The organism is Amycolatopsis sp. NPDC049252, assembly GCF_043197175.1.
In the GTDB taxonomy this organism is placed as follows: Bacteria; Actinomycetota; Actinomycetes; order Mycobacteriales; family Pseudonocardiaceae; genus Amycolatopsis.
In genome coordinates, this window is record NZ_JBICSQ010000041.1 from 1 (window position 1) to 57,257 (window position 57,257).

At 72.6% G+C, this 57,257-nt stretch carries 52 protein-coding genes (1 of these 52 running past the window's edge); 33 read left to right on the plus strand and 19 right to left on the minus strand.

Features of this window, described 5'->3' with window-relative positions; genetic code table 11:
* The 4 genes from ACGFMK_RS31450 to ACGFMK_RS31465 all read left to right on the plus strand — a co-directional run.
* Positions 1 to 455 (plus strand): DUF6286 domain-containing protein (locus ACGFMK_RS31450; protein WP_392770830.1); only part of this gene is annotated, 455 nt, incomplete at its 5' end.
* Positions 452 to 1,051, plus strand: a complete 600-nt coding sequence (amaP, locus tag ACGFMK_RS31455; RefSeq protein WP_392770832.1) for an alkaline shock response membrane anchor protein AmaP — start codon at positions 452 to 454, stop codon at positions 1,049 to 1,051. The genes ACGFMK_RS31450 and amaP, both read left to right, overlap by 4 nt.
* Positions 1,052 to 1,077: 26 nt before the next feature.
* Entirely contained in the window at positions 1,078 to 2,157 is a 1,080-nt protein-coding gene (locus ACGFMK_RS31460; protein WP_392770835.1) for an ATP-dependent DNA ligase, read from the plus strand.
* A gap of 48 nt (positions 2,158 to 2,205) precedes the next feature.
* Entirely contained in the window at positions 2,206 to 3,789 is a 1,584-nt protein-coding gene (locus tag ACGFMK_RS31465; protein ID WP_392770838.1) for an alpha/beta hydrolase, read from the plus strand.
* 51 nt (positions 3,790 to 3,840) lie between these two features.
* Here ACGFMK_RS31465 and ACGFMK_RS31470 read toward each other — a convergent pair whose 3' ends face one another.
* Positions 3,841 to 4,083 carry a DUF2630 family protein gene (locus ACGFMK_RS31470; RefSeq protein WP_392770841.1) on the minus strand — a complete coding sequence of 81 codons (243 nt, stop codon included), beginning with the start codon at positions 4,081 to 4,083 and terminating at the stop codon, positions 3,841 to 3,843.
* A gap of 88 nt (positions 4,084 to 4,171) precedes the next feature.
* Between ACGFMK_RS31470 and ACGFMK_RS31475 the strand changes: the two genes are divergently transcribed.
* Positions 4,172 to 4,552, plus strand: coding sequence for a thioredoxin family protein (locus ACGFMK_RS31475; protein WP_392770844.1), 381 nt, complete (start codon positions 4,172 to 4,174; stop codon positions 4,550 to 4,552).
* A gap of 64 nt (positions 4,553 to 4,616) precedes the next feature.
* Here the strand turns inward: ACGFMK_RS31475 and ACGFMK_RS31480 are convergent, their stop codons facing one another.
* Positions 4,617 to 5,546: a proline dehydrogenase family protein gene (locus ACGFMK_RS31480; RefSeq protein WP_392770846.1), complete on the minus strand. Its 930-nt coding sequence runs from the start codon at positions 5,544 to 5,546 to the stop codon at positions 4,617 to 4,619.
* A gap of 13 nt (positions 5,547 to 5,559) precedes the next feature.
* Positions 5,560 to 7,188, minus strand: a complete 1,629-nt coding sequence (gene pruA / locus ACGFMK_RS31485) for an L-glutamate gamma-semialdehyde dehydrogenase (RefSeq protein WP_392770848.1) — start codon at positions 7,186 to 7,188, stop codon at positions 5,560 to 5,562.
* A gap of 96 nt (positions 7,189 to 7,284) precedes the next feature.
* Between pruA and ACGFMK_RS31490 the strand changes: the two genes are divergently transcribed.
* Both ACGFMK_RS31490 and ACGFMK_RS31495 read left to right on the plus strand, forming a co-directional pair.
* The gene (locus ACGFMK_RS31490) at positions 7,285 to 8,856 is read left to right on the plus strand and encodes a PucR family transcriptional regulator (RefSeq protein WP_392770850.1); all 1,572 of its coding nucleotides are present in this window, start codon (positions 7,285 to 7,287) and stop codon (positions 8,854 to 8,856) included.
* Between the two features lie 18 nt (positions 8,857 to 8,874).
* Complete coding sequence (locus tag ACGFMK_RS31495; RefSeq protein ID WP_392770853.1) at positions 8,875 to 9,429, plus strand: maleylpyruvate isomerase N-terminal domain-containing protein; 555 nt, start codon at positions 8,875 to 8,877, stop codon at positions 9,427 to 9,429.
* 45 nt (positions 9,430 to 9,474) lie between these two features.
* On the opposite strand, the gene ACGFMK_RS31500 is transcribed toward ACGFMK_RS31495, so the two are convergent.
* The 4 genes from ACGFMK_RS31500 to ligD all read right to left on the minus strand — a co-directional run bounded on the left by ACGFMK_RS31500 (position 9,475) and on the right by ligD (position 12,656).
* Entirely contained in the window at positions 9,475 to 9,693 is a 219-nt protein-coding gene (locus ACGFMK_RS31500; protein ID WP_392770856.1) for a S1 RNA-binding domain-containing protein, read from the minus strand.
* A gap of 258 nt (positions 9,694 to 9,951) precedes the next feature.
* Positions 9,952 to 10,932 (minus strand): LLM class flavin-dependent oxidoreductase, encoded by a 981-nt coding sequence (locus ACGFMK_RS31505; RefSeq protein WP_392770858.1) that lies wholly within the window; start codon positions 10,930 to 10,932, stop codon positions 9,952 to 9,954.
* A 48-nt stretch (positions 10,933 to 10,980) separates the two neighbouring features.
* Positions 10,981 to 11,373, minus strand: coding sequence for a DUF6221 family protein (locus ACGFMK_RS31510; protein WP_392770861.1), 393 nt, complete (start codon positions 11,371 to 11,373; stop codon positions 10,981 to 10,983).
* Positions 11,374 to 11,630: 257 nt separating this feature from the next.
* Positions 11,631 to 12,656 carry a non-homologous end-joining DNA ligase gene (ligD, locus tag ACGFMK_RS31515; RefSeq protein ID WP_392770864.1) on the minus strand — a complete coding sequence of 342 codons (1,026 nt, stop codon included), beginning with the start codon at positions 12,654 to 12,656 and terminating at the stop codon, positions 11,631 to 11,633.
* Between the two features lie 584 nt (positions 12,657 to 13,240).
* Here ligD and ACGFMK_RS31520 point away from each other — a divergent pair.
* From ACGFMK_RS31520 to ACGFMK_RS31555, 8 genes are all read left to right on the plus strand, one after another.
* Positions 13,241 to 13,915: a TVP38/TMEM64 family protein gene (locus ACGFMK_RS31520; protein ID WP_392770867.1), complete on the plus strand. Its 675-nt coding sequence runs from the start codon at positions 13,241 to 13,243 to the stop codon at positions 13,913 to 13,915.
* 118 nt (positions 13,916 to 14,033) lie between these two features.
* Positions 14,034 to 15,695: a serine/threonine-protein kinase gene (locus ACGFMK_RS31525; protein WP_392771006.1), complete on the plus strand. Its 1,662-nt coding sequence runs from the start codon at positions 14,034 to 14,036 to the stop codon at positions 15,693 to 15,695.
* 56 nt (positions 15,696 to 15,751) lie between these two features.
* Positions 15,752 to 16,057 (plus strand): hypothetical protein, encoded by a 306-nt coding sequence (locus tag ACGFMK_RS31530; protein WP_328458657.1) that lies wholly within the window; start codon positions 15,752 to 15,754, stop codon positions 16,055 to 16,057.
* 19 nt (positions 16,058 to 16,076) lie between these two features.
* The gene (gene msrB, locus ACGFMK_RS31535; RefSeq protein ID WP_392770870.1) at positions 16,077 to 16,499 is read left to right on the plus strand and encodes a peptide-methionine (R)-S-oxide reductase MsrB; all 423 of its coding nucleotides are present in this window, start codon (positions 16,077 to 16,079) and stop codon (positions 16,497 to 16,499) included.
* Positions 16,500 to 16,587: 88 nt separating this feature from the next.
* Positions 16,588 to 17,520: a TIGR04222 domain-containing membrane protein gene (locus tag ACGFMK_RS31540; RefSeq protein WP_392770873.1), complete on the plus strand. Its 933-nt coding sequence runs from the start codon at positions 16,588 to 16,590 to the stop codon at positions 17,518 to 17,520.
* Between the two features lie 66 nt (positions 17,521 to 17,586).
* Entirely contained in the window at positions 17,587 to 18,501 is a 915-nt protein-coding gene (locus tag ACGFMK_RS31545; RefSeq protein WP_392770876.1) for a TIGR04222 domain-containing membrane protein, read from the plus strand.
* A complete protein-coding gene (locus ACGFMK_RS31550) occupies positions 18,494 to 19,294 on the plus strand; it encodes a DUF692 domain-containing protein (RefSeq protein WP_392770879.1) in 801 nt (266 codons plus the stop codon). Before ACGFMK_RS31545 ends, ACGFMK_RS31550 begins: the two co-directional genes overlap by 8 nt.
* The gene (locus ACGFMK_RS31555) at positions 19,291 to 19,629 is read left to right on the plus strand and encodes a hypothetical protein (protein WP_392770882.1); all 339 of its coding nucleotides are present in this window, start codon (positions 19,291 to 19,293) and stop codon (positions 19,627 to 19,629) included. The genes ACGFMK_RS31550 and ACGFMK_RS31555 overlap by 4 nt, the downstream gene beginning before the upstream one ends.
* Before the next feature lie 157 nt (positions 19,630 to 19,786).
* On the opposite strand, the gene ACGFMK_RS31560 is transcribed toward ACGFMK_RS31555, so the two are convergent.
* The 4 genes from ACGFMK_RS31560 to hemE form a co-directional block, all read right to left on the minus strand.
* Positions 19,787 to 21,139 carry a CoA transferase gene (locus tag ACGFMK_RS31560; RefSeq protein ID WP_392770886.1) on the minus strand — a complete coding sequence of 451 codons (1,353 nt, stop codon included), beginning with the start codon at positions 21,137 to 21,139 and terminating at the stop codon, positions 19,787 to 19,789.
* Positions 21,139 to 21,831 carry a hydrogen peroxide-dependent heme synthase gene (hemQ, locus tag ACGFMK_RS31565; protein ID WP_392770889.1) on the minus strand — a complete coding sequence of 231 codons (693 nt, stop codon included), beginning with the start codon at positions 21,829 to 21,831 and terminating at the stop codon, positions 21,139 to 21,141. The genes ACGFMK_RS31560 and hemQ overlap by 1 nt, the downstream gene beginning before the upstream one ends.
* 147 nt (positions 21,832 to 21,978) lie before the next feature.
* A complete protein-coding gene (hemG, locus tag ACGFMK_RS31570) occupies positions 21,979 to 23,382 on the minus strand; it encodes a protoporphyrinogen oxidase (RefSeq protein WP_392770892.1) in 1,404 nt (467 codons plus the stop codon).
* Entirely contained in the window at positions 23,379 to 24,461 is a 1,083-nt protein-coding gene (hemE, locus tag ACGFMK_RS31575) for a uroporphyrinogen decarboxylase (RefSeq protein ID WP_392770894.1), read from the minus strand. Before hemE ends, hemG begins: the two co-directional genes overlap by 4 nt.
* An 88-nt stretch (positions 24,462 to 24,549) precedes the next feature.
* Between hemE and ACGFMK_RS31580 the strand changes: the two genes are divergently transcribed.
* The 3 genes from ACGFMK_RS31580 (at position 24,550) to ACGFMK_RS31590 (ending at position 27,901) form a co-directional block, all read left to right on the plus strand.
* On the plus strand, positions 24,550 to 25,113 hold the full coding sequence (locus tag ACGFMK_RS31580; RefSeq protein ID WP_392770897.1) for a DUF3000 domain-containing protein: 564 nt from the start codon (positions 24,550 to 24,552) through the stop codon (positions 25,111 to 25,113).
* Between the two features lie 753 nt (positions 25,114 to 25,866).
* On the plus strand, positions 25,867 to 26,583 hold the full coding sequence (locus ACGFMK_RS31585) for a response regulator transcription factor (RefSeq protein ID WP_033261886.1): 717 nt from the start codon (positions 25,867 to 25,869) through the stop codon (positions 26,581 to 26,583).
* Positions 26,584 to 26,680: 97 nt separating this feature from the next.
* A complete protein-coding gene (locus ACGFMK_RS31590) occupies positions 26,681 to 27,901 on the plus strand; it encodes an HRDC domain-containing protein (protein ID WP_392771009.1) in 1,221 nt (406 codons plus the stop codon).
* Positions 27,902 to 27,908: 7 nt separating this feature from the next.
* On the opposite strand, the gene ACGFMK_RS31595 is transcribed toward ACGFMK_RS31590, so the two are convergent.
* Together ACGFMK_RS31595 and ACGFMK_RS31600 are read right to left on the minus strand one after the other, a co-directional pair.
* Positions 27,909 to 28,952: a tol-pal system YbgF family protein gene (locus tag ACGFMK_RS31595; protein WP_392770900.1), complete on the minus strand. Its 1,044-nt coding sequence runs from the start codon at positions 28,950 to 28,952 to the stop codon at positions 27,909 to 27,911.
* Complete coding sequence (locus ACGFMK_RS31600) at positions 28,952 to 29,611, minus strand: TetR/AcrR family transcriptional regulator (RefSeq protein WP_392770903.1); 660 nt, start codon at positions 29,609 to 29,611, stop codon at positions 28,952 to 28,954. Before ACGFMK_RS31600 ends, ACGFMK_RS31595 begins: the two co-directional genes overlap by 1 nt.
* A 183-nt stretch (positions 29,612 to 29,794) precedes the next feature.
* On the opposite strand from ACGFMK_RS31600, the gene ACGFMK_RS31605 reads away from it, so the two are divergent.
* From ACGFMK_RS31605 to ACGFMK_RS31640, 8 genes are all read left to right on the plus strand, one after another.
* Positions 29,795 to 31,258, plus strand: a complete 1,464-nt coding sequence (locus ACGFMK_RS31605) for an amino acid permease (RefSeq protein WP_392770906.1) — start codon at positions 29,795 to 29,797, stop codon at positions 31,256 to 31,258.
* Between the two features lie 11 nt (positions 31,259 to 31,269).
* On the plus strand, positions 31,270 to 32,103 hold the full coding sequence (locus ACGFMK_RS31610) for an urea amidolyase associated protein UAAP1 (protein ID WP_392770909.1): 834 nt from the start codon (positions 31,270 to 31,272) through the stop codon (positions 32,101 to 32,103).
* Positions 32,100 to 32,735 carry an urea amidolyase associated protein UAAP2 gene (locus ACGFMK_RS31615; RefSeq protein WP_392770912.1) on the plus strand — a complete coding sequence of 212 codons (636 nt, stop codon included), beginning with the start codon at positions 32,100 to 32,102 and terminating at the stop codon, positions 32,733 to 32,735. The genes ACGFMK_RS31610 and ACGFMK_RS31615 overlap by 4 nt, the downstream gene beginning before the upstream one ends.
* Complete coding sequence (uca, locus tag ACGFMK_RS31620) at positions 32,732 to 36,259, plus strand: urea carboxylase (RefSeq protein ID WP_392770915.1); 3,528 nt, start codon at positions 32,732 to 32,734, stop codon at positions 36,257 to 36,259. The genes ACGFMK_RS31615 and uca overlap by 4 nt, the downstream gene beginning before the upstream one ends.
* Positions 36,256 to 37,848, plus strand: coding sequence for an allophanate hydrolase (locus ACGFMK_RS31625; protein WP_392770918.1), 1,593 nt, complete (start codon positions 36,256 to 36,258; stop codon positions 37,846 to 37,848). The genes uca and ACGFMK_RS31625 overlap by 4 nt, the downstream gene beginning before the upstream one ends.
* A 118-nt stretch (positions 37,849 to 37,966) precedes the next feature.
* Entirely contained in the window at positions 37,967 to 38,587 is a 621-nt protein-coding gene (locus tag ACGFMK_RS31630; protein WP_392770921.1) for a DUF998 domain-containing protein, read from the plus strand.
* Between the two features lie 99 nt (positions 38,588 to 38,686).
* The gene (locus ACGFMK_RS31635) at positions 38,687 to 39,919 is read left to right on the plus strand and encodes a thiolase family protein (protein WP_392770923.1); all 1,233 of its coding nucleotides are present in this window, start codon (positions 38,687 to 38,689) and stop codon (positions 39,917 to 39,919) included.
* The gene (locus ACGFMK_RS31640) at positions 39,919 to 42,030 is read left to right on the plus strand and encodes a 3-hydroxyacyl-CoA dehydrogenase NAD-binding domain-containing protein (protein WP_392770925.1); all 2,112 of its coding nucleotides are present in this window, start codon (positions 39,919 to 39,921) and stop codon (positions 42,028 to 42,030) included. Before ACGFMK_RS31635 ends, ACGFMK_RS31640 begins: the two co-directional genes overlap by 1 nt.
* Here ACGFMK_RS31640 and ACGFMK_RS31645 read toward each other — a convergent pair.
* Complete coding sequence (locus tag ACGFMK_RS31645; protein WP_392770928.1) at positions 42,027 to 42,545, minus strand: permease-like cell division protein FtsX; 519 nt, start codon at positions 42,543 to 42,545, stop codon at positions 42,027 to 42,029. The genes ACGFMK_RS31640 and ACGFMK_RS31645 overlap by 4 nt on opposite strands.
* 312 nt (positions 42,546 to 42,857) lie before the next feature.
* On the opposite strand from ACGFMK_RS31645, the gene ACGFMK_RS31650 reads away from it, so the two are divergent.
* Positions 42,858 to 43,322 (plus strand): DUF2690 domain-containing protein, encoded by a 465-nt coding sequence (locus tag ACGFMK_RS31650; RefSeq protein WP_392770931.1) that lies wholly within the window; start codon positions 42,858 to 42,860, stop codon positions 43,320 to 43,322.
* Here the strand turns inward: ACGFMK_RS31650 and ACGFMK_RS31655 are convergent.
* The 4 genes from ACGFMK_RS31655 to ACGFMK_RS31670 all read right to left on the minus strand — a co-directional run bounded on the left by ACGFMK_RS31655 (position 43,319) and on the right by ACGFMK_RS31670 (position 47,028).
* Positions 43,319 to 44,443, minus strand: coding sequence for a sensor histidine kinase (locus ACGFMK_RS31655; RefSeq protein ID WP_392770934.1), 1,125 nt, complete (start codon positions 44,441 to 44,443; stop codon positions 43,319 to 43,321). The genes ACGFMK_RS31650 and ACGFMK_RS31655 overlap by 4 nt on opposite strands.
* Positions 44,440 to 45,117 (minus strand): response regulator transcription factor, encoded by a 678-nt coding sequence (locus tag ACGFMK_RS31660; protein WP_285994219.1) that lies wholly within the window; start codon positions 45,115 to 45,117, stop codon positions 44,440 to 44,442. Before ACGFMK_RS31660 ends, ACGFMK_RS31655 begins: the two co-directional genes overlap by 4 nt.
* A 140-nt stretch (positions 45,118 to 45,257) precedes the next feature.
* Positions 45,258 to 45,437 carry a hypothetical protein gene (locus ACGFMK_RS31665; RefSeq protein ID WP_392770937.1) on the minus strand — a complete coding sequence of 60 codons (180 nt, stop codon included), beginning with the start codon at positions 45,435 to 45,437 and terminating at the stop codon, positions 45,258 to 45,260.
* An 85-nt stretch (positions 45,438 to 45,522) separates the two neighbouring features.
* Positions 45,523 to 47,028, minus strand: coding sequence for a PucR family transcriptional regulator ligand-binding domain-containing protein (locus tag ACGFMK_RS31670; protein WP_392770940.1), 1,506 nt, complete (start codon positions 47,026 to 47,028; stop codon positions 45,523 to 45,525).
* A gap of 109 nt (positions 47,029 to 47,137) precedes the next feature.
* Between ACGFMK_RS31670 and ACGFMK_RS31675 the strand changes: the two genes are divergently transcribed.
* From ACGFMK_RS31675 to ACGFMK_RS31695, 5 genes are read left to right on the plus strand one after another with little or no spacing between them, the layout of a single operon-like run.
* Complete coding sequence (locus tag ACGFMK_RS31675; protein WP_392770943.1) at positions 47,138 to 48,589, plus strand: sodium:solute symporter; 1,452 nt, start codon at positions 47,138 to 47,140, stop codon at positions 48,587 to 48,589.
* Entirely contained in the window at positions 48,582 to 49,526 is a 945-nt protein-coding gene (gene speB / locus ACGFMK_RS31680) for an agmatinase (protein ID WP_392770945.1), read from the plus strand. The genes ACGFMK_RS31675 and speB overlap by 8 nt, the downstream gene beginning before the upstream one ends.
* Positions 49,523 to 51,178 (plus strand): thiamine pyrophosphate-binding protein, encoded by a 1,656-nt coding sequence (locus tag ACGFMK_RS31685; RefSeq protein ID WP_392770948.1) that lies wholly within the window; start codon positions 49,523 to 49,525, stop codon positions 51,176 to 51,178. The genes speB and ACGFMK_RS31685 overlap by 4 nt, the downstream gene beginning before the upstream one ends.
* Entirely contained in the window at positions 51,175 to 52,527 is a 1,353-nt protein-coding gene (locus ACGFMK_RS31690; protein WP_392770950.1) for an aminobutyraldehyde dehydrogenase, read from the plus strand. Before ACGFMK_RS31685 ends, ACGFMK_RS31690 begins: the two co-directional genes overlap by 4 nt.
* The gene (locus ACGFMK_RS31695) at positions 52,524 to 53,972 is read left to right on the plus strand and encodes a purine-cytosine permease family protein (protein ID WP_392770953.1); all 1,449 of its coding nucleotides are present in this window, start codon (positions 52,524 to 52,526) and stop codon (positions 53,970 to 53,972) included. The genes ACGFMK_RS31690 and ACGFMK_RS31695 overlap by 4 nt, the downstream gene beginning before the upstream one ends.
* Position 53,973: 1 nt before the next feature.
* On the opposite strand, the gene dxs is transcribed toward ACGFMK_RS31695, so the two are convergent.
* Positions 53,974 to 55,887, minus strand: a complete 1,914-nt coding sequence (dxs, locus tag ACGFMK_RS31700; protein ID WP_392770955.1) for a 1-deoxy-D-xylulose-5-phosphate synthase — start codon at positions 55,885 to 55,887, stop codon at positions 53,974 to 53,976.
* 186 nt (positions 55,888 to 56,073) lie between these two features.
* Between dxs and ACGFMK_RS31705 the strand changes: the two genes are divergently transcribed.
* Positions 56,074 to 57,257: the 5' portion of an aldehyde dehydrogenase family protein gene (locus ACGFMK_RS31705; protein WP_392770959.1), read on the plus strand. The gene runs 286 nt beyond the window's last position; the window shows 1,184 of its 1,470 coding nt (coding positions 1-1,184); it begins with the start codon at positions 56,074 to 56,076; its stop codon lies beyond the right edge, outside the window.

Genomic DNA, 57,257 nt, shown 5'->3' on the forward strand with positions numbered 1-57,257 from the left:
GCTGGCACTGGTGGCGCCCGGGCTCCGGGCCGCTGCTGGTGCCGTGGCCGCGCTGGCAGGCTGATCTCGCGTCCCTGGGCTGGGACGCCTACACCGTGCGCGTCGCCGCCGTCGTGCTGGCCGTCGCGGGCCTGGTGCTGCTGCTGTGCGCGCTGGCGGCCCGGAGCCGCGCGGTCCGGCTGACCGACCCGGCCGACGGCGTGAGCGTCTCGACGTCGCCACGGTCGCTGGCCCGGCTGGTCGGGCTCGTCGTGCGGGCCCAGGACAACGTCGCGGGCGCGACGGTCACCGCCAGTGCCCGGCGGGTCCGGGTGCGCGCGACCAGCAGGCTCGAGACCGAGGGTGAGCTGCGGCCGCGCCTGCTGGAGACCGTGGCCACGCTGCTCGACGACGTCCCGCTGGCGCGGCGGCCGAAGGTCAGCGTCGTCGTCGACTCGCCCAAGGACCGCCGATGAGCAAGTCAGCCGCCACCAAGGCGCTTTCCCGGTCGTACGCGGGCGAACGCGTGCTGACCTTCCTCGTCGGGCTGCTGGCCCTGCTCGGCGGGGCCCTGGCGCTGGTCGTCGGGGCCGGCTGGCTCGGCGAGTTCCGCGGCCGCCGCCCGCTGCTCGACCCGATGGCCGTCGACTGGCTCGGCGGGCACGCCACTCCCGCCCGGATCGCCGCGATCGTGCTCGGCGTGCTCCTGTTCGTGCTGGGCCTGCGCTGGGCGCTGCGGTCGGTGCGCCCGGAACCCCGGCCCGACCTGGACCTCGACACCACCGAGGGTGCCGAGCTGGTGGTCACCGCCGGCGCGATCGCGGGGGCGGTCCAGGCCGACGCCGAGCAGCTCGACGGCGTCAGCCGCGCCCGGGTCCGCGCGGTCGGCTCGCGGACTTCTCCCGCCTTGCGCATCACCCTGTTCCTGCACGAGGGCACCGACCTCAAGGGCGTCTGGGAGGACCTCGACCTCCGCGTGCTGACCAGGGCGCGCGAGTCGCTCGGCGTGGACGTCCTGCCCGCGGCGGTGCGGCTGGAGCTCGACACGAGCCAGGCCAAACGCGTGCGCTGAGCGGCGTTGTTCCGCAGAATGCCGACATGCCCCTACCGCTGCAGCCGCCGCTGAAGCCGATGCTCGCCAAGCCCGCCAAGGCCATCCCGGACTCCGGCGGGCTGCTGTTCGAGCCCAAGTGGGACGGCTTCCGCTGCATCGTGTTCCGCGACGGCGACGAGCTGTACCTGCAGTCGCGCGCGGAGAAGCCGCTCAACCGGTACTTCCCGGAGGCGGTCGCGCGGCTGCTCGAGATCCTGCCGCCGAAGGTCGTGCTCGACGGCGAGCTGGTCGTCGCGCGGGACGGGCGGCTCGACTTCGACGCCCTCACCGAGCGGATTCACCCCGCCGAAAGCCGCATCACGCTGCTGTCGGCCGAGCAGCCCGCCGAGTTCGTCGCGTTCGACCTGCTCGCCCTCGGCGACGAGTCGTTCCTCGACGAACCGACGTCGGCCCGCCGCGAACGCCTGGAGAAGCTGGCCGACGGCCGCATCTCGCTCACCCCGGCGACCACCGACCCGGAAACGGCGCGGCACTGGTTCGAGCTGTTCGAGGGCGCCGGCCTCGACGGCGTCATCGGCAAGCCCCTGGACGAGCCCTACACCCCGGGCAAGCGGGTGCTGTTCAAGTACAAGCACGTGCGCACCGCCGACTGCGTGCTGGCCGGGCTGCGCTGGCACGTCGACGGCGGCCCCGGCGACCTGGTCGGCTCGTTCCTGCTCGGCCTGCACGACGAGGCGGGTGTGCTGCACCACGTCGGCACCGTCGGGTCCTTCCCGAAGGAACGGCGCCGCGAGCTGGCCGAAGAGCTGGCGCCGCTGATCACCGACGGCGAGGACCACCCGTGGGGCGGCCGGGCCACCGGGGTCGCGCAGCGGATCCCCGGCGGGATCACCCGCTGGCGCGCCACCGAGCACGCATGGGTGCCGCTGCGACCCGAGCGGGTCGTCGAGGTCGCCTACGAGAACACCGAGGGCGGCATGCCGTCGCGGTTCCGGCACAACGCGCGGTTCGTGCGGTGGCGCCCCGACCGCGATCCCGCGTCCTGCGACTACGGCCAGCTCGACGAACCGGCCCGCTACGACCTCGACGCCGTGTTCCGCGGCCAGGTGGTGCGCACCCGCTAACCCGCGTCCCACACCGGACGTGGAAAGCTCGAAGGTGCCATTCTTTCGATGAACACCGCCTTGATCTACGTGAGGACTTCGCCCGTGCGCCGCCGCCGTTCCCGTCTCCTGGTCGCGCTGCTCGCCCTGGCCTCGGCCGCGGGCTGCGCCGCGGGGCCGTCGGTGCGCCCGGCGCTGGTGGAGAACGACGGCCCGGCGAAGTCGACCGCGCCCAGCGCCACGCCGTCGGTGCCGCTGCCGCCGCTGGGCGAGCCGCAGTCGTCGTCGCTGAAGTGGTCCGACTGCGACGACGACACCCGCCAGCGGATCGGCACCCCGCCGGTCCCGGACACCCTGCACTTCACCTGCGCCCGCGTGCCGGCGCCGGTCGACGCGCCGAACGAAACCCGCCGCTCGATCCTGCGGCTGCTGGCGCTCAAGGTCGGCGACGGGCCGGTGCCGCTGGTCGTGGTCAACGACGTCGCGGGCGAACCGGGCACGATCCAGGCCGCCCGCCTCGCCGCCACGCTGCCGCCGGCGTTCCTGCGGAAGTTCTCACTGATCGGCCTGGACCGGCGCGGCACCGGGATGTCGGGGGCCGCGCAGTGCGTGCCGGCCGAGATCCGGCACGACCTGATCGACGCCGACCCGGCCCAGGGCGGCCTCGCGGACGTCCTGGACGCCGCGCGCAAGGCCGGCCAGCAGTGCGCCATCGAGCTGGACGACACCCAGACGGCGCTGGACAGCTGGCGCGCCGCGGGCGACCTCGACCAGCTGCGCCAGCAGCTGGGCATGGAGCGGCTCAACGCGCTCGGCCGGGGCGACGGCTCGAAGGTGCTGGCGGACTACGCCGTGCGCTTCCCCGGCCAGGTCGGCCGGATGGTGCTCGACGGCGTCCCCGATCCCGGTCCCGACTCGGCCGCGGTGCTCGACGCCGTCGCCGCCGGCGCCCAGTCCACTTTGGACGCCTTCGCGGCCGACTGCGCGGCCCGGGCGTGCTCGCTCGGTGATCCGAAGGCGGCCCTCGCGACCCTGACCGACCAGCTGCGCCGCACCCCGCCGCCGAACGACGACGGGACCGCGTTCGGCCCGGGCATCGCGATGTTCGCCGTCTACACCGGTCTGGCGCAGCGCTCGCGCTGGGCGGAGCTGGCCGACGCGATCGTGGCGGCGAAGGGCGGGAACATCGCGCCGCTCGCCACGTTCGCCGCGCCGGCGCTGCACGATTCGCGGGCCCAGCCGTCCCGGCTGGACAGCACCATCGCGACGCACTGCAACGACAGCCAGACCCGGCTCTCGGCCGACCAGCTGGACCAGGTCGCCGCCGGCATGCGGGCCAAGTACCCGGAGTTCGGCGCGGTCGTGGCCCAGCAGCTGGCCTGGTGCGGGCCGTGGCCGGTGCGGACCGAGCCGCTGCCCCCGGCGGGCGCCCCGGGCGCGCCGCCGATCCTGGTCACGGCCACCGCGGCCGACCCGGTCACCCCGCAGGTCGGCACCACCCGCGCGGCCGACCAGATGCCGTCCGCGGTGACGCTGACCTGGCAGGGCGCCGGCCACGGCGCGATCGGCACGTCCCCCTGCGTCACCGACGCGGCCAGCGGCTTCCTCGTCGACGGCAAGATCCCCGCCGACGGCACCCTCTGCCCCGCCTGACCGCTCGTGAGTGAGAAACAGTGTCCTAACACTGTTTCTCACTCACGAGCGTCACTGGCGGTAGGACTCGACTTCGGAGACCGGGCGGGCCTGGGCGTCCTCCGGGTTCTCGTGGAACTCGCTTTTCGCGCGCCGCTGGCGGAGGAGGTCCCAGCACTGGTCCAGGGCCTGCTCGACCGTCGTGAGGCGGTCCTTGTCGGTGCCGGTCAGGCCCACGCCCACCGAGCGCGACCGGAGCTCGTGCTCCTCCGCGATCAGTTCGTCGATCCGGCCCAGGATCTCGCTGTCGGCCATCGTGTCCTCCTCGTGCATTGGTTCGTTCGGTAGCAGACGCTACCGCGCGCCCGGGAATTCCCGCCGCGCCCACGTCGTTGACCAGGTCATGAGCACCGTTGAGCTGACCGCCGAGAACTTCGACCAGACCCTCAATGACCACGAGTTCGTCCTCATCGACTTCTGGGCGAGCTGGTGCGGCCCGTGCCGTCAGTTCGCGCCGGTGTACGAGAAGGCGTCGGAGAAGCACGAGGACATCGTGTTCGCGAGCGTCGACACGGAGGCGCAGCAGCAGCTCGCGGCCGCCTTCGACGTCCGTTCGATCCCGACGCTGGCGATCATCCGCGACAAGACCCTGATCTACGCCCAGCCCGGCGCGCTCCCCGAGCCGGCGCTGGAAGCGCTGATCAAGCAGGCGCGTGACGTCGACATGGCCGACCTCAAGCGCAAGGCCGAAGCGGCCGAAGCCGAGGCTTCCGAGCAGGCGTAACGCCGAAAGCCGTGAAGGCCTCCTTACCGGCTCTTATGGCCGGTAAGGAGGCCTTCACGGCTTTTCAGGACCGGGTGGCCAGGCCGCGCAGGAAGAAGCCCAGGTTGGCCGGGCGTTCCGCGAGACGGCGCATGAAGTAGCCGTACCACTCGTCGCCGTAGGGCACGTAGACGCGCATGCGCGAGCCCGAAGCCGCGATCCGCGCCTGCTCCTCCGGGCGGATGCCGTAGAGCATCTGGAACTCGTGGTCGTCCGACGACCGGGTGTTCTCGATCGCCAGCGCGGCGGCGATCTCGATCATCCGCGGGTCGTGCGAGGCGACCATCGGGTAGCCCTGCCCGGCCATCAGGACGCGCAGGCACCGGACGTACGACTTGTCGACGTCGGCCTTGTCCTGGAAGGCGGCCGACTCCGGCTCGGCGTAGGCGCCCTTGCACAGCCGCACCCGCGAACCCGGGCCCGACAGCTCACGGCAGTCCTGCTCGGTGCGCCGCAGGTACGCCTGCAGCACCGCGCCCACCCACGGGTACTCGCCGCGCAGCTCGCGCAGGATGCCGAGCGTCGAGTCCGTGGTGGTGTGGTCCTCCATGTCGAGCGTCACGGTCGCCCCGACCGCGTCCGCCGCGGCACAGATCTTCCGGGCGTTCTCCAGCGCGACGTCCTCGCCGTTCGACGGCAGGAACTGCCCGACGGCCGACAGCTTCACCGAGACGTCGGCACCCTCGGCGAGACCTTCGGACGCCAGGGCCGACAGCACGGCTTCGTAGGCCGCGACCGTCGCCGCCGCCTGCGCGGCGTCGGTAGTGTCCTCGCCCAGGTGGTCGAGGGTGATCCGCCGGCCGTCCGCCGCCAGTTCCCTGGCCACGCGGACGGCGTCGGCGGTCTCGGACCCGGCCACGAAGCGGCGCACCACGGATCGCGTGGCGGGCACCGCTTCGACGAGCCGCCGGATGCCCTTCGAGCGGGCGGCGGCGAGCAACGGGGCACGCAGCATGACGGAACCCTCCTCAGCCCTGGTGGGGGTAGCGGACGCTGGTCGGCGGGACGAACGTCTCCTTGATGGAGCGGGGGCTCGTCCAGCGCTGCAGGTTGAAGATCGAGCCGGCCTTGTCGTTGGTGCCCGAGGCCCGCGCGCCGCCGAAGGGCTGCTGGCCGACGACGGCACCGGTCGGCTTGTCGTTGACGTAGAAGTTGCCGGCGGCGAACCGCAGCGCCTCCGACGCCTTCGCCACGGCCGTGCGGTCGTTGGCGATGATCGCGCCGGTCAGCGCGTACGCGGCCGTCTCGTCCACGAGCTTGAGCACCGCGTCGAAGTCGCCGTCTTCGTAGACGTGCACCGACAGGATCGGGCCGAAGTACTCGGTCGAGAAGATCTCGTGCTTCGGGTTGTCCGAGACGAGGATCGTCGGCTGGACGAAGAAGCCGTCGGTGTCGTCGGCCGTGCCGCCGGTGAGGATCTCCACCGAGGCGTCGTCCTTCACGCGGCCGAACAGCTCCGCGTGCTTGGTGAACGCGCGCCGGTCGATTACCGCGCCGCCGAAGTGCGACAGGTCGGTGACGTCGCCGTAGGAGAGGGCCTCGGTCTCGGAGACGAGACCGTCTTTCACCTGGTTCCAGACGCTGCGCGGGATGTACGCCCGCGAAGCCGCGGAGCACTTCTGGCCCTGGTACTCGAAGGCGCCGCGGACGAGCGCGGTGCGCAGGACGTCGACGTCGGCCGACGGGTGCGCGAGCACGAAGTCCTTGCCGCCGGTCTCGCCGACCAGACGCGGGTAGCCGCGGTACCCGGCGATGTTGGCGCCGATCGTGCCCCACAGGTGCTGGAACGTCGCGGTCGAGCCGGTGAAGTGGACGCCGGCCAGGTCGCGGTGGGTCAGCGCGACCTCGGAGACGGCCTTGCCGTCACCCGGCAGCAGGTTGATGACACCCGCCGGCAGGCCGGCCTCTTCGAGCAGCCGCATGGTCAGGTGCGCGGCGAACGACTGCGTCGGCGACGGCTTCCACAGCACCGTGTTGCCCATCAGCGCGGGCGCGGTCGGCAGGTTGCCGGCGATCGCGGTGAAGTTGAACGGCGTGATCGCGTAGACGAAGCCTTCCAGCGGCCGGTGCTCCAGGCGGTTCCACACACCCGGCGAGCTGATCGGCTGCTCGGTCAGCACGCGGCGGCCGAACTCGACGTTGAAGCGCCAGAAGTCGGCGAGCTCGCAGGCGGCGTCGATCTCGGCCTGGGTCGCGGTCTTGGACTGGCCGAGCATGGTGGCGGCGTTGAGCGTGGCGCGCCACGGGCCGGTCAGCAGGTCGGCCGCGCGCAGCAGGATCGCGGCCCGGTCGTCGTAGGACAGCCCGCGCCACTCCGGCGCGACCTTCGCGGCGGCGGCGATGGCGTCGGTCGCGTCCTGCTGGGCCGCGCTGTGGATGGTGCCCAGCACGTGGCGGTGGTTGTGCGGCTGGACGACCTCGATCTTCTCGCCGCCGCCGGGGCGCTGCTCGCCCCCGACGGTGACCGTGAGGTCGACGGGTTCCGCCTGGCCCAGCCGCTTGAGCGCACCCTCGAGTTCCGCGCGCTCAGCGCTGCCCGGCGCGTACGTCAGCACCGGCTCGTTCTTCGGGGCGGGGGTCTGGGTCACGGCGTCCACGGCGGCTCCTCTGCAGCGCTGCGCTAAGTCCTGATGCCCCGAACGGTAACCCCGGACACGTGTTCTGGGTTTGTCCGAACAGCTAAAATCACCTCTATGAGCTTGTCCGAACGGCCAACGTCGCTGCGGCACGTGCTCGCCACTCTCGGCGAACCGCTGGTCGAGGTCGTCGTGGCGCCGCACGGCCTGGGCGTGCCGGTCTCGGACGTCGTCATCCTCGACCCCGAAGACCCCCTCGAAGCGAGCCCCGGCGACCTGGTGCTGGTCATCGGCGCGCGCGGACGGGCCGCGGCGCCCGCGATCCGCGCGGCCGGGCGCGGCGGGGCGGCGGCCGTGGCGGTCAAGGGCGGCGGTGGTGCCGAGGTCGCCGCGGACGCCGGCGTCGCCCTGCTCACCGTCGGCGCCGAAGCGCGCTGGGAGCAAGTGGAGTCACTCGCCCGTGGCGTCGTCGAGGCCGCCCGGGCGGGCGGCGAGGCGGCCGGCGGCGAGGTGCTCGGCGACCTGTTCGCGCTGGCGCAGACGATTGCGACGCTCACCGGCGGGCTGGTCAGCATCGAGGACACGGCCAGCCGCGTGCTCGCCTACTCCCGCGCCGGCGACGAGGTGGACGAGCTGCGGCGGCTGTCGATCCTGGGTCGCGAAGGCCCGGAACGCTACCTCGCGCTGCTGCGCGAATGGGGCGTCTACCAGCGGCTACGCGCCGGTGAGGGGATCGTGCGGATCGACGAGCGCCCCGAGCTCGGCATCCGGCGGCGCATCGCGGCGGGCATCCACGCCGGCACGCAGCCGCTCGGCACGATCTGGGTCCAGGAGGGCGCCCAGCCGCTCACCGAGCAGGCCGAGCTGGCGCTGCTCGGCGCGAGCCGCGCACTCGCCCCGCAGCTGATCCGCGCCCGCACCCTGCCCAGCCCCGAGCTGCGGCTGCGCGAGGACCTCCTCGCGAGCCTCCTGGAAGGCAAGCTGGACGCCGAGTCGGTCGCCGACGACATCGGCGCCGACCCGGCGCGGCCGGCCCAGGTGCTGGCGTTCACCTTGGCGCGATCGGACAACCGGCAGCTGCGGCGCGCCGAGCTGGTGCACCTGATCGCCGTGCACACCGCCGCCTACCGGCGCAGCGCGCTGGTGAGCGTGATCGGCGGCCGCGTCTACGCGCTGCTGCCGGACCTGCCCGAGCACTCGGACGCCGCGGTGCTGGCGCTGGCCCGCGAGATCGCCGGCGCGGCCCGCCGGCACCTGGACGTCCCGGTCCGGGCCGCGCTCGGCGGCGTCGTGCCGCGGCTGTCCGACGCGGTCGCCTCGCGCGGGGACGCCGACCGCGTCCTGGCCACGATGGCGCGTGGGCACTGGCCGTCCGACGTCGCGTCGCTGGCCGACGTCCGCGCCGAGGTGCTGCTGTCGGAGGTGCTGGCCTACCTCGGCGACCAGCCGCGGATCCGCGACCCGCGGCTGACGTCGCTGGTGGAGCACGACGCCGAGCACGGCGGCATCCTCGTGCCCGCGGTGCTGGCCTGGCTCGACGCGTTCGGCGACGTCCGCGCGGCCGCGTCGGCCCTGAACATCCACCCCAACACCGTGCGGTACCGCGTCCGGCGCGCCGCCGAAGTGTCCGAAGTGGACTTCGGCGACCCGGCCCAGCGGATCCTCACCCAGCTGCAGCTGCGGCTGTGAATCGCTACCTTGGCCGCCGTGGATCTCTTCTCGCGTTCGTGGACGGCGTTGCGTAAGACGGTCGCCGCCCTGCCGGACGAGGACTTCGCGAAACCGTCGGGCTGCCGGGGCTGGCTGGTGCGTGACCTGGTGTGCCACCTGGTCATCGACGCGCAGGACGTGCTGATCACCCTCGTCACGCCGTCCGAGGCGGAGCCCACCGCCGACGCGATCACCTACTGGAAGGTCGCGGAAACCCCGCCGACCGGCGACGACCCCCTGGACGCGCTGATCGTCCGGCTCGCCGCCGCGTACGAGGATCCGGCGCTGCTGAAGGTCCTCACCGCGGGCGACTACCTGTCCGCGTACGTTCTGGAGTGGACGCTGCACCACCTGGACCTCCCGGGCGAGGTTCGGCCGCCGGGCCTGGCCCACACGCGCGAGATGCTGGAGAAGATCGCCGGGGCGGCGTTCCCCGCATCGTTCACCGACACCGACGTCCTGCTGGTCGGCACCGGCCGCCGCGCCCCGACGGAGGCCGAGACGGCGGCGCTGGGCGACCTCGCGGCCCGCCTGCCGTTCGTGCTCGGGTGATCGCCGCGCGGACCGGGCAGGGCGCCCTGCCCGGTCCGTCTGCGGCTAGGCCCTCACCAGGCTGAACCGGCGGCGGCCGGCGTCGATCCGCTCGACGCGGACCGGCAGCCGGGTGCCGAGCCCCGGCGGGCCGTCGGTCACCAGCAGGCCGTGCAGCCCGGGCGCGACCTCGACGAACGCGCCGAACGGCAGCACCTTCACGACCACGCCGTCGAGCACGTCGCCCTCGGCGAAGCCGGACAGGCTCTCTTCGGTACGGGACATGCGATTTCACCTCCTTCCCGCGCACGTTCCGATGGACGGAAGACGTGCGGGAGGCGGGCCACGCGCCCGCCCGGAGGTCAGGACGTGGCCGGGTAACCCGTCTGCTCACGGCTCATGGCCGACCCGGCAGTCATGAGGCAACGGTACCGCCGAATCACCGCGCCACACCAGGGGTAATAGTCCGACGCATTATGTCGGCACCCGGATATTGATTCACCGACCTGATGTCCGGCGAATTCGTCGACAGGTCACCGGAATTCAGGCGGGAACGCGAAGATTCGCCAACTCGGCGAGAGCGGCGAACGAATCCGAGCGCGCGGACCGGTCGTAAGCCGCCGTCGTCGCGAGGACCTCGTCGGCGCCCGTGGTCTCGACCAGTGCGCCGAGCCGGTCGCCGACTTCGGCCGGCGTGCCGGAGATCTGGCCGTCCAGGGTGTCCTCGAGGCGCCTGCGCTCGCGCTCGGTCATCGGCAGCGCCAGGACCTCGGCGGGCGGGGACAGGGGCGGGAAGACGCCGTGGGAGCGGGAATGGACCGTCGCCCAGGCCTCCGAGACGAGCAGGCGCCGGGCCTCGGCCGCCGACTCCGCGACGGCGATGGCCGTCGAGACCACGACGTACGGCTCCCCCGCCCATTCGGACGGCCGGAACCCGTCGCGGTAGCGCGTCACGGCCTCCTCGAGCGCCTGCTCGCCGCGCACCGGCGCGATCACCAGCGGCAGCCCGAGCTCAGCGGCGAGGTCCGCGCCGGAGCCGGTGGCCAGCAGGAACGGCGGTACGCGCAGCCCTTCGGCCGGGTAAGCGTGGACGCCGGGGTAACCGTGGTCGCCGGTGAAGAACCCGAGCAGCTCCCGCACCTGCGCGCCGAAGCCGTCGGCGGCTTCCTTGCCGTGCCCGAGCGCCTCGCGGACCCCGCCGGTGAAGCCGACCGAGCGGCCCAGCCCCATGTCGATCCGGCCCGGGTGCAGCGCCTCCAGCACGCCGAACTGCTCGGCGACGACCAGCGGCCGGTGGTTCGGCAGCATCACGCCGCCGGTGCCGACGCGGATGGTCGACGTCGCCCCGGCGACGGCCGCGGCCAGCACGGTGGGCGCGGACCCGGCGACGCCGGGCACGCCGTGGTGCTCGGACACCCAGAACCGGTGGTAGCCCAGCGCTTCGACACCGACGGCGAACGCGACGGTGTCCCGCAGCGCCCGCGCCGGGGTGCTGCCGCGCCGCACGGGCGAACGGTCGAGCACGGAGAGCCTCACCCCGGGTGCAACGCCCGGCGCGCGCCGGGATTCCCGTCAGGGGCGCCAGCGCTCGCTGTAGTCCGAATGGTCGGCGTAGGGCAGGGCCAGCAGGCGCAGCGTGAGGCACCAGTTCGAGCCGGCCTCGTCGGCGGGCACGTGGCAGGTCTCACACCAGTATTCGCTGCCGTAGAGCGGAAACCCGGGGACCTTCTCGGACACCGTGGTGCGGTGGGCGAGCAGGATCCGCCGCGTCGCCTCGATTTCGTTGATCATCTGGTTGACCACGTCGAGCTCGAGGTCGACCAGCCCGCGGATCCGCTGCTCCACGGCGACCTTCGTCTCCCCGCGGTTCATCGACTCGCCGGCCTTGGCCTTGTTGACGGCCTGCATGATCAGCGCCTGCCGCGCACCCACGCGTGCGGCGAGGAATGCGATCAGGTCGTCCACGAAGGACCTCCCACTCGTCGAACCCGCCCCCGGCATTGTCCCGGGGAGTCGTCGATTCGGGACCGCACGTTACGCCGTCGGCGACCATGATCGTGACGCCGAACTCGGCTGTGCAACATTTGTGACCCGAAAGGCGACAGCACGCGCTTGGATGATCACTCCGCGTTTTCCGTGGGCCGGGAACGATAAAGCCTTTGACGACTTTTCCCGGTCACGGGTGATCCACGGCACCTCCGTGGTCTGGCCCACTCCCGAAGTCAGGCCTCCGGCTCCGGGCGGGCCTTGCTCGGCTGGACCCGCTTCGGCTCCCCCGGCATCTTCGGGTAGTCCGGCGGATAGGGCATGTCGCCGAGGCCGTGGTCGCGCTCGTCGCGGTCGTACCACTCCAGCGCCGTCTCCAGGCCGAACGCCTTGTCGTCCATGCGGGCGTGGAGGTCGCCGTGCTCGGCCAGGAAGTCCGGGACGGTCAGGACGTCGAAGTCGTCCGCGTCGACCTCGGACAGGAGGTCCCAGGTCAGGGGCGTGGAGACGGTCGCGCGCGGGGTGCCGCGGACCGACCAGCTGGACGCGACCGTGCGGTCGCGGGCCGCCTGGTTGTAGTCGAGGAAGACGCGGCCGCCGCGCTCCTCCTTCCACCAGGCGATCGTCGCCTTGTCCGGGATCCGGCGCTCGACCTCGCGGCCCAGCGCGATCACCGCGTGCCGCACCTGGACGAAGTCCCACTCCGGCCGGATCCGGACCAGTACGTGCACTCCCCGCCCGCCCGAGGTCTTCGGGTAGCCGGTCAGCCCGGCGGACTCCAGCACCTCGCGCACGACCTGCGCGACCTCGACGGCGTCGGCGAACCCGGCCCGGTCCGGCGGGTCGACGTCGATCCGCAGCTCGTCCGGGTGGTCGACGTCCGGGCGGCGCACCGGCCACGGGTGGAAGTCGAACGTGCCGAGGTTGGCCGCCCACGCGAACACGCCGACCTCGGTCGGGCACACCTCGGCGGCCTTGCGCCCCGACGGGAAGGTGATCTCGGCGGTCTCCACCCACTCCGGCGCGCCCTTCGGCAGGCGCTTGGCGTAGAACCACTCCCCCTCGACCCCGTCGACGTAGCGCTTGAGGGTGGTCGGCCGTTCGCCGATCGCGCGCAGCAGCGGCTCGCCGACGGCCAGGTAGTACTCGACGACCTGGCGCTTGGTGATGCCACGCTGCGGGAAGTACACCTTGTCCGGGCTGGAGACGCGGACGCTGCGCCCGCCCACCTCGTAGGTCACCGGGTCACCGTGCTTGGGCATGCGGCCACGCTAGCGGTGATCGCGGCGCCCGGCCCCCGCGAAAGTGCCCCGGCCGCCGATTTGCGGGCGTCGACCGCAGGTTCGCGGACATCCGCGACGGACAAGGCACACGACGCCGCGGGCCGAGCCACCCGCTACCTCCGGGGGATCGACGCCGGCGGCCAAGGCACGGCGCGTGCCGCCAGACCCCCGGCGATCGTGCGAGGCACCGGCCGAGGCATGGCCATCCGGCGGATGGCCACAGCCGGGCCAAGCCACACGGCAACCGCGCGAGGCGGGCCCAAGGCAAAGACATCCGGGCGAACGACCACAGCCAGCCGAGCTGCGGCACACCCTGCAGCAAACCCGCCCGAGGCGAAGCCAGCCGGCTCGCCTCCGGCGCATCCCGGCCAAACCCAGCCCATCGCCGTCAAGACCCCGGCCACCACAGGAGGTCACGGCCCGAACCGCGGCCCTCACCTCGTCCGCCAAACACGACACCCCGACCAAAGCGCGGCGAAGACCCCCGCAACCCCGCGGAGCGCCAACCCGAAGCCCGGCACGCGCCGCGAAGCTCCACCGCCCAGCCCGGTACCGTTGAGCGAGTGTCCGGCCGCACCAAACTGATCGTCGCGCTCGCCGTGCTTGCCCTGTTCGTGGCGGCCGCGGTGCTGTTGCCGATCCCCGGGCCCGCCGATCTGCGCGCCTGGGCCGCGGCCACCGGGCCCGCCACCCCGGTCATGCTGCTCGTCGCCTACTCGCTGCTCACCGTGGTGCCGATCCCGCGCACCGTGTTCAACCTGGCGGCCGGGCTGCTGGTGGGCACCACAGCCGGCATCGCGATCGGCCTGGTCGCCACCACCATCGCGGCCGGGCTGTCGTTCGGGCTGGCCCGGCTGCTGGGGCGGGACCTCGTCACGCGGCACCTGCACCGCTCGTCGGTGCGGGCGGTCAACGATCGGCTCTCCGACGGGGGCGTTCTGGCCATCACGTCGCTGCGGCTCATACCCGTAGTACCTTTCGCGCCCTTCAGTTACCTCTGCGGGGTGTCGTCCGTACGGCTGACCCCGTATCTGGCGGGTACGCTGCTGGGCAGCGTGCCCGGCACCGTCGCGGTGGTCGTGCTCGGGGACGCCTTGACCGGCGACACGCCGCCCGCGCTGCTCGCCTGTTACGGCGTCTTCGCGCTGGTCGGCGCGATCGGGCTGGTCAGGGTGTTCCGGAAGCGGGCGCCGGTGACACCGGTACCCGAACCGGAGCCCGCCGGTCCGGCTGGCTGACGCGAACAGCACACGGCCGACCGCTACACTCGATCGGGTGCGCGAACCGGAAACGCGCTGAGCAGGGCCACCATCACCGGGAATTTCGTCAGGAGCAGTCGCCATCGACACCGGTCAGCTGATCGCGGGGCACTACCGCCTCGTCGAGCACATCGGAAGCGGTGCCATGGGAGTCGTGTGGCGCGCGACCGACGTGCGCCTCGAGCGCACCGTGGCGATCAAGCAGATCCTGCCCCAGCCGGGCGTCTCCGAGACCGAGCGCGACAACATGCGCCAGCGCGCGATGCGCGAGGCGAAGAACGCCGCCCGGTTCCAGCACCCGAACGCGATCGTGGTGTTCGACATCGCCGAGCACAACGGCGACCCGTGCCTGGTGATGGAGTACCTGAACGGGCCGAGCCTCTCCACGATCCTCTCCGAGGAGGGCACGCTGCCCCTCGGCCGGATCGCCCGGATCGGCGAGCAGGTGGCCTCCGCACTGGTCGCCGCGCACCGCGCCGGGATCGTCCACCGCGACGTCAAGCCCGGCAACATCCTCATCGACGAGACCGGCACCGCGAAGATCACCGACTTCGGCATCTCGCGCGCGGCCGGCGACATGACGCTGACGGCGACCGGCCTGATCGGCGGCACGCCCGCCTACCTCGCGCCCGAGCTGGCGCGCGGCGCCGACCCGGTGCCCAGCTCCGACGTCTTCGCCCTCGGCGCGACGCTCTACCAGGCCATCGAGGGCACCACGCCGTACGGCAACACGACCAACCAGCTCGCGCTGCTCTACGCGGCGGCGAACGGCCAGATCAACCCGCCGGTGCAGGCGGGCGGGGCCACCGCGCTGCTGATGAGCCTGCTGCGCAGCGAACCGGGCGAGCGGCCGTCCATGGCCGAGGCCCGCGAGCGGCTGGCCGCGCTGGCCCGGACCGAGCCCGGCGGCATGTCGGCGTCACCGCCGCTGCTCTCGGGTGGCGGCGGCCGCAAGCCCGCCACTCCCCCCGCCGACAGTGGCGACCGCCCGCCGTGGCAGCGGAGCGACCAGAAGGCGCCGTCGTCGCCGCCGGTCGGCACGCCGCTGCCGGCGGCCAAGGCCCCGGCCAACCCGCCGCGCCCGACCGCCGCGTTCATGCCGATGCGGTCCCCGGCCGCGCCGCCGAACACCCCGCCCAGGCCGATGCCCGCGGCTTCGCCGCCGTCGGCCCGGGCGCCCCAGTACTCGTCGGACACGGCCAAGCCGGACAACAAGCGCAAGTACGCGATCTTCGCCGGCGCGGGCGCCGCGGTGATCGTGGTCGCGGTGATCATCTTCGTGATGGTGAACTCCGGCGGCGGCAACACGGGCGGCAACGAGATCGCGCAGTCGCCGGGCGCCGCGAGCAGCGCACCCGGCACCGCGCCGAAGAGCACCGGTGCCCCGAGCAGCAACTCGAACGCGTCCGCCCCGCTGGGCCAGACCAAGACCGAGAGCCGGATCACGAACTACGGTTCGGCCGGCAACCTGATCATCAACTACTTCGGCGACCCGGCGAGCCACTGGAACCAGCTCACCCCGGCCGCTCAGGCGGTTTACGGCGACGAGCAGAAGTACCAGGACTACTGGGCGCAAAACAAGAAGAACCTCGGCCTGGTCAACACCGCGCGCGCCGACTCGGGCGGCAACGAGGCCGACGGCTCGCTCGTCATGAACGTCAACGTCGCGGGCGGGCGCCCCGGCTACCGGCTGGTCAACGTCGGCGGCCAGATCCTGATCGACGCCGACACGAGGATCAGTGGCTCGGGAGCCCGGTAGTGAGACTTAACGCGTCACTGGTGGGCTGAGCGGGCCCGATGGCCTACCGTGGTGTTATGGCCGAGAGCGGAGCTTCGCCGCCGGGCGGGAACCCTCGCTTCCACGAGGACCTGGTCGGGCTGGACCCGTTTGACCCGGAGGCGCGCGCGTTCGCCGAGCACCTCGACCGGATCGAGCGATCCGGTCCCAACTACACCATCGAGGCCGCTCTCGACGGCGTCGCCGATTTCGCCGACTCCAGCAACCGCCTCGGCGGGCTGCGCTACTGGGTGTCGGCCCTGATCGTGGTGCTCATCGTCCTCGGCGTGATAGTCGCCGCATGGGACATCGTGGTGCACGCCCTGGCGTGGCTCGCGGCGTAGTCTGGATCGGGTGAAAGGTATGAAACCCGTTGTCGGCGCCACCCCACGCGTAGTGAAGTCCGAGCAGGAATGGCGGGCGGAGCTGGGCCCGGAGGAGTACGCCGTGCTCCGCCAGGCCGGCACCGAACGGCCGTTCACCGGTGAGTACACCGACACCAAGACGACCGGCGTCTATGAATGCCGCGCCTGTGGTGCCGAGCTGTTCCGCAGCGACACGAAGTTCGAGAGCCACTGCGGCTGGCCGTCGTTCTACGACCCGGCGGACTCCGACGCCGTCCTCCTCCGCGAAGACCGGACCATGGGCATGAAGCGCATCGAGGTGCTCTGCGGCTCCTGCCACAGCCACCTCGGGCACGTCTTCGAGGGCGAGGGCTACGCGACCCCGACCGACCAGCGCTACTGCATCAACTCGATCTCGCTCAAGCTGGTGCCTCAGGAGTGAGACCGCAGTCCTAAATCCTCCTTAAGCCGGCAACCCTCCGCCCTTCCTCGAACGTAGTCTCCGCACACGGACGAGGGAGGGCGGAGTCATGACCGACACGTGGGGCATTCCCGGACCGCTGTTCACGGGCCTCTACCTGGGCCTGCTGCTCGTTCCCCTGCTCTACGCGGTGGTGCGCACCCGCGCCCTGCAGCGCGGCCACGCGGGCGGGTCACCGCGGAGCGTCGAGGAGCTCGCGCTGCTGACCGGCGGGCCCGACCGCGCCGGCGAAGTCGTCGTCGCGGGTCTGCTGGAGCACCAGCTCGTCCGGATGGACGGCACCGGCCGGCTGCACCGCGTCAAGGGCCGCCCGGCGGACGAACTCGGCCGCCTCGCCGTCGAGCGCGTCGGCAAGACCGGCAGCTCGGCCGACCGGGTGCGCACAGTCGTCTCCCAGCACCCTTCGGTGGTCGAGATGGAGACCGGGCTCGTCGGCCGCGGTCTGCTCGCCGACACCCGGAAACTGCGGCTGACCTGGGTCACCACGTCGATCGCGTACTGGGTGCTGTTCGTGCTCGGCGTCGCGCGGCTGATCGCCGGGTCGAGCACCGGCCACGCCGTCGGCTACCTGCTCGGGCTGCTGGTGCTGAACGTCGTCGCGGTCGTCGTCGGCACCGTGCGGGCCGCGAACGCGCCCGAGGCGAAGGCCACCGCCGCCGGACGGGCAGCCGTCGAAGCGGCCCGCCGGGCCGGCACGCTGGTGGCCGGCGCGACCGGCGCCGTCGCGAACGGTGGCCTCGCCGCCCACCCGGACAACGACATCCGCGCGGCCGTCAGCCAGTCCCGGCACGCCGCCGCCGAGACCCACGCCCGCCGGGCGAGCCGCTCGCGCTGGGCGAGCGGCGGGGGCGGCGCGGCCGTCGGCTACTACGGTGGCAGTTCCTGCGGCGGCGGCAGCTCGTGCGGCGGGGGCGGCAGCTCCTGCGGGGGCGGCGGTGGCAGCTCCTGCGGAGGCGGTGGCGGCGGGGGTTGCGGCGGTTGAAACGCCGACGCGACCTGCTGCGTCTCACAGCTACGGTAACCGGCATCAACTGAGGGGAGACGGGCGATGGACGACCCGTGGGGCATCTCCGGACCCGATTTCGTGGTCCTCTACATCGCTTTGCTCGGCGCGGCGCTGCTGGTCCGGCTGATCGTGTCCGGCGTCGTGAGCAGCCGCGCGGCGCGCGCCGACCACGCCCAGCCGGGCCCGCCGCCGACCGTCTACGAACTCGCGTTCCTGGCGGGTGGCCCGGATCGGGCGGTGGACGCGGCGATCGCGGCGCTGGTGGAACGCGGTCAGCTGCGCGTCAACAGCTACAAGCAGATCAGCCAGGCCGGGTCGCGGCCGGTCGAGCCGCTGGAGCGGGCCGTCGCCGACGTCGCGCAGCTGAAGACGACGGCGACGATCCGCGCGCAGGTGCGGGGCTCGGCGGCCATGCGGGCGCTGGAGGACGGTCTCGACCGCCGGGGCCTGCTGACGTCCGCGGCCGCGAAGCGCCAGGCCCGCACGTTCGGGCTGGTGCTGCAGCTGGCCGTGCTGGTGCTCGGCGTGGCGCGGCTGGTCAACGGCATCTCGCTGGGGCGTCCGGTCGGGATCCTGGTGCCGCTGGTGCTGATCGCGGCCGTGCTGACGATCGTGGCCGCGGTGCGGCGGACCAGGACCGGGGCGCGGCAGCCGTCGGCCGCGGGGCAGCGGCTGCTCGGCCAGGCGCGCTCGGCGGCGTCGGGTCCGGTGCCGGCCGGCGCGCTGGCCGGGGGCTTCCTGCTCGGCGGCGCAGTGGCCGCGGTCGCGCTGGGCGGCTGGGCGATGTACCCGGACGAGGAGCTGGGCGCGGCCCTGACCCCGCCGGCCTCGTTCGGCGGCGGCGGGTCGTCGGGCGGGTCGTCCTGCTCGAGTTCCTCGTGCAGCAGCGGTTCGTCGTGCAGCAGCGGCTCTTCGTGCGGGGGCGGCGGTTGCGGCGGAGGGGGCTGCGGTGGGTGAGCTCGGCATCGGGATCGGCTGGCGGCACGAGCTCGACCTGTCCATCGCCCGGCTGCCGGGGGTCGACTGGGTCGAGGTCGTCGCCGAGAACCTGCACCACGACAACCTGCCGGAGACGCTGGTGGCGTTGCGGGAGCGGGGAATGCCGGTGCTGCCGCACGCCGTTTCCCTGTCGCTCGGCGGGGCCGAGCCCCTCGACACCGGGCGCGTCCAGCACCTCGCGGAGGTCGCGCGGGCGCTGGACGCGCCGCTGGTCAGCGACCACGTCTGCTTCGTGCGCGCGGGCGGGCTCGACTCCGGGCACCTGATGCCGCTCCCCCGCACCCGGGAGGCTTTGGACGTCCTGGTCGCGAACGTGCGGCTGGCACAGTCCATTGTGGACGTCCCGTTCGCGCTGGAGAACATCGCGGCGGTGCTGGAGTGGCCGTCGTCGGAACTGACCGAGGAACAGTTCCTTACCGAGCTGACCGAACGGACGGACTGCCGGCTGATCATCGACGTCGCGAACCTCTACGCCAACGCCCGCAACATCGGCACCGACCCGGAGGCGTTCCTCGACGGCATCCCGTGGGAGCGGCTGGCGTACGTGCACATGGCGGGCGGCATCGAGCGCGACGGCGTCTACCACGACACGCACGCGCACCCGGTGCTACCGGAAGTTCTTTCGCTGCTTTCGGAACTTCGCCGCCGAACCGACCCGCCGGGCGTCCTGCTGGAACGAGACGACGACTACCCGAGCGACGCGGAACTGGCGGCGGAGCTGGCCGCCCTCCGGGCGGCGGTGACGGTGTGAGCCGCGAGGAGCTGGCGGCGCGCCAGGCGGAACTGCTGCACGCGCTGCTGGCGGACGGCCCGCCCCCGCCGGGCTTCGACAGGTCGCGGCTGCGGGTGGAGGCTCAGGTCCTGCGCCGGAAGCACGGCCGGGTACTGGCTTACCAGCGGCCGGAGCTGGCGGAGGCCTTGGGCGAGCGGTACGGGCCGTTGTTCGCGGAGTTCGCGGCCGGGCGCCCGAAGTCGGCCACGGAGCATTCGCACGCCTACGCGGACGCGTTCACGGAGTGGCTGATCGAGGCGGGCCACCTGCCGAAACCCAAGCGGAGCTGGCTTTCCCGGCTTCGGCGCCGCTGAGCCCGAACGCCCCCATGGGCATTGGGGTTCGGAACCCTGGTTGTCCACAACACGGCCGTGATGGGGACAACCCGGCCCGGACCAGGCTTTTTGTCGTACCCCGCCGGTAGACTGGTTGCGGGGGCATCCCCCGGGGACGGCGGGCTCCGCCGTCAGGTCAGGGCGTCCAGGTCGGCTTGTCGACACCAGGCAGCCGGGTCCCGAAGTCCCAATGCGGCTCCGCACCCGGCAAACCTCCCGCCATCCGGACCCGGGTCAGGCGGCCGTAGCCGCTGTCCGTCTCCTCCAGCAGGTCGCCGAAGTCCACTTCGGACGCACCAGGGTCCTTGCGGCCCAACGAATCCAGCCAATGGCCGGTGCCCGCGAGCGACAGCCGGACGCGCCAGGTGCCGCCGTCCGTCACCTGGCGGCGTACCGCCGTCATGATCGCCGCCGCGGCCAGCCAGCCCGTTCCGTGGTCCAGAGCCTGGACCGGGAGCGGTGAAGGTTCCTCACCCCAGGCGATGCCGTTCGACATCTGGACCAGGCTGTCGAAACCACGCCGACGGGCCCACGGACCCTCCCAGCCGTAAGCGCTCAGGTCCGCGATCACCAGGCCCGGCCGCAGGGAAGCCAGCTCCGCGGGACCGAAGCCGATCCGCTCCAGCGCGCCCGGGCGGAACGACTGCACGAGCACGTCGGCGCGGCTGATCAGCTTCTTGAGCCGCGCGCGGCCGCCTTCGGTGTCCAGCGCGACGAACGTGGATCGCTTGCCCTGTCCCGTGTCCCGCACCAGCGTCTCGACGCGCGGCAGGTGCGCGGCTCCGACGTGCAGGACGTCGGCGCCGTGCGCGGCCAGGACTCGCCCCGCCACCGGGCCGGCCAGTACGTGGGTCAGCTCCAGCACCCGGACGCCGCCGAGCGGGCGGTCCGAATAGAACAACGTCCGCTTCGGGGCCTCGTCGATCGGCTCCAGATGCACGAGCGGCAGTGAAGCCACCGCCTCGCCCTGCGGGTGCGCCGCCCAGTCCTCCGGCGAACGCAGCTCCGCGGCCGCTCCCCCGGCGCTGACGACGGCGTGCTCCACCTCGCGCGCGATGCGCCCGGCGACCGTCTTCGTCACGACGTCCCGGCTGCCCGGGACGCCGAGGCCCCAGCACACGGCGGCTTCGTGGCGCGGGTAGTTGCAGTGCAGGCGGACCCAGCCGTCGGTCGTGCGGTAGTTGCCCGACAGCGGCGCCCACACGGACTCCGGCTCGGCGCCCTCGACCCGCGAGAAGGCTTCGCTCGCGAACGCCGCCGCCGCGTGGCGGGTGTCCGCCGTGACGACGCCGGGGTCGATCTCGCGCAGCTTCAGCAGTTCGCCGGCGGCCAGGGTCGCCGCGGCGACGGAAGCCGTCGCGGCCGCCGCCACCCGGTACGGCCCGGGCAGCACGTCTTCGGCGCCGGTCAGCTCGGCCGGTCCCGGCGTCTCCCCGGTGAGGGTGCGCCAGACGCCGTCCAGGATCTCGCGCACGGAGGTCTCGGCCACTAGGGCAGCGCCGCGACGAGCTCGGCGGGCGGCACGCGGGTGCCGGTGTAGAACGGGATCTCTTCGCGCACGTGCAGCCGCGCCTCGGTGCCGCGCAGGTGGCGCATCAGGTCGACGATCCGGTGCAGTTCGTCGGCTTCGAAGGCGAGGATCCACTCGTAGTCGCCCAGCGCGAACGACGCGACGGTGTTGGCGCGCACGTCCGGGTAGTCGCGGGCCTCCTTGCCGTGGTCGGCGAGCATCTTGCGGCGCTCGTTCTCCGGCAGCAGGTACCACTCGTAGGAGCGGACGAACGGGTAGACGCAGATGAACTTGCGGGCCTCTTCCCCGGCCAGGAACGCCGGGATGTGGCTCTTGTTGAACTCGGCGGGCCGGTGCAGCGCGGTCTGGCTCCAGACCGGCGTCGACGCGCAGCCGAGCGGCGTCCGCCGGAATCCGGCGTAGGCGGCCTGGACCTGCTCGATCTCCTCGGCGTGCCACCAGATCATGTAGTCGGCGTCGGCCCGCAGGGCGGAGAGGTCGTACACCCCGCGGACGACGACGCCCTTGGCCTCGAGGCCGTCGAGGTACTCGGTGGTCTCGCGACCGGCGGTCCCGCGGTCCTCACCCAGCCTGCCGGGTTCGATCCGGAAGACCGACCAGGTGGTGTACCGGATGGTGTCGTTGAGCTCGTTGAAGTTGACCCGCGCCATACGTCCATCCTGTCACCGCGCCCAGCCGGCCGCCCCCACGGGTCAGGGTGACAGCGGTGAGGCTTGTTCAGCCGTCGCCCGGCGCCAGGTAACTGTTTGTGGGATCGCTGCGGTCCGTTGCGCCGAGCTAACCAGAACAAGCCTCACTCACGCAGAAAGGTGCGCCGCCACCCGAAGAGCGGCCGCTTCGGCCGTCGCCACGCAGGCCGGGAGCCCGACGCCGTGCAGGGTCGCGCCCGCGACCGCCAGCCCCGGCACCTCGGCGATCGCCTTCTCGATCCGCTCCACCCGCTCCAGGTGCCCGGTGCCGTACTGCGGCAGCCCGCCACCCCAGCGCGTCACCAGCGTTTCGACCGGTTCCGCCGTGACGCCCGTGAGCCGCGCGAGGTCGTCGCGGACCACGCGGACCAGCTCGACGTCGTCCGCCTTCAGCGCGCCCAGCTCGCCGAACCGGCCGACCGAGCCGCGGACCAGCACCGGGCCGGTGCCGAAGTGCGCCCACTTGCGCGAAGAGAAGGTGAACGCCTTCGACGCGTACGGCACGCCCGACGCGTCACGCTCGCCTTGGCCGATCAGGATCCCCGACGCCGCGGGCAGCTCCGTGCCCTGCGGCAGCGCCAGCGCGACCACCGCCATCGACGCCAGCTCGACCTCGCCGAACGCCGCCGACGCCGCGGGCACCAGGTCCGCGAGCAGGCGGCGGGCCGAGGGCGCGGGCACCGCGAGGACCACCGCGTCGGCGTCGACCGTGTTCTCCGCGGGCGCGTGCGCGGTCGGCGCCGCGCCGATCCGCAGCCGCCAGCGGCCGGTGCCGTGGCGTTCGATGTCGCAGACCGGCAGCCCGGCCCGCAGGTCGGCGCCGGACCGCTCGGTCAGCCGGTCGATCACCGTGCCCAGCCCGCCGGGGACCGTGCCGAACACCGGCGCCGTACTCGGTGACGCGGGCAGCTGGGACGCGGCCGCCGCGGTCAGCGAGCCCGCGCCGGCGGCCACCGCCGCGGCCAGGCCCGGCATGGTCGCGCGCAGGCCGAGGCCGTCGGCCCCGCCCGCGTAGACCCCGCCGAGCAGGGGGTCGACCAGGCGATCCACCAGCTCGTCGCCGAAGCGCTCGCGCAGCAGGGGCCCCAGCGGCACGTCCCCGCCCGGCAGCCGCAGCTCGGGCAGCGACGCTTCGGCCTCGACCGCCCGGCGGCCCGCCTCAGACAGCACTCCGGCGACTGACTCCGCGGAGGCCGGGACGCCCATCACGGTGCCCGGCGGCAGCCCGGTCACGGTCCCGCCGGCGTGGATCTTCGCGCGGGCGCCGGTCGGGTGGACGACGTCGAGGCCCAGCTCGCGGACCAGCCCGAGCATCTCGGGACGGCGGACGAGGAACGCCTCGGCGCCGACGTCGTAGGGCACGCCGGCCAGCTCGGCCGTGCGCAGCTTGCCGCCCGGCGTCCGGGTCTTCTCGAAGACGACGATCTCGACGTCGTCCCCCAGCAGCCGCCGCAGCCGGTACGCGGCGGTCAGCCCGGAAACGCCGGCCCCGACGACCGCGACCCGCTTCACAGCTCGTGCACCAGCCCGACCACCCGGGTCAGCACCTCGGGGTCGACGCCGGGGAGGACACCGTGGCCCAGGTTGAAGATGTGGCCGTCGGCCGCGCGCCCCTCGGCGACGATGCGGCGGACCTCGGCCTCGAGCACCGGCCAGGACGCGTGCAGCAGCGCCGGGTCCAGGTTGCCCTGCACCACGGCCTTGCCCCCGAGCCGGCGGACGGCCTCGTCCAGCGGGATCCGCCAGTCGACGCCGACGACGTCCGCGCCCGCGTCGCGCATCGCGGCGAGCAGCTCGCCGGTGCCGACGCCGAAGTGGATCCGCGGGACGCCGTAAGAGGCGACCCCGTCGAGGACCTTCGCCGAGTGCGGCAGGACGAACTCGCGGTAGTCCCGCTCGGACAGCGCGCCGGCCCAGGAGTCGAACAGCTGGACGGCGTCGACTCCGGCGTCGAGCTGCGCGCGCAGGAAGGTCAGCGCGATGTCGGCCAGCCGCCCGGCCAGCTCGTGCCAGAGCTCCGGCGACGAGTGCATCAGCGCCTTGGTGTGCTCGTGGTTGCGGCTCGGCCCGCCCTCGATGAGGTAGCTGGCCAGCGTGAACGGCGCGCCGGCGAAGCCGATCAACGGCGTCCCGCCGAGCCGCTCGACCAGCAGCCGGACGCCGTCGGCGACCTGGCCCACCTGGTCGGGGACCAGCTCGGGCAGCGCCTTGACGGCGGCGAGGTCCCGCACCGGCGACGCGACCACCGGGCCGGTGCCCGGGACGATGTCGATGTCGACCCCGGCGGCCTTGAGCGGCACGACGATGTCGCTGAACAGGATGGCCGCGTCGACCTCGTGCCGCCGGACCGGCTGCAGCGTGATCTCGGCGAGCATTTCGGGGTCGAAGCAGGCGTCGAGCATCGCCACGCCCTCGCGCAGGGCGCGGTACTCGGGCAGCGATCGGCCGGCCTGACGCATGAACCAGACCGGCGTGCGCGCGGGGCGGCCGCCGCGCGCGGCGGCCAGGAACGGGGCTTCGGGCAGCTCGCGGCGGGCGGACGCGGCGGTCCGCTGCGGCAGAGGTGTGGTGGAAGACGTGGTGGGAGACATCGTCTTCAATCGTGCCACGAGCCCGGTGGGGCCCTTCTCTCGGCGCGCCTCCGACCGCAACAGGGCGTGCCCGCCCTAAAGTCGATGCGTGACCGCGACGACTCCAGTGCCCGAACTCTTCCGCGAAGCCGTCGCGGCGCTGCAGTCCGTCCGTCCCCGCCGCGAGGTGCTGCTGGAGCCGATGCGGCCGCCGCAGCGGCTCGCTCCGTGGGCCTACGCGGTGAGCACCGAGGTCTCCGGTCCCGCCGACGTGCTGGCTTCGGGCCGGCTGGTCCTGCTGCACGACCCGGACGGCCAGGAAGGCTGGAACGGTGTCCTGCGCCTCGTCATGTACGTGCGCGCGGAGCTGGACCGCGAACTGGCGATCGACCCGTTCCTTCCCGAAGTCGGCTGGTCGTGGCTGACCGACGCGCTGGAGGTGTCCGGCGCGAGCTGGACGTCGCTGGGCGGCACGGTCACCGAGACGTCGTCGGCCCGCTTCGGCGACATCTCCGGCCCGGCCCGCACCGACGACCTCGAGCTCCGGGCGTCCTGGACGCCCACCGACGGCGCGCTGCTGCCGCACGGGCAGGCGTTCTGCCAGGTGATGGCGAGCGTCGTCGGCCTGCCGCCGGTCGGCGTGACGCTCTTCGGGCAGCGCCAGAACTCCTGAGGCCGTCCGGGCGACAATCGCCTCCGGGACGGTGACGGCGGCTTCGCCTCGGCCGTCCGGCCCCCCACCACCCTGTACGGATGTGAGCAAAATTCGCATCCGGTGAACGACGTCCAAGGGCGACCGGAACCACCGGACGGCGGCTCAGCGGGCTCCTGCGCGCCGCGAATGGTCCGGACAACACCGGACCCCGGCGGACCACCGCGGCCGTTCCCGAGGCCATTTCACGTCTTGCGCGAGTGCCCCCGTTAGTGAGAAGACGCCGTCACGGAGCGCAACAAGATCAACTACTGCCGCTGCGGCCGTCCGGGTCCGCGAACCCGCCCCGCGACATACGGACAGTCACCACCGGCGGCCCCGAGAACGTCTCTGAAGCCGTTTCACGAAGTTGATCATGCCCCGGCCGGGACCACTTTCCGGGGCAGTCGGACCCGCGTGGAGCCCCCGGTCGGCGGACGCACCGGAAGGTGCACGGCCCATCTGCACGGCCATTTGGGCGCCGGTAACTTCTTAGCATCGTGTTCGCTGGGCTATCCGTTAGCAACCGGCCGTGTACTAGCCCGATCGTGTTACGACGAACCCACTGAGTGACTGTTCGTTTGAGATAGATACCCATTCGATCCCCCCAGAACGGCCTCAGGGCGGCTACAGTGCCTTCGACGACACCACTTTCGGTCTAAAGCTGGCGCGGCTGAACGGCCGAAGGTCCCGGTGCCGGTCGGGGGGCACGACCGACTCCAGGGAGGTAGTGACGTGGCTACCGTCGGCATTTCTCAGGCCGTCCGATCCACGCCAGCCGGTGCATTGCCGGCGAGCATGGTTCCGCACCCGCGGGAAGAGCTTTTTTCCGTGTTGGTGGTCGATGACCACCCGCTGTTGAGGGAGGCAATCGCAGCAAGACTCGCACAGATGGGTGCGGGTACCGTTCACGAAGCCGCCACGGTGGCCGAAGCGAGGGCGCGAGCACAGGCCACAGGGCCTTGTGACCTGGCGATCCTCGATCTCGGACTGCCGGACGGCAGCGGCATCGAACTGGTTACGGAACTCCGTAGCCACGGGTGGCCGCGCGTGGTGGTCCTCGCATCCTCGGACGACCCGTACGCGGTCCGCTCGGCTTTCCAGGCCGGGGCCCAGGCGTACCTGCTGAAGTCCGCGTCGCCGGTCGTGGTGACCGACGGCGTGCGGCGTGTGCTCGAAGGCGGCGTTTACGCCGACCCGAGCGTGGCTCCGGTGCTCGCCACCGGGACCCGCGTCGCCGGCACCGACAACACCCCGCGCGAGCTCTCCGCTCGTGAGGTGGAGGTGCTCCAGCTGGTCGCCGACGGACAGTCCAACAAGGAGATCGGCGAGGAACTTTCCCTCTCCGCGCTCACCGTCAAGTCCCACCTCTCCCGGATCGGGCGCAAGCTCGGCACGGGTGACCGGGCTCAGATGGTCGCGCTGGCCATGCGTGCCGGCGTGATCCGCTGACGTAGACAACCTCCCTGCGGGGCGGGCGGACCAGGCGCGGTACGCCCGTCCCGTAGGGTCGTCAAACATGGGAAGCGCAGAAGCCGAGGACGCCGGGATGGAGATCGAGTCCACTGGCGGCCCCGTGCTGCTACGCGAGCCGGCCGAGGGCACGCCCCCGGTGGTCACCGATCAACGCGCGCTGGCCGAGGCCTGCGCGCGCCTCGCCGCGGGCACCGGCGCGGTCGCCGTCGACACCGAACGCGCGTCCGGCTACCGGTACTGGCCCAAGGCCTACCTCGTCCAGCTGCGGCGCGAGGGTTCCGGCACGGTCCTGATCGACCCGACCGAGCTCGACGACCTCACGCCGCTGAAGAACGTTCTCAACTCCCTGGAGTGGGTGCTGCACGCCGCCTCCCAGGACCTTCCCTGCCTCGCCGAGCTGGACCTGCACCCCGCGGCGCTGTTCGACACCGAGCTGGCCGGCCGCCTGGCGGGCTACGAGCGCGTGGCGCTCGGGACGCTCGTCGAGCTGCTGCTCGGCTACACCCTCGAGAAGGGGCACAGCGCGGCCGACTGGTCGAAGCGGCCCCTGCCGGTCGACTGGCTGAACTACGCCGCCCTCGACGTCGAGCTGCTCATCCAGCTGCGCGAAAAGCTGGAGGCGGAGCTGGGCGCCCAGGGCAAGCTCGAGTGGGCGCAGCAGGAGTTCGAAGCCGTCCGCACCGCGCCGCCGCCCGCACCGCGGGCCGAGCCGTGGCGCCGGACGTCCGGGGTGCACAAGATCCGCAGCCCCCGGGGTCTCGCCATCGTGCGCGAACTGTGGCAGGCGCGTGACGAGCTGGCCCGCAAGCGCGACCGCGCGCCGAGCCGGATCCTGCCGGACAGCGCGATCATCAACGCCGTCACGGCCGACCCGAAGACGGTCGAAGAGCTGCAGGCGCTGCCGGTGTTCAGCGGCCGCGTCCAGCGCAAGTACACGGCCAGCTGGCTGCGGCACCTGCAGGCGGCCAAGGCGCTGCCGGCGAGCGAACTGCCTTCGCCGTCGCAGCCCACCGACGGCCCGCCGCCGGTGAACCGCTGGGCGGACAAGGACCCGGACGCCGCGGCCCGCCTGGCCGCGGCCCGCGCGGCCCTGTCGGCGATCGCGGAGGACCGCCGGCTGCCGGTGGAGAACCTGCTGCTGCCGGACCTCGTCCGCCGCACGTGCTGGCGTCCCCCGGCCCAGCTGGACGAGGACACCGTGGCCGACGTCCTGCGCGCGGGCGGAGCCCGTCCGTGGCAGGTCGAGCTGACGGCGCCGGCGCTGAGCAAGGCCCTGCACGCCGCGGCGGCCTGACGCCCGGTCAGCCCACCGCTTCGCGGGCCGCGGCCAGGGCGTCGGCCATCTTCAGCGTCTTCGGGTGGCCTGATCCCAGCACCAGCTCGAAGCCTTCGACCGTGTACTCGTACGCGACGACGGCCTCGGCCCACTCCTCACGGCGGAAGTGCACCCGCGCCACCACGCTCTGGGCCCACAGCAGCGCCGGGTGACCGGGCGGGAACGGGCCCGCGGCCAGGATGGCCCGCGCGTAGTGGTCGGCGTCGGCCAGCCGGTCGGTCTCGGCCAGCACCCGGCTCAGCAGCAGCCGGGACTCCCACGTGAGCCGGTCCTCGGGACCGGGGAAGACCAGGCGCTCCTGCAGCGCGGATTCCGCCAGTGACGCGGCTTCGGCGAACTCGCCGTTCAGGAACAGGGCGTACGCCAGTTCGGCGCGCACCTTCACCGGGTCGCCGGGATCTTCGGGCTGCTCACGCAACGCCGCGATCCACGGGCCCGGCGCGCCCAGCAAGGCCTGGATCTCGTGGCGGATGGCCTGCACGTCGTCGTGTAGCGCCGGCCCGGCCTCGCGCAAGGTCTGCTCCGCTTCGTCGAACCGGCCCTGTGCCGCCTGCGCGCCGGCGATCCACACCAAGGACCGCGGGTTCCGGTCGAGCACGGCCCGGTAGGCGTCGATCGCCGCCGCGAACCGGCCCGCGCGGTGCAGCGTGGCCGCCACCGCGAACCGGCAGTCGCCGACCACCTCGTGCTCCTGACCCAGGACGTAGGCGTACGTCCCCTCCAGCCAGGAGAACAACGCCAGCGCCTCGTCGACCCGCCCGGCCTCCTCGCAACGCGAGGCGATGCCGTACCAGGACGCCAACGTGATCAGGCTCCGCGGGCCGAACACCCGGCCCTCGTCCGCGACCAGGTCGCGCAGCCACGCTTCGGTGGCCGGGTCCCGGAGTTCGAGCAGCCGTTCCCCGACGTCCTTCCGCAGCTCCAGCGCGTCGAGGCTGTCACGCTTGCGCTTGCGGTCCAGTTTCGCGGTCAGCCACGTGATCTCGCCGCGAAGCCGCTGGACGTCCACTAGTCGTTCGAGGTCGCGAGAAGGGCGTGCGCCTCGGCCCGCAGCTCGTCGGTCGGCTCCGGCAGGCCGGCCAGGCGGACGACGCCGTCGGCGCCTTCGCGGGTGTGGGCCTCGACGTCCAGCTCCGGATTGTCCCGGCGAGTGACCGCGATGCTCTCCACCAAGCCGAAGACGAGGTCCGTGCGGACGGCCACCGGGACCACGCCCGCCGCCGCGAGCAGGTCGCCGTAGGCCGCCTTAAGCTCCGCGCGCTCGGCGCGGAAGCGGGCCAGGTTGGGCGAGCCGACCTCGGGCAGCAGGTACAGCGCGCCCAGGTTGTGCCGGGCGCCCCCGAGCAGGCCGATGTCCGCGTAGGCCAGGGCCCACAGCCGGACGGCCACCGGCGCCTCCCCCGCGACCAGCCGCGCGGCCAGGACCAGCGACGGGCGGACCGTCCCGGCCAGCAGCGCGGCGAGGATGTCCTCCTTCGCCGGGAAGTGGTAGTAGAGCGACGCCTGGCGCAGCCCGGCCCGCTCGGCGATCGCGCGGGTCGTCGTCGCCGCGTAACCCGCTCCGGTGAACAGCTCCCCCGCCGCGTCCAGCACCGCCTGCCGCGCGTCCGGGCGGTTCCCCGCCGCGCCACTCGCCCTGGGTCTGCCGACCCCCGCCCCTTTGACCACGGAGTTGATCCTGCCAGGTCACCCTCGCGGACGTGATCACCGAGGGGGCGTTACGTCCGGGTCTCGCCGTTGACGCGCGGCCGGCCGGCCGGTTAACCGAGCGGCAACACCGCGGAGATCGTCGCGTCGTGCCGCGGCCTTAATTTCTGTCATGCGATCGAAACCACGACACCGGGAGCGTCCATGACCGATGAGCTGGCCGGCTTCGGCTACCGCCAAGAGCTGAGGCGCTCCCTCGGCGGCTTCTCCGCCTTCGCCGCGGGCTTCTCCTTCGTCTCGATCCTGACGACCGTCTTCCAGCTCTTCGGCTTCGGTTTCACCTTCGGCGGGCCGCGGTTCTTCTGGACGTGGCCGGTCGTGCTCGCCGGGCAGCTGCTCGTCGCGCTGGTCTTCGCCGAGCTCGCCGCGCGCTACCCGCTGGCCGGATCCGTGTACCAGTGGGCGAAGCAGCTGACGCGCGGCTTCCTCGGCTGGCTCGCGGGCTGGATGATGCTGCTCGGCTGCGTCGTCGCCCTCGCGGCCGCCGCGATCGCGCTGCAGGTCGTGCTGCCGTCGGTCTGGGACGGCTTCCAGTTCGTCGGCGGCGATCCCGCGGTGACGTCGCCGACCGGCGCGGCCAACGCCGTCCTGCTCGGCACCGTGCTGCTCCTGTTCACCACCGCCGTCAACGTCGGCGGCGTGCGGCTGATGGCGCGGATCAACGACGTCGGCGTCGCGGCCGAGCTGCTCGGCGTCGTGGTGCTGGTGCTCGGGCTCGGCCTGTTCGCCGTCCGCGGCCCGCAGGTCGTGCTGCACGACGCCGCCGGCAGCGCGCCCGGCATCAGCGGCGTGCTCGCGTCGGCGCTCATGGCGGCGTACGTCCTCTACGGCTTCGACACCGCCGCGTCCGTCGCCGAGGAGACCAAGAACGCGCGAAGGGCGGCTCCGCGGGCGGTCCTGCGCGCGGTGCTCGTGTCCGGCGTCGGCGGGCTGGCCGTGGTGCTCACCGCGCTGATGGCCGCGCCGAGCCTCACCGACGGACAGCTCGCCGGCCGCGGCCTGCCGTACGTGATCACCGCCGTCTTCGGCGACACCCTCGGCCGGGTCTTCCTCGCCGACGTCGCGATCGCCGTGGTGGTCTGCACCCTGACCATCCAGACCGGCACGGTCCGGCTGATCTACGCGATGGCCCGCGACGGCGCGCTCCCCGGCTCGGCGCGGCTGGCCGGGGTGAGCGCCCGGACCGGGGCGCCGGTCGCGCCCGCGCTGCTGTCCGGCGGGCTCGCGATCGGGCTGCTGCTGCTCAACGTCGGCAACCCGACGCTGTTCAGCACGATCACCGGGACGTCGGTCGTGGTCGTCTACCTGGCGTACCTGCTGGTCACCGGCCCGCTGCTGGTGAACCGGCTGCGCGGGCGGTTCCCCGCCGAGCCCGGCCGGTTCTCCCTCGGCCGCTGGGGTGTCCTGGTGAACGGGGCGGCCGTCGCCTACGGCACGACGATGGTCGTGAACATCGCGTGGCCACGTGCGGAGATCTACGACGTCGCCGGTTCGGGCGCAGCTTGGATGCTCTTGTTCCCGATAGAGTTCGTCGGCGGCGCGCTGGTGATCGGCGCGCTCTGCTGGCTGCGGCTCCGCCCCGCTCCCGCCCTCGAACCGGCCACCTGAGAGGACGTCCGATGAGCACGACCGCGACCACCCACGGCGCGCGTGACCACGCCCGGGCCCAAGCGGGCACCGTCGTCGACACGATGCCGTCGATCCCGGCGAGCACGTGGTCCTCCCCGCCACCCGGTGTCGCGCCCGAGGCGCTGACCTGGGCCGAGACGGTCGCGGGCGGCGGGTACACGCACAAGGTGCTGGCCCGCGGCACCCGGCTGCGGCTCACCGACGTCGAGGGTGACGCGTGCGCGCACCTGCTGCTGTTCAACGCCGATCAGCCGTGGGAGCGGCTGAACGTCGCCGACACGGTGAAGGTGCAGTGGAACGCCTACCTCGGCGGGTCCGTGGCGCTGTTGTCGGACCAGGCCCGGGTGCTCGCCACGATCGTCGAGGACTCCAGCGGCCGGCACGACGCACTGTGCGGAACGTCCACTGTGGACGGCAACACCGAGCGCTACGGCGACGGCGCCCCGCAGGGCCCCTCCCCCGCCGGGCTCCCGCTGTTCACCTTGGCCGCGGCAAAGAACGGGCTCGGCCCGCGCGACCTGCCGCCGAGCCTGTCGTTCTTCCAGGGCGTGCGCGTGGGTTCCGCCGGCGAGCTGGAGTTCACCGGGTCCGCGGGGGCCGGGAAGTCGGTGGACCTGCGGATCGAGATCCCGTCGATCGTGCTGCTGGCGAACGTGCCGCACCCGGTCGACCCGCGGCCGGCGTACACCGCGACCAGCCTCGAGGTGCTCGCCTGGCGGGACCGGCCGTCCACTCCGGACAGTCCCGAATGGACGCACACGCCGGAGGCGCAGCGCGCCTTCGAGAACACCGCCGACTACCTGACCGCGAGGGGGATCGCGTGAGCACCGCCTACGAGTCCCAGCTGGAACTCACCTTCGACGTCCCCGCGCGGGCGCCGTTCTCCCTGGTGCTTCGCCAAGGGCAAGAGCTGTCGATCATCGACCTCGGCGGCAACCAGGCCGTCGACTTCCTCTGCTACGACGCGAACGACACGGCGAAGCGCTACAGCGCCGCGGCGACGATCGCCGCGCAACGCAACATCTTCCTGACGACCGGCAGCGTGCTGCGCACCCAAGAAGGCGCGCCGCTGCTGACCGTCGTCGCCGACACCTGCGGGCGGCACGACACGCTCGGCGGCGCGTGCAGCAAGGAGTCCAACAGCCTGCGCTACGGCCAGCACACCCGGTTCCAGCACGCCTGCGTCGAGAACTTCCTCGTCGAGGGCGCGAAGTGGGGCCTCGGCAAGCGCGACCTCGTCAGCAACGTCAACTGGTACATGAACGTGCCGGTCGAGGCGGACGGCACCCTCGGCATCGTCGACGGGATCTCCGCGCCGGGCCTGGAGGTCCGGCTGCGCGCCGAGACCGACGTCCTGGTCCTCGTGTCGAACTGCCCGCAGATCAACAACCCCTGCAACGGCTTCGACCCGACGCCGGTCCGGCTGGTCGTGACGGCTTCCGGAGGCGGCGAGTGAGGCTGCTCGTCGCCAACCGCGGCGAGATCGCCGTCCGCATCCTGCGCAGCGCGAAGGACCTGGGCCTCGAGACCGTCGCGGTCTACTCCGACGCCGACCGCCTGGCCCCGCACGTCCGGCTCGCCGACCGGGCCGTGCGGCTCGGCCCGGCCCCCGCGGCGGAGAGCTACCTGCGGGCGGACGCGATCATCGCGGCCGCGCTCGAAACCAGCTGCGACGCCGTCCACCCGGGGTACGGGTTCCTTTCCGAGGACACCGCGTTCGCGCGGGCCTGCGAGGAAGCCGGGCTCGCGTTCGCCGGCCCGTCCCCCGGGCACCTGGAGGTGTTCGGCAGCAAGCACACCGCGCGCGAGGCGGCGATCGCGGCGGACGTCCCGCTGCTGCCCGGCACCGGCCTGCTGTCCGACGTGGACGAGGCGGTGGCCCGCGCGGCGGAAATCGGGTACCCCGTGATGCTCAAGGCCACCGGCGGTGGCGGCGGGATCGGGATGCGCGCGTGCGCCACCCCCGAGGAGCTGCGGCTCGCGTGGGACGGCGTCCGCAGCGTCGCGGCCAAGAGCTTCGCCAGCTCCGGGGTGTTCCTGGAACGGCTGGTGCGCCACGCGCGGCACGTCGAGGTCCAGGTGTTCGGCGACGGCCTCGGCGAGGTCCTCGCCCTGGGCACCCGCGACTGTTCGCTGCAGCGGCGCAACCAGAAGGTCGTCGAGGAGTGCCCGGCCCCGGACCTGCCCGAGGACGTCCGCCGTCGTCTTGTCGACTCCGCGATCGCGCTCTGCTCTTCGGTGCGGTACCGCTCGGCGGGCACGGTCGAGTACGTCTACGACCCCGAGCGCGGCGAGGCCGCGTTCCTCGAGGTCAACACGCGGCTGCAGGTCGAGCACCCGGTCACGGAGGCGGTGTACGGCGTCGACCTGGTCGCCTGGATGCTGCGGCTCGCCCAGGGCGACCGCGCGATGTTCCGGGCCGTGCCGGTCGCGCGCGGGCACGCCGTCGAGGCGCGCGTGTACGCCGAGGACCCGAGCGCCGGCCACCGGCCGAGCGCGGGGCTCGTCACGCGGGTCACGCTGCCCGCCGAGGCGCGGGTGGACACCTGGGTCGAGCCGGGCACGACCGTCACCACGCACTACGACCCGTTGCTGGCCAAGGTGATCTGCACCGGCACCGACCGCGCGGACGCCCTGGCGAACCTGCGGACGGCCCTGGCCGCGACGCGCGTCGACGGTGTCCGGACCAACCTCGGGCAGCTGCGGGCCGCGGCCGCCGATCCGGCGTTCGGCGCGGCCACGCACGACACGTCCACTTTGGACGACGTCGAGGACGCCGAGCCGCGGATCGACGTCGTGCGCGGCGGGACCATGACGACCGTGCAGGACTGGCCGGGCCGCACCGGGTACTGGCACGTCGGGGTGCCGCCGAGCGGGCCGATGGACGACCGTTCGCTGCGGCTGGGCAACCTCGCGCTGGGCAACCCCGAGGGCGCGCCCGGCCTGGAGTGCACTGTGGACGGCGTCACGCTGCGCTTCTCGCACGCCACCGACGTCTGCGTCACCGGTGCGCCGACCACTGTGCTGGTCGACGGCGCCGAGGTTCCCCTGTGGACTCCCGTCGAAGTGCCCGCGGGCACGACCCTCGACGTCCGGGCCTGCACGGCCGGGCTGCGCAGCTACGTGCTGGTGCGCGGCGGCGTCGACGTGCCGGAGTTCCTCGGCAGCGCGGCGACGTTCACCCTGGGCCGGTTCGGCGGGCACGGCGGCCGCGCCCTGGCCGCGGGCGATGTCCTGCAGCCGGGCCCGGTGCCCGCGGACCCGGTCGTCGGCCCGGTGACCGACCGCCCGGAGTTCGCGACGCACTGGACGATCGGCGCACTCGAAGGACCCCACGCGGCGCCGGAGTTCTTCACCCCCGAGGACGTCGACACGTTCTACGCCACGGATTGGCAGGTCCACTTCAACTCGGCGCGCACCGGCGTCCGGCTGGTCGGGCCGCGGCCGAAGTGGGCGCGCGCGGACGGCGGCGAGGCGGGGCTGCACCCGTCGAACATCCACGACACGCCGTACGCGATCGGCGCCGTCGACTACACCGGCGACCTGCCGATCCTGCTCGGCCCGGACGGTCCCAGCCTCGGCGGGTTCGTCTGCCCGGCGACGGTCGCCACCGGCGAGCGGTGGAAGCTGGGCCAGCTGCGGCCGGGTGACACCGTGCGGTTCGTGCCGGTCGACACCGACCACGCGGCGGCGCTGCGGACGCGGCCCGCGTCGGCGATCGAACCGAGCCGGGCCGCGCGCCACGACGGCGGTGTCCTGACGCGACTGTCCTCTTCGGACGACGAACCGTCGGTGACCTACCGGCGCAGCGGCGACGACAACCTGCTCGTCGAGTACGGCGAGATGAAACTCGACCTGGCGCTGCGGATGCGGGTGCACGCGCTCGCCGAGCGGCTCGCGGCCGAGGGCGTGCCGGGGATCGTCGACCTGACGCCGGGCATCCGGTCGCTGCAGGTGCACGTCGACCCGGACGCGCTGCCGGTCGGCAAGGCGCTCGGCCTGGTGCGCGAGCTGGAGCGCGACCTGCCGCCGACGCACGACCTCGTGGTGCCGAGCCGCAGCGTGCGGCTCCCGCTGTCGTGGGACGACCCGGCGACGCGCGAGGCGATCGAGCGGTACATGACCGGCGTGCGCGACGACGCGCCGTGGTGCCCGTGGAACATCGAGTTCATCCGTCGGGTCAACGGACTGGCCGGTGTGGACGACGTCTACCGCACGGTGTTCGACGCGGAGTACCTGGTGCTCGGGCTCGGCGACGTCTACCTGGGCGCGCCGGTCGCGACCCCGCTGGACCCGCGCCACCGCCTGGTCACGACGAAGTACAACCCGGCGCGGACGTGGACGGCGGAGAACTCGGTCGGCATCGGCGGCGCGTACCTCTGCATCTACGGGATGGAGGGGCCGGGCGGCTACCAGTTCGTCGGGCGGACCGTGCAGGTGTGGAACAGCTGGCACGGCGGGAACCAGCCGTGGGGCCTGCGGTTCTTCGACCGGATCTCCTGGTACCCCGTGTCCGCCGACGAACTCCTGGACCTGCGGGCGCGCTCGTCGGCCGGGCAGCTGGAGCTGGACGTCAGCGACGGCTCGTTCGTGCTGGCGGACTACCAGAAGTTCCTGGCCGACAACGCGTCGAGCATCGCGGACTTCCGGGCGACGCAGACGGCGGCGTTCGAAGCGGAGCGGCAGGCGTGGGCGGCGGCGGGTGAGTTCGACCCGAAGCCGGAACCGGTGACGCGGCCCCCGGCGCGCGTCGAGGCGCCCCCGGGTGGGCACGTCGTCGAGGCGCCGTTCGCGGCGACCGTGTGGCGGGTGGACGTCACGGTGGGCGAGCGGGTCGAGGACGCGCAGTCGCTGGTGACGCTGGAAGCGATGAAGACGGAGGCGCGGATCCCGGCGCCGGCCGGCGGGAAGGTGGTCGAAGTGCTCGTGTCCCCCGGTGACCAGGTCGCGCCCGGCACGCCGCTGGTGGTGCTCGGATGAGCCTCGCGGAACGCGTGCGCGCGGCGTACCGGCGGATCGAGCAGGTCGACCGGCCGGAGATCTGGATCGACCTGCGCCCGGAGGCCGACGTGCTGGCCGAGGCGGCCACTCTGGAAGAACGCGGGCGGCCGCTCTACGGGAAGCTCGTCGCGGTCAAGGGCAACATCGACGTCGCCGGGTTGCCGACGACCGCGGGCTGTCCGGCGTACGCGTACCGCCCGGAGTCGGACGCGCCGGTCGTCGCGCGGCTGCGGGCGGCCGGGGCGCTGGTGCTCGGCACGACCAACCTGGACCAGTTCGCGACCGGCCTGGTCGGCACGCGCAGCCCGTACGGCGCGGTCCGCAACGCCGTCGACCCGGCCTACGTCTCGGGCGGTTCGAGTTCCGGCTCGGCGGTGGCGGTCGCCCTCGGGATCGTCGACTTGGCGTTGGGCACCGACACCGCCGGTTCGGGACGGGTGCCGGCGGCGTTCAACGGGATCGTCGGCCTCAAGCCGACCCCGGGCCTGCTGCCGGCCGAGGGGGTCGTCCCGGCCTGCCGCAGCATCGACTGCGTCTCGCTCTTCGCCCGGACGGTCGAGGAAGCGTCGTTCGCCCTGACGTGCCTGGCCGAGCCCGCCCAGGTCCACACGGGACGGTTTCGCATCGGCGTCCCGGACCAGCTGGGCCCGCTCGCACCCGGCTGGGCGGAGGCGTTCGCCGCCACCGTCGAGGACTACGCCGCGGCGGGCGCCGAAGTGACCACAGTGGACATATCGACTTTCCTGGAAGCGGCGGGGTTGCTGTACGGCGGCGCGTTCGTCGCCGAGCGCTACACGGCGGTCGGGGAGTTCCTGGACGCGCACCCGGACGACTGCGACCCCGTGGTGCACGGCATCATCACCGGCGCCCGGGACATCCCGGCGCACCGGCTGTTCGCCGACCGGGAAACCCTGGCCGGCCTGCGCGCTGAAGCCCTCGGGGTGCTGGCGGGCGTCGACGCGATCCTGCTCCCGACCACCACCGAGCACCCCACACTCGCCGAGGTCGCCGCGGACCCGGTCGCCGTCAACGCGCGTCTCGGCCGGTTCACCAACTCCACCAACCTGTTCGGACTGTCGGCCTTGGCGGTCCCGGCCGGAACGGTGGCCGGCCGCCCGTTCGGCGTCATGCTGGTCGGCGCCCCGCACGACGACCTGAAGCTGGCCGCGCTCGCCACCCTGCGGCCCGAGCGGGTCCCGATCGTGGTGGTCGGCGCCCATCTCCGGGGTCAGCCGCTGAACCACGAGCTGACTTCTCGCGGCGGCCGGTTCGTCGCCGAGGTTTCCACCGCGGCTTCTTACCGCTTGTACGCGCTGGACACCTCGCCGCCCAAGCCGGGCCTGGTGCGGGTTCCCGCGGACGGCGTGCCGGTGGCCGCGGAGGTGTGGTCGCTTCCCGTGCGGGGCTTCGGCGAGTTCGTCTCGCGGATTCCGTCGCCGCTGGCGATCGGCAAGGTCGAACTGGCGGACGGCCGCGAGGTGCCGGGCTTCCTCTGCGAACCGGCGGCGACGGAGGGGGCGAAGGACATCTCGTCCTTCGGCGGCTGGCTCGGCTACCTCCGGGCTTGACCCCGTCCCGGTGCGGCCGCCGAGCTGGATAACGATCGGCTGAGGATCCGGGTGACGGGTCTCGAACCGGGGCACCAATCCGCCGATGACCTTGGTGAGGAACCTCCCGGAGGCGGCCATGACCACAGCGACCAGAGCTCCGCTCGTCCACTCCTACCTGTACCTGCGCCGCGCCATCGGCCTGATCGGGCTGGCGCTGCCGATCGTCCTGATCATCGGCAAGCAGGTCGCCCAAGGTGGTGACCTGATCGGCTCGCTCAGCGGCTACTACTACACCGACCTGCGGAACGTCTTCGTCGGCGCGATGTGCGCGGTCGGGGTGTTCCTGCTCGCCTACTACGGCCACGACTACGTCGACAACATCGCGAGCACGGTGGCCGGGCTGGGCGCGATCGGGCTCGCGCTGTTCCCGACGACGCCGGGCACCGCCGCGACGACCTGGGACCAGACCTCCGGCGTCCTGCACCTCGCGTTCGCGGCGGTGTTCTTCCTGAGCCTGGCCTACTTCTGCCTCCGCCTGTTCCCCCACGACGGCGAGCAGCCGCCGGGCACCGGAATCGTCTACCGCACGTGCGGTGTCGTGATCCTGGTGTGCCTGGTGCTCATCGCGCTCACCAGCGCGCTCGGCCTGGTGCCGTCGCTGCACCCGGCGCTGTGGCTCGAGAGCGTCGCGGTCTGGGCGTTCGGCGTCGCCTGGCTGCTGAAGGGGCAGACGCTCACGCCGCGAAAGACCCCGTGAGTGTGCCTTAGCCCACTCGACCGGGCCACACCACTGGTTACCCGTGGGTAACAAGGGCTATCGTGCGGACGACAACCCTGTCGACTTGATGGAGTATTCGTGGCCGCACCAGCAACGCCGCTTGCGCCGAACGCGCGAGGGGTACGCAACGTCGCCTTCGTCGAGGGGGTACGCACCCCCTTCGGCAAGGCCGGCGACAAGGGCATCTACGCCGGGACCCGCGCCGACGACCTGGTCGTCAACGCCATCCGGGAGCTGCTGCGGCGGCACCCGGAGCTGCCGCCCGAGCGCGTCGACGAGGTGGCCATCGCCGCCACCACGCAGATCGGCGACCAGGGCCTGACCATCGGCCGCACCGCCGCGCTGCTCGCCGGGCTGCCCAAGTCCGTGCCGGGCTTCGCCATCGACCGCATGTGCGCCGGCGCCATGACCGCCGTCACGACCACCGCGTCCGGCATCGGCTTCGGCGCCTACGACATCGCGATCGCCGGTGGCGTCGAGCACATGGGCCGCCACCCGATGGGCGAGGGCGTCGACCCGAACCCGCGGATCATCGCCGACAAGCTGGTCGACCCGACCGCGCTCGTCATGGGCCAGACGGCCGAGAACCTGCACGACCGGTTCCCGGACATCACCAAGCTGCGCACCGACACGTTCGCCGCGCGCAGCCAGGAGAAGTACGCCGAAGCCGTCAAGACCGGCAAGATCGGCCCCGAGCTGGTCCCCGTCGCCACCCGTTCGAAGGAACTGGGCTGGGGCCTGGCCACCGAGGACGAGCCGCCGCGGCCCGGCACCACGCTGGAGACCCTCGCCGGGCTGAAGACGCCGTTCCGCCCGCACGGCCGGATCACCGCGGGCAACGCGGCCGGCCTCAACGACGGCGCGACCGCCTCGATCCTGGCCGACGAGGACACCGCCCGCGAGCTGGGCCTGCCGGTCGCGATGCGGCTGGTCGGCTACTCCTTCGCCGGTGTCGAGCCGGAGGTCATGGGCATCGGGCCGGTGCCGGCCACCGAGAAGCTGTTCAAGCGCACGGGTCTGAGCATCGACGACATCGGCCTGTTCGAGATCAACGAGGCCTTCGCCGTGCAGGTGCTGGCCTTCCTCGACCACTTCGGCATCGCCGACGACGACCCGCGCGTGAACCAGTGGGGCGGCGCGATCGCCTGCGGCCACCCGCTGGCCTCCTCCGGCGTCCGCCTGATGACGCAGCTCGCGCGCCAGTTCGCCGAGCGGCCCGACGTGCGGTACGGCATCACCACCATGTGCATCGGCATCGGCATGGGCGGCACCGTGATCTGGGAGAACCCGGCCTTCGAGGGGGCGAAGTAATGACTTTCACCGCTGAAGAAGCGAAGGCCGCCTTCCCCGACGAGGTCGTCACCAACGCCGTGACACGGCTGGTGAAGGTGCCCGGGCTCGAGAAGCCCGTCGCGCTGATCACGCTCGACAACGGCCACGACCACACCCGGCCGAACACCTTCGGCCCGCAGGGTCTGGTGTCGCTGAACGCCGCGCTGGACAAGGCGTTCGAAGCCGAGCCGGCCGCGATCGCCGTCACCGGCAAGCCGTTCATCTTCGCCGTCGGCGCGGACCTCTCCGGCGTCGAGTCCGTGAGCGACCCGAAGCTGGCGCGCGAAATCGCCCAGACCGGGCACGACGTGTTCCGCCGCCTCACCGAGACGAAGATCCCGACGTTCGGGTTCATCAACGGCGCGGTCATGGGCGGCGGCCTCGAACTGGCGCTGTCCTGCCACTACCGGACGCTCTCGGAGAACACCGCCGCGATCGCGTTCCCCGAGGTCTTCCTCGGGCTGTTCCCGGGCTGGGGCGGCACGCAGCTGCTGCCGAACCTCATCGGGCCGGACGCCGCCGTCACGGTGATCATCGAGAACGCCCTGGCGCAGAACAAGATGCTCACCGTCAAGAAGACGGCCGAGCTGGGCATCGTCGACGCCGTCTTCGGCTCGGCGGACTACCTCGAGCAGTCGCTGCTGTGGCTGGCGAAGGTCGTCAACGGCGAGATCACCCCGGCCCGCCGCGAGATCGATCGCGGCGCCGAATGGGACAACGCCATCGCCCGCGCGAAGTCCCTTGTGGACGGCCGGACGCACGGCGCCTCCCCGGGCGCGACCAAGGCCGTCGAGCTGCTGGAGCTGGCCCGCGAGAACGACTTGGACCGCGGCTACGCGGCCGAGACCGACGGCCTGGCCGAGCTGCTCATGTCCGACGTCCTGCGCGCCGGGCTGTACTCGTTCAACCTGGTCAACAAGCGCGCCAAGCGCCCGGCCGGCGCGCCGGACAAGAACCTGGCCCGCAAGGTGAACAAGGTCGGCATCGTCGGCGCCGGCCTGATGGCCAGCCAGCTCGCGCTGCTGTTCGTGCGCCGCCTCAAGGTGCCGGTCGTGCTGACCGACGTCGACCAGGCGCGCGTCGACAAGGGCGTCGGGTACGTCCACGACGAGATCGACAAGCTGCTGGCCAAGAAGCGCGTCTCCCCGGACGGCGCCAACCGGCTCAAGGCGCTCGTCTCCGGCTCGCTCGACAAGGCCGCGTTCTCCGACGCCGACTTCGTCATCGAGGCGGTGTTCGAGGAGCTGGGCGTCAAGCAGCAGGTGTTCGCCGAGCTGGAGCAGCACGTCTCTCCCGAGGCGATCCTGGCGACCAACACCTCGTCGCTGTCGATCACGGCGATGGCGTCGAAGCTGCAGCACCCCGAGCGGGTGGTCGGCTTCCACTTCTTCAACCCGGTGGCCGTGCTGCCGCTGCTGGAGATCGTCCGCGGCGAGCAGACCGACGACGCGTCGCTCGCGACGGCGTTCTCGGTCGGCAAGCAGCTCAAGAAGTCCAGCGTGCTGGTGAAGGACGCCAGCGCGTTCGTCGTCAACCGGCTCCTGCTGCGCTTCCTCGGCGAGGTGCTGGTGGCGGTCGACGAGGGCACGCCGTTCGAGGTCGCCGACGGCGCGCTCGAGCCGCTCGGCCTGCCGATGTCGCCGCTGACGCTGATGCAGCTCGTCGGCCCGGCCATCGCGCTGCACGTCGGCGAGACGCTGCACGAGGCGTTCCCGGACCGCTTCACCGTGTCCGACAACCTCGCCAAGTTCGTCAAGGCGGGCAAGAAGGGCGTCTGGGTCTGGGACGACAAGGGCAACCAGTCGCCCGATCCCGAGGTCGTCGAGCTGTGGACCCAGGGCGACCAGCCGTCCACCTCGGAGCAGGTGCGTGAGCGCGCGCTCGCGGCCATCGCCGAGGAGATCCGGATCATGCTCGACGAGGGTGTGGTCGCCGAGGCGCAGGACATCGACCTGTGCCTGATCCTCGGCGCCGGCTGGCCGTTCTGGAACGGCGGCATCACGCCGTACCTGGACCGCTCCGGGGTGTCCGAGCGCGTGAACGGCAAGCCGTTCCTCGCTCCGGGTGTCGCGTCGGTCCCGGCTTCCTAGTACTCGCCCTCACGAGGGCACTTCGGCGGCGGCGCAGTGAGTTTCAGCTGCGCCGCCGTCGCGTTCACGTCGTTGACCTGCACCTGGTTGGCGTTCGTGAAGCGGGCGTGCAGCTCCCGCGCCCAGGCGTCCAGGTCCGTGCCGGGCACCGCGAGCAGCGAGACCGACGCGGGCAGCGCGTCCGGCTGCGTCGACTGCAGCAACTCGGCCTGGTCCTTGAAGACCTCCTTGAACCGGACGTACGCCTCCGCCTTGGTCTCGACGAACACCCGCCGCGCCTTCGGGTCGTCGTGGAAGGTCTCCGCCGCCGCCCGCATCTCCTCGTCGCTCCGGAAGTACACCGCGACGGACGCGCACAGGTTGTGGCCGGCCCGCGGCACCGGGTTCGTGTCCACCGGCAGGTCGGGCGGCCGCAGCAGCGCCGCGACGAAGAACGCGAGCCCGACCCCGGCGGCCAGCGCCGCGACGACGACCGGGACCACGATCCGGACCAGCGACCTCGGTTTCTCCACCACAGCGGAGATCACAGCACACCGCGGCCGTCGTTGGCCGCCGGGACACCGTCCGTTCACCGGCCCGGCTCAGCGTCGGGCACCCGGGTGGTCGAGTCTCGTCGGCCGGTCGAACCCGTTCGACGACCGGTGGCCGTACCCGAACCCGATCTTCGTGGACGTGCACTGAGCGGCGCTCACTCGATCAGGTAGTACCCGAATCGCCTCTTTCGGAAATCGGCCCGATTGTGCGCAGAATATCCCGGGGACGCAAAAAAAACGGAGCACGGGAAACCGCCGTGCTCCGCGATCGCGAATCAGAGGGGGTTCATTTCCATGCGCAAGGCCACCATCGCACTGCTTTCGTCCATCACGCTCCTGCCCGCCGTCGTGGCACCGGCGGCGGCCTCGGCCGCTCCGGTGTCCGTCGCCGTGACGTGCAGCGGAACGGGTTGTGACAACCGGGATCCGGCGGCGACGGGCTGCGACGACAGCGCCGTCACCGCCGACACGCAGACCTCGCCCAAGGGCACGTTCCTGCTGCGCTACTCCACCGTGTGCCGGACCAACTGGGTGCACGTCAGCTCGTACGCCGGCGGCAGCACCCGAAACGACGGAAAACTGGAACTGCACCTGGAAGACCACGACCGGCGGGTGAGCAACAGTTTCTTCGCCGCGTCTTCGGCGGGCACCCACTGGGGCAACATGCTCTACTCGCCGGGCGGCAACTGCGCGGTCGGCGCCGCCGACTGGAACGGCGGAACCGGCTGGGAGGTCGTGCTCTCCTCGAGCGGCTGCTAACCGACGGGCAGGTGCACCGTCACCGCGAGGCCGCCGCCCACGATCGGCTCCGCCGCCACGCTTCCGCCGTGGGCCGCGACCGCCGCGCGGACGATCGACAGCCCCAGGCCCGCGCCGAAGCGGGCCGTGCGGGCCACGCCCGCGCGGCGGAACGGCTCGAACAGCTCCGGCACCGCCGCCGGGTCGACGAGCCCGCCCGAGGAACGCACCCGCAGCACCGACCACTGCGGGCCCGGCTGGGTGAGCACCTCCAGCCAGCCGTTCTCGACGTTGTGGCGGACCGCGTTCTCCAGCAGGTTGCCCGCGATCCGTTCCAGCAGCGCGGGATCACCGAACGTCGGGGCCGGCGCCACCGTGAACGACGCCCGGATGCCGCGCTGCTCGGCCTCGACGCGAGCCGAGCGCCAGGCGCGGTCGACGACCACCGCGAGGTCCACCGGCTCGCGCACGCCGAGGCCCGCGCCGTCCGTGCGGGCCAGCAGCAGCAACGAGTTCACGAGCTGGCCGGCGCGTTCGGTGGCGTCGCGGACCACGCCGCCCATCCGGCGCAGCTCGGCCACGTCGGCGTCCTCGTCCGCGAGCGTGACGTCCAGTTCCGTGCGGATCACCGACAACGGCGTCCGCAGCTCGTGGCTGGCGTTCGCGACGAAGTGGCGTTGCGCGTCGAACGCGGCCTGCAGCCGGTCGAGCATGTCGTCGAACGTGCCGGCCAGCTCGGCCAGCTCGTCACGCGAGCGGACCTCGCCGATCCGCGCCCCCAGCGACTCGACCGACAGCCGCCGCGCCGTGCCGGTGATCTCGCGCAGCGGCAGCAGCACCCGCGAGGTGAACGTCCAGGCGAGGATCGCCGCGGCCGCCACCACCAGCAGGAACGCCAGCGAGCCGAACAGCAGCATCCGGTTGCGGGCGTGCACGCGCAGGTGCTCCGCGAGCGTTGACGCGTCGACCTGGACGCCGTCGACGACCACGGTGCTGCCCGGCGGCATCTGCGGGACGGCGTCGAGCGAGTCCCGCACCAGCGTCCAGGCCAGCCAGAGCAGCAGCAGGCTGACCGCGGCGACCAGCACGGTCGCCAGCAGGGTGATCCGGGCGCGGAGGCTGCGGGTGCCCGGCAGGTTCACGCGCGCGGCGTGCCGGGCTCCGGCACCCGGTACCCGGACCCGACGACGGTCTCGATGATCCCGGGCTCGCCGAGCTTCTTGCGCAGTGTCATGACGGTGACCCGGACGGTCGTGGTGAACGGGTCGGCGTTCTCGTCCCACACCCGCTCGAGCAGCTCCTCGCTGCTGACCACCGAACCGGCGGCCGACAGCAGCACCTCGAGGACGCCGAACTCCTTGCGGGTCAGCTCGACCGGCCCGCTGGCGCGGCGCACGGTGCGCTTCGCCGGGTCCAGCTCGACGTCGCCCGCGGTCAGCAGCGGCGGCGCGGCCGGGGTGGCCCGGCGGCCCAGCGCCCGCACCCGGGCGACCAGCTCGGGGAAGGCGAACGGCTTGGCCAGGTAGTCGTCGGCGCCGAGTGACAGCCCGTCCACGCGGTCGGACACCGAGCTGCTCGCGGTCAGCATCAGGACGCGGGTCAGCTCGCCAGACGCGACGATCTCGCGGCACAGCTCGTCCCCGGACATCCCGGGCAGGTCCCGGTCCAGCAACACGACGTCGTACCGCGTGACGGCGGCCTTCTCGTGCCCGTCGTCACCCGTGAGCGCGACGTCCACCGCCATGCCCTCGCGGCGCAGGCCACGGGCGATCGCGTCGGCCAGGGGTTCTTCGTCCTCGACTACCAAAACTCGCACCGCACCACAATCCCATATTTTCCTGAGAGTGCCCTTTAAGGACTATGTGCGTCGGATGTGGCCCCGGCGAGCGATCGGCTCGGCTGGGAGGAAGTCGCCCGGCAGGGTTCGGCGCCGATCGTCGCGGTCGACGCCGGCGGTCAGCGTGTCGTGCGTTGCCGCGCCCAGCTCAGGAAGTCCGCCTTGGAGTTGAAGGTCCGGTCACGGTCGATCGTCGTGCCGTTGCTGTCGTCGATGGTGGCGCCGGTCATTTTCCCGCCGGTCACCTGACCGGTGGCCTTGATGTGGGTCCTGGGCTCGATCCAGAGTTCGAGGCTCATTCCATTCCCTTCCGGACGTGCTGAACGGTCATCACGCAGGCCGAGTCGCCGCCGGACCGGCACGTGTTACGGCGGCGTCGACCGGCTAAGGCACGTCGGATGTGGCCCACCGGAGGGCGAACCACAGCCGCATCCGGGTTTCCGGGTCCGCCAGATCCACGTCCAGCGCCCGCTCCACCTGCGCGATCCGGTGCCGGACGCTGTTGCGGTGCACGCCCAGCGCCGTCGCGGTCGCCTCCCAGCCGCCGTGGTGGGCCAGCCACGTGCGCAGCGTCGGCACCAGTTCGCGCTCGCCCGCCCGGTCCAGGGCGAGCAGCGGCGCCAGGGCCTGGGCCGCGAACTCCCGGGACGCACCCGGCGCCACCAGGGCGTCGAAGTCGAGCGGGCCGCGGCCGGCCACCACCGGGCGGCCGAGCACCGCGGCGCGTTCCAGCAGCAGGTCCACCTCCGCGACGGCGCCGGCCAGCCGCTCGGCCGGGACCGGTGAGCCGGCCGCGGCGAGCCAGCCGTGCTCGCGCAGGGCCTCCAGGTCTCCCGGATCGGGGCCCGTGATCGCCACGAACCGCGGCCCGGGCCGGACCTCCACCAGCGGCGTGTCCAGCCGCGCGCGCAGCCAGTCCGGCCGCAGCGCCACCTCGCCGGGGCCGCGGCGGTACGGCGTCCCGGCGACGAGCCGGCAGACGTCGGTGCCGAGCACCACCCGCGCCACCCCCTCGGCCGACGCCTGGCCGAGCAGCAGCCCGGTGGCCGCCGCGCCGAGCTCGGCGGCGTCCGAACCGGCCCGCCCGACCAGGCCGAGCAGGGCCGCGCCGACGGCGAGGATCGCGCGGTCGGCGCCGTCGAACCGGGCGGCTCGGCCGGTGACCACCAGGTGCGACGCCGTCGCCTGCGGGTACACCGGCTGCACCACCACGACCTCGCCGCCGGGCAGCTCGGTCGTCGCGCTGCGGATCCCGCTGCCCGCCCGCACGGTCGCGACCAGCTCCCGCACCTCGGGCGGCAAGGGCGTGGGCGCGTCGTGCGCCGAAGCCAGCACGTCCCCGGCGCCGACCAGCGCGACCCACGACCGCAGCCGCGCCGCAAGCGCTTCCGTCAGCTCGCCGAGCCCGCCGCCCGCGGCGCGCGTCAGCGCCTCCCGGGCCGCGGTGATCCGCCGTTGCTCCCGCTGGCCTGCCTCGGTCAGCGCGACCGAGACCGCCCGGTTGATCGCCAGGAACGGCGTCCGCGGCGGCACCACCAGCAGCGGCAGCCCGTGCCGCGCGCAGGCCCGGCGCAGCGGCTCGGGCAGCGTCTCCGACACCGTCGGGGTGAGCCCGAAGCCGAGCGCCGTCACCCCGGCCTCGCGCAGGCCGCGCGCGTACCGGTCGACGTCCTCGGGCAGGTTCACCCCGGCGGTGAGGATCAGCTCCTGCCCGATCAGGTACGGCGCGGGGTCCCGCAGCTCGCTGACGTGGGCCCAGCGGACCGGGGCGTCGAGCGCGCCCGGCCGGAGCGTCTCGCGGACGACGTCGAGCGCGAGCTCCCGGTTGCCGACGACCGCCTGTAACGGGACAGTCACCTCGGTGGACGCCGGATCCAGGTTCTGGGTCATTTCATCTCCGCGAGCGTTGACAATGAGATGAATCATCCCATCCTCACCGGCCCGTGCCCGAACCTACGGTGGCCCGAACACCACCAGCAAACAGCCAGAGGAGGCAGCCGTGACCGGGGACTACGCGGTGATCGCGCTGTACATAGCCGGGATGCTCGGGGTCGGCTGGTACGGCCTCCGCCTCGCGAAGACGAAGTCGGACTACCTGGTCGCCGGGCGGCGGCTGGGCTGGTTCATGTACTCCGGCACGATGTCGGCCGTCGTGCTCGGCGGCGCGTCGACGGTCGGCGGCGTCAAGCTCGGCTACACCTACGGCATCTCCGGCGCCTGGCTGGTGCTCACCATCGGCGTCGGCATCCTGGTGCTGCACGCGGTGTTCGCGCGCCGGCTGGTGAAGCTCAAGGTCTACACCGTCGGCGAGATGCTCGACCTGCGCTACGGCGGCCGCACCAGCGCGGTGTCCGGCGTCGTGATGTGGGGCTACACCCTGATGCTCACGGTGACCTCGACGCTGGCCTTCGCCACCATCTTCAAGGTGCTGTTCGACCTGCCGAACTGGGCGGGCATCGCCGTCGGCGGCGCGATCGTGGTGCTCTACTCGGTGCTCGGCGGCATGTGGTCGATCACGCTCACCGACATCGCCCAGTTCGTCATCAAGACCATCGGCATCCTGGCGATCCTGCTGCCCGTCGCGATCAGCTCCGCCGGCGGCTTCGGCGGGATGAGCGAAAAGCTCGACGCGAGCTTCTTCAGCTTCACCTCGATCGGCACGGACACGATCGTCACGTACTTCGTGATCTACACCTTCGGCCTGCTGATCGGCCAGGACATCTGGCAGCGCGTGTTCACCGCCCGCACCCCCGCGATCGCGACGTCCGGCGGCATCACCTCCGGCGTCTACTGCCTGGTCTACGGCGTCGCCGGCGCCCTGATCGGGATGGCCGCCCACGCGCTCTACCCGGACCTCGGCAGCGCGCAGGACGCCTTCGCGACGATCGTCGAGCGCCTGCTGCCCACCGGCGTCCGCGGGCTGGTGCTGGCCGCCGCGCTCTCGGCGATGATGTCGACCGCCAGCGGCGCGCTGATCGCGTGTTCGACCACGACGACGTCGGACCTGCTGTCCAAGCTGGGCCTGAAGAACAGCGAGACCGGCGAGGTCCGCCGCAACCGGATCACCACGCTCGTGCTCGGCCTGGTCGCGATCGGCATCGCGATGATCGTCGACGACGTCGTCAACGCGCTCACCATCGCCTACGACATCCTGGTCGGCGGCCTGCTGGTGGCCATCGTCGGCGCGCTGTTCTGGAAGCGCGGCACCCGCCAGGGCGCGTACGCCTCGATGATCGCCGGCACCGTGTTCGTGGTGACGTTCATGATCGTCGACGGCGTCGAGGCCAACACCCCGATCTACTGGGGCCTGGGCGCGAGCCTGCTGGTCTACCTGGCCGTCAGCTTCGCCACGCCCCGCACGTCCGATTCGATCCTTTCCGTGTGGACCACCCGCCTCAACGGCGAAGACACCCCCGCCCCGACCCGTGAACAGGAGCCCACCAGTGCCTAACGTCGGTCCGCTTGATTCGTCGCGGATCCCCCGCTACGCCGGCTTCGCGACCTTCGCGCGGCTGCCGCGGATCGACCAGGTCGCCCACGCCGACGTCGCTGTCGTCGGGGTGCCCTTCGACTCCGGGGTGTCGTACCGGCCCGGCGCGCGGTTCGGCCCGGCGGCCGTCCGCGAGGCGAGCCGGCTGCTGCGGCCCTACCACCCGGAGCTGGACGTCTCGCCGTTCGCCGAGAGGCAGGTGGTGGACGCGGGTGACATCGCCGTCAACCCGTTCAACATCGGCGAGGCGATCGAGACGCTGCAGCAGGAAGCCGAAGCGCTGACGGCGAACGGGACGCGGCTGGTGACCGTCGGCGGCGACCACACGATCGCCCTGCCGCTGCTGCGGGCGGCGGCGAAACGCCACGGACCGGTGGCGCTGCTGCACTTCGACGCGCACCTCGACACCTGGGACACCTACTTCGGCGAGCCGTACACCCACGGCACCCCGTTCCGGCGGGCGTCGGAGGAGGGCATCCTCGACACGAGCGCCCTTTCGCACGTCGGGACGCGCGGGCCGCTGTACGGCAAGCGGGATCTCGAAGAGGACCGCAGGCTCGGCTTCGGCATCGTCACCTCCGGCGACGTCATGCGCCGGGGTGTCACCGAGACCGTTGACGCGCTGCGGCAGCGGATCGGCGACCGGCCGCTGTACGTCTCCGTCGACATCGACGTCCTCGACCCGGCCCACGCGCCGGGCACCGGGACCCCCGAGGCGGGCGGGATGACCAGCCGCGAGCTGCTGGAGATCCTGCGCGGCCTGCGCGACCTCAACCTGGTCGGGGCCGACGTCGTCGAGCTGGCCCCCGCCTACGACCACGCCGAGATCACCGCCATCGCGGCCTCCCACGTCGCCTACGACCTGGTGAGCCTGCTGACCTTGGGGAAGAGCGCATGACGGACACCGAACGCATCGGCGGCGACGTCGTCGTCGAAACCCTGCGCGCCCTGGGCGCCGACACCGTCTTCGGCCTGCCCGGCCAGCACGCCCTGGGCCTGTTCGAGGCCCTGCGGCGGGCCGACGACCTGCGCGTGATCAGCGGCCGCGTCGAGAACAACCTCGCCTTCGCCGCCGACGGGCACGCCCGCGCGCGGCTCGTGGCGAACCCGGACGGCCCGGTCCCGGTCACGCCGCTCGTGGTCTCCACCGGCCCGGGTGCCCTGCTTACTTTGGCGTCCCTGCAGGAATCCCGCGCCGCGTCGGTGCCGGTGCTGGGGATCTCCAGCCAGATCCCGGTGGCCGGGCTCGGCGGTGGCCGCCACGGCTACCTGCACGAGCTGCCGGACCAGCAGGCGAGCTTCCGCGACGTCGTGAAGTCGGTGCACGTCGTGCGCCGCGCGAGCCAGCTCCCGACCGCGCTGCGCGAGGCCTGGACGTCGGCGTCGACCGCGCCCTACGGCCCGGTCTGGGTCGAGATCCCCCAGGACGTGCTGCTCGGACCCGCCGGAGTCCCGCCGATCACGTCGGTCTCGGCCGCTCCCCCGCCGCTGGCGCCGCTGCCGGAGCTGGTCACCGCGGCGGCGGATCTGCTGGCCACAGCCACGAATCCGGTCATCCTGGCCGGGGGCGGCGCGCTGCGGTCCGGCGCCCACGCGGAGCTGACGGCGCTCGCCGAAGCCCTGCGCGCGCCCGTGCTGTCCACCTTCGGCGGCAAGGGTGTCTTCGGCTGGGACCACGAGCTGTCCGGGCAGTCGTGGCTGGAGGACTGGCACAGCACGGAGTTCCTCGCCGGCGCCGACGTCCTGCTGGTGCTGGGCTCGGGGCTCGGCGAACTGTCCAGCAACTACCGCGAGTTCGCCCCGCGCGGCCGGGTCGTCCAGGTCGAGGCCGACCTGGGCAAGCTGGAGTCGAACTACCCGGGCCTGGGCATCCACGCCGACGTCCGGCTCACGCTGCAGGCCCTGCTGGAGTGGGTGCCGATGCGGCGCTCGGACGGCCGGGCGGAAGCGGCGGTCTCCGGGCTCCTGGAGCGGGTCAAGTCGCGTTTGGACGGTCAGGACCTGGCTGTCGAGCGCAAGCTCGTCGACGACGTCCGCGCGGCCGTCCCCGCGGGAACACAGACGTTCTGGGACATGACGATCGCCGCGTACTGGGCCTGGTCGGCGTGGAACCCCGAGGGTGCGCCGATCCACACCGCGCAGGGCGCGGGCGGTCTCGGCTACGGCCTGCCCGGCGCGCTCGGCGGGGCGGCCGCGACCGGCGGGCCGACGCTGGCCGTGTCCGGTGACGGCGGCGCGATGTACGGCATCGCCGAGCTGGCCACCGCGGTGCAGCACGGCCTGGACGTCACGTGGCTGATCGTCGACGACGGCGGGTACGGCATCCTCCGCGAGTACCTGACCGGCGCGTTCGGCCAGTCGACGGCCACCGAGCTGGCCCGGCCGGACTTCGTGGCTCTGGCCCAGTCGTTCGGTATTTCCGCTTCCCTGTCCACTTTGGACACCGTTGGCGCCGATCTCGCCAAGGCGCTGCGCACGCCCGGGCCGTCCGTCGTGGTCCTGCCCGCCCTGCTGAAGATGTTCGAGCCCACCCACCTGGAGAAGTCATGACCCTCGACCTGACCGACCCGGCGACCGGCGAGGTGTTCGGCACCAGCCCGATCGCCGGACAGTCCGATGTGGACAACGCGCTCGCGTCGGCCGCGCGGGCGTTCCAGGTGTGGCGGCGCAGCACCCCGGCGCAGCGGCAGCTCGCCCTGCTGAAGATCGCCGACGCCCTGGAGGCGCACGCGGCGGAGTTCGCCGACCTGGAGGTACGCGAAACCGGCAAGATCCGGTCCGTCGTGCTGGACGAGGAGATCCCGGAGTGCGTCAGCGCGCTGCGGTTCTTCGCGGGCGCCGCGCGGCAGCTGGAGGGCACCGCGGCCGGGGAGTACACCGAAGGCCACACGTCGGTGATCCGCCGTGAGCCGGTCGGGGTCTGCGCGCAGATCGCGCCGTGGAACTACCCGCTGATGATGGCGGTCTGGAAGATCGCGCCGGCCCTGGCCGCGGGCAACGCCGTGGTTCTCAAGCCGGCCGAGACGACGCCGTCGACCGCGGTCCGGCTGGCCGACATCGCCGCAGAGTTCCTGCCCGAGGGCGCGTTCACGGTGCTGACCGGCGATCGCGACACCGGCCGCGCGCTGGTCAGGCACCCGATCACGGACCTCGTCTCGATCACCGGCTCGACGCGCGCGGGCATCGACGTCGCCACCGTGGCGGCCGCCGACCTCAAGCGCACCCACCTGGAGCTGGGCGGCAACGCGCCCCTGCTGGTCTTCCCGGACGTCGACCTCGCTTCGACGGCCGAGGGCATCGTGGGCGCCGCCTTCTACAACGCGGGCCAGGACTGCACCGCGGGCAGCCGGGTGCTGGTGCACGCCTCGATCCACGACGACTTCGTCGCGGAGCTGACCAAGGCCGCCGCCGCGCAGACTCCCGGCGTCGACTTCGGTCCGCTCAACAGCCGCGCGCAGTTCGACCGCGTCCAGGGCCTGGTCGAGCGGCTGCCGTCGCACGCCCGCGTCGAGACCGGCGGGGTCCGGCACGGCGACCGCGGGTTCTACTTCTCCCCCACCGTGATTTCCGGTCTGCGGCAGGACGACGAGATCGTCCAGGAGGAGATCTTCGGGCCGGTCGTCACCGTTCAGTCCTTTTCGGACGAAGACGAAGGCGTCGCGCTGGCCAACGGCGTGCCGTACGGGCTGGCGTCGTCGGTCTGGACGCGGGACCTCGCGATCGCCGCGCGCGTCTCGGCCGAGCTGGACTTCGGCTGCGTGTGGGTCAACACCCACGGCCCGCTGGTCGCCGAGATGCCGCACGGCGGGTTCGGCCACTCCGGGCACGGCAAGGACCTCTCCTCCTACGCCTTCGCCGAGTACACCCGCGTCAAGCACGTCATGACGCGGTTCGCGTGAGCGGCGGGATCACCGAGGTCGAACAGCACGGGATCGCGCCGATCCCGCCCGCCGAGCAGACGTCCCGCCCGCGTGACCTGTTCCGGATGGCCTTCGGCGGCGCGAACACGTTCGCCACGATCATCCTGGGCACCCTGCCGATCGCGTACGGGCTGAGCTTCCGGGCCGCGCTGGCCGCGACGGCGATCGGCGTGGTGCTCGGCGGGCTCGTGCTGGCCCCGATGGCGTTGTTCGGCCCGCGCACCCGCACGAACAACGCCGTGTCGTCCGGCGCGCACTTCGGTGTCGTCGGCCGGTGCGTCGGATCGTTCCTGTCGCTGCTGACCGCGATCACGTTCTTCGCGATCTCCGTCTGGGTCAGCGGCGACGCCGTCGCCGGGGCCGCGCAACGGCTCTTCGGCTTCGACGGCGGCGCCGCGCTGCGGGCGGTCGCGTACGGCGTGATCGCGATCGCGACGCTCGTCGTCTGCATCTACGGCTACCGGTTCATGCTGCTGGTCAACCGGGTCGCGGTGGTCCTCGGCACGGTGATCATGCTGCTGGGCGTCCTCGCCTACGGCGGCACGTTCGACCCGGGCTACGGCGGCACGGGCACGTACGCGCTCGGCACGTTCGGGCCGACGTTCGTCCTCGCGGTGGTCACGGCGCTGGCCAACCCGATCTCGTTCGGCGCGTTCCTCGGCGACTGGTCCCGCTACATCCCGGACCGGTACCGCAACCGTTCTCTGCTGGCGGCGCCGTTCCTGGCCCAGGTGGCGACGCTGCTGCCGTTCGGCTTCGGCATCGCGACCGCGACGCTGGTCGCCGACCCGGCCGACTACATCACCGGCCTGACGGCGATTTCCCCGCTCTGGTACGCGATCCCGCTCATCGTCGTGGCCCTGATCGGCGGCCTGTCGACGGGAACGACGTCGCTCTACGGCACCGGCCTGGACTTCAGCTCGATCTTCCCGCGGCTGTCGCGGGTGCGGGCGACGCTGCTGATCGGCACGCTGAGCGTGGTGTTCATCTTCGTCGGCAACTTCGCGCTCGACATGGTGTCCAGCATCAACGCGTTCGCCACGCTGATCGTGCTGTGCACGTCACCGTGGATGGTGATCATGATGATCGGCTTCGTCCAGCGGCGCGGGTTCTACGACGTGGCGGACCTGCAGGTGTTCAACGAAGGCCGTAAGGGTGGCCGCTACTGGTTCACCCGTGGGGTCAACTGGCGCGCGATGGCGGCCTGGATCCCGGCGACGGCTTTGGGCCTGCTGTGCGCGAACACCCCGATGATCGCCGGGCCCCTGCGCGACATCGCGGGCGGCGTCGACATCAGCCTGCTGGTGACGCTGGGCACGGCGGCGATCGCGTACCCGCTGCTGGTGAAGCTGTTCCCGGAACCGGCCGCGGTCTTCGGCCGGGCGACCGCGCCGGTGCGCGACGCGGTGCCCGCCGAAGCCTGATTCAGCTGCGGTCGGCGCTCTTCTCGGACCGTTCCGCGGGAGCGCCGATCCGGCCGGACGCCCACTCCGTCACCCGGCGGGCGACGTCCTGGGCGGTGAGGCCGATGCGGGTCAGCACCTCGTCGCGGCTGCCGTGGTCGTGGAACGTCTGCGGGACCGCCAGGTCGCGCAGCGGGACGTCGCACTCCGCGTCGCGGAAGACCGCCGCCAGGGCCGAGCCGAAGCCGCCGTGGCGGCCGCTGTCCTCGACCGTCACCACCAGCTTGTGCTGCTCGGCCAGCGCGACCAGCTCGGCCGGCACCGGCAGCACCCAGCGCGGATCGACCACCGTGACACCGATGCCCTGGTCGGCCAGCCGCGCCGCGGCCGCCAGCCCCAGGGACGCGAACGCGCCGACCGTGACCAGCAGGACGTCCGCGCCCTCCTTCGGGCGGCGCAGCACGTCGACCGTGCCGAGGCGCTCGACCGCGGTGACGTCCGTGCCGACCTTGCCCTTGGAGAAGCGCAGCGCGGTCGGGCCGTCGTTGACCGCGACGGCTTCGCGCAGCTCCTCGCGCAGCGTGGCCGGGTCGCGCGGCGCGGCGACGCGCATGCCCGGCACCATGCCCAGCAGCGACAGGTCCCACATGCCGTGGTGGCTCGGGCCGTCCGGCCCGGTGATCCCGGCGCGGTCCAGCACCAGCGTCACCGGCAGGCGGTGCAGCGCGACGTCCATCAGGACCTGGTCGAACGCGCGGTTGAGGAACGTCGAGTAGATCGCGACCACCGGGTGCAGCCCGCCCATGGCGAGCCCGGCGGCCGAGGTGACGGCGTGCTGCTCGGCGATGCCGACGTCGTACCAGCGGTCCGGGTACGCCTCGGCGAACTTGTCCAGGCCGGTCGAGCGCAGCATCGCCGCGGTGATCGCGACGACGTCGTCGCGCTCGGCGCCGATCTTGGCCAGCTCGTCGCCGAACACGCCGGTCCAGCTCGGGCCCTTCACCGGCGGCAGGCCGGTCTCCGGGTCGATCGGGTCGGTCTGGTGCATCTGGTCGTGCTCGTTGTTGACCGCGGGCGCGTAGCCGTGGCCCTTCTCGGTTACCACGTGCACGATCACCGCGCCGCCGAACGCGCGGGCGCTCTGGAACGCCTTCTCCAGGGCGGCGAAGTCGTGGCCGTCGACCGGGCCGAGGTACTTCAGGCCGAGGTCGGAGAACATCGCCTGCGGGCTCAGCGCGTCCTTCAGGCCGGCCTTCGCGGCGTGCAGGGCGGCGTAGATCGGGCGGCCCACGACGGGCGTGTGCTTGAGGATCTCGCGGCCGCCGTCGAGGAGCCGCTCGTAGCCGGGCTGCAGGCGCAGCGCGGCGAGGTGGTCGGCGAGCCCGCCGATGGTCGGCGAGTAGGACCGGCCGTTGTCGTTGATCACGATGACGACCGGGCGGTCGCGGTGCGCGGCGATGTTGTTGAGCGCCTCCCAGCACATGCCGCCGGTGAGCGCGCCGTCGCCGACGACGGCGACCGCGTGCCGCTCGTCGTCGCCCAGCGCGAACGCCTTCGCCAGGCCGTCCACATAGGACAGTGCGGAGGAGGCGTGGCTGCTCTCGACCCAGTCGTGCTCGCTCTCGGCGCGCGACGGGTAGCCGGTGACCCCGCCGGTCTGGCGCAGCTTGTCGAAGCCTTCCGCGCGGCCGGTGACGATCTTGTGGACGTAGGCCTGGTGCCCGACGTCCCAGACGATGGCGTCACGGGGCGAGTCGAACACGCGGTGCAGGGCCAGCGTCAGCTCGACGACGCCCAGGTTCGGCCCCAGGTGCCCGCCGGCGCGCCGGACCTTGTCGACGAGGAAGTCCCGGATCTCGGCCGCCAGCTCGCCGAGGTCCTCGACACTCATGCGCTTCAGGTCCGCCGGTCCGCTGACGGACTCCAGCATCGTCACTCGTCTCCACCTCACCTGATCGACAAACCCCGCGTTCCGGCCAGTCTACGGAGACCCGCCACCGCGCCACCGCCCGCCGCGTCCGGCGTCACAGGCGGAGCGCGATCACGGGTCATCACGCGGGGTGAACCGCGTCTCCCCGCGGTGCTGTGGCGGTCACGCCGCGTGGCCACGAGAATGGGGCGCATGGCGGACTTCTTCATCGGCGGCGAATGGGTGGACGCGATCGGCGGCGGCCGGCGGGAGATCCGCTGCCCGGCCGACGGTTCCCTGGTCGCGACGGTCGCCGAGGGCACCGCCAAGGACACCGAGGCCGCCATCGCCGCGGCGCGGCGGGCGTTCGACACCGGCCCGTGGCCCGGCACGCCCGCGCACCTGCGCGGTGACCTGCTGCTGCGCACCGCCGAGCTGCTGGACCGCGACGCCGAAGCGTTCGCCAGGGCCGAATCGCTCGACACCGGCAAGCGCCTGGTCGAGAGCCGCTACGACATGGCCGACATCGCCGCCTGCCTGCGGTACTTCGGCAAGCTCGCGGCCCAGGACGCGGGCCGCGTCGTCGACACCGGCAACCCGGACGCCTTCAGCCGGATCGTGCACGAGCCGGTCGGCGTCTGCGGGCTGATCACGCCGTGGAACTACCCGCTGTTGCAGACCGTGTGGAAGATCGCGCCGGCGCTGGCCGCGGGCAACACGTTCGTGCTCAAGCCCAGCGAGCTGACGCCGCACACGTCGATCCTGTTCCTGCGGCTGCTCACCGAGGCGGGCCTGCCCCCCGGCGTCGCGAACCTGGTGCTCGGCGCCGGCGCCGAGGTCGGCGCACCGCTGGCCGAGCACCCGGATGTCGACCTGGTGTCGTTCACCGGCGGGCTGGCGACCGGCAAGGTGATCGCCGCGGCGGCCGCGTCGACGGTCAAGAAAGTGGCCCTGGAGCTGGGCGGGAAGAACCCGAACGTGGTCTTCGCCGACGCCGATTTCGAGACGGCGGTCGACTACGCGCTGACCGCGGTGTTCCTGCACTCCGGCCAGGTCTGCTCGGCGGGCGCGCGGCTGATCGTGCAACGCGAGTGGCACGAGGAGTTCGTCGCCGAGCTGGTGCGGCGGGCCGAGCGGATCCGCCTGGGCGGCCCGTTCGACGAGCGCGCGGAGACCGGCCCGCTGATCTCGGCGGCACACCGGGCGAAGGTCGAGGCCTACGTGGCCGCCGCCCTGGCCGAGGGCGCGGTACTGCGCACGGGCGGCCGCCGCCCCGACGACCCGGCCCTCGCCGACGGCTTCTACTACCTCCCGACGATCCTGGACCAGGTGAAGCAGGGCTCGTCGGCGGTGGTCGACGAGTCGTTCGGCCCGGTCCTGACGGTCGAGACGTTCAC

Coding starts and splice junctions, on each gene's coding strand:
- amaP (WP_392770832.1), top strand. CDS start 452: ATGAGCAAGTCAGCCGCCACCAAGGCGCTTTCCCGGTCGTACGCGGGC.
- ACGFMK_RS31460 (WP_392770835.1), top strand. CDS start 1,078: ATGCCCCTACCGCTGCAGCCGCCGCTGAAGCCGATGCTCGCCAAGCCC.
- ACGFMK_RS31465 (WP_392770838.1), top strand. CDS start 2,206: ATGAACACCGCCTTGATCTACGTGAGGACTTCGCCCGTGCGCCGCCGC.
- ACGFMK_RS31470 (WP_392770841.1), bottom strand. CDS start 4,083: ATGGCCGACAGCGAGATCCTGGGCCGGATCGACGAACTGATCGCGGAG.
- ACGFMK_RS31475 (WP_392770844.1), top strand. CDS start 4,172: ATGAGCACCGTTGAGCTGACCGCCGAGAACTTCGACCAGACCCTCAAT.
- ACGFMK_RS31480 (WP_392770846.1), bottom strand. CDS start 5,546: ATGCTGCGTGCCCCGTTGCTCGCCGCCGCCCGCTCGAAGGGCATCCGG.
- ACGFMK_RS31490 (WP_392770850.1), top strand. CDS start 7,285: ATGAGCTTGTCCGAACGGCCAACGTCGCTGCGGCACGTGCTCGCCACT.
- ACGFMK_RS31500 (WP_392770856.1), bottom strand. CDS start 9,693: ATGTCCCGTACCGAAGAGAGCCTGTCCGGCTTCGCCGAGGGCGACGTG.
- ligD (WP_392770864.1), bottom strand. CDS start 12,656: ATGCCCAAGCACGGTGACCCGGTGACCTACGAGGTGGGCGGGCGCAGC.
- ACGFMK_RS31530 (WP_328458657.1), top strand. CDS start 15,752: ATGGCCGAGAGCGGAGCTTCGCCGCCGGGCGGGAACCCTCGCTTCCAC.
- msrB (WP_392770870.1), top strand. CDS start 16,077: ATGAAACCCGTTGTCGGCGCCACCCCACGCGTAGTGAAGTCCGAGCAG.
- ACGFMK_RS31540 (WP_392770873.1), top strand. CDS start 16,588: ATGACCGACACGTGGGGCATTCCCGGACCGCTGTTCACGGGCCTCTAC.
- ACGFMK_RS31545 (WP_392770876.1), top strand. CDS start 17,587: ATGGACGACCCGTGGGGCATCTCCGGACCCGATTTCGTGGTCCTCTAC.
- hemQ (WP_392770889.1), bottom strand. CDS start 21,831: ATGGCGCGGGTCAACTTCAACGAGCTCAACGACACCATCCGGTACACC.
- hemE (WP_392770894.1), bottom strand. CDS start 24,461: ATGTCTCCCACCACGTCTTCCACCACACCTCTGCCGCAGCGGACCGCC.
- ACGFMK_RS31590 (WP_392771009.1), top strand. CDS start 26,681: ATGGAGATCGAGTCCACTGGCGGCCCCGTGCTGCTACGCGAGCCGGCC.
- ACGFMK_RS31605 (WP_392770906.1), top strand. CDS start 29,795: ATGACCGATGAGCTGGCCGGCTTCGGCTACCGCCAAGAGCTGAGGCGC.
- ACGFMK_RS31610 (WP_392770909.1), top strand. CDS start 31,270: ATGAGCACGACCGCGACCACCCACGGCGCGCGTGACCACGCCCGGGCC.
- ACGFMK_RS31625 (WP_392770918.1), top strand. CDS start 36,256: ATGAGCCTCGCGGAACGCGTGCGCGCGGCGTACCGGCGGATCGAGCAG.
- ACGFMK_RS31630 (WP_392770921.1), top strand. CDS start 37,967: ATGACCACAGCGACCAGAGCTCCGCTCGTCCACTCCTACCTGTACCTG.
- ACGFMK_RS31640 (WP_392770925.1), top strand. CDS start 39,919: ATGACTTTCACCGCTGAAGAAGCGAAGGCCGCCTTCCCCGACGAGGTC.
- ACGFMK_RS31650 (WP_392770931.1), top strand. CDS start 42,858: ATGCGCAAGGCCACCATCGCACTGCTTTCGTCCATCACGCTCCTGCCC.
- ACGFMK_RS31665 (WP_392770937.1), bottom strand. CDS start 45,437: ATGAGCCTCGAACTCTGGATCGAGCCCAGGACCCACATCAAGGCCACC.
- ACGFMK_RS31670 (WP_392770940.1), bottom strand. CDS start 47,028: ATGACCCAGAACCTGGATCCGGCGTCCACCGAGGTGACTGTCCCGTTA.
- ACGFMK_RS31685 (WP_392770948.1), top strand. CDS start 49,523: ATGACGGACACCGAACGCATCGGCGGCGACGTCGTCGTCGAAACCCTG.
- ACGFMK_RS31690 (WP_392770950.1), top strand. CDS start 51,175: ATGACCCTCGACCTGACCGACCCGGCGACCGGCGAGGTGTTCGGCACC.